Raw genomic sequence first — 57,671 nt, 5'->3', positions numbered from 1 at the left:
GAGATAGAGGCCCTGCTGGGCTGGGGGATCGAGGCCTGCTCCGACGAGCTGGAGAGTGGGCACAGCTTCGTCACGCAAGCGGTGGAGGGAGGCGTGGAAGTGGACATCCGCAAGGGCGGGCAGTCCATCGAGCGGTTGCTGGTGGCCGTCTGCAACAAGAGCACGCGCGGTGGAGGGCTCGCAGGGCAGGTCGCGAAGGTGCGCAAGGAGGCGGGGGTTCGCAAGGTCGCAATCGTCAGGACCACCGAGTTCCCCTCGCAGCCCGGGTCCAAGGTCGCGGAGGAGCTGGGAAAGGTGATCGAGACGGGGGGACGGCGCGCGCTGCTTGAAGACGCCGACTGTTTGACGATGCTGGCGCTCCGCGATTTCCGGTTGAAGCACGCGGTAGCGCCAAACCTGGCGGTGTGGCTGGGCAGCGAGAACCCGCTCTCCAGGCTCCAGGTGATGCGCCAGGTGCTCGGCCTCGATCGCTTCGAACCGGCGGGCTCCGTGCCCGTGGCACCACCTCCCAGGAACCATGCGCCTGTGAGGGCAGCGCCAGAAGAACCTGCGCCCGTCAAGGCAGCGCCAGAGAAGCCCACGCCCCTCAAGGCAGCGCCCGAGAGAGCCGCGCCCGTCAGGGCAGCGCCAGGGAGACCGGCACCCGTCAGGGCAGCGCCGGAGAGAGCCGCGCCTTTCATGTCAGCGGCAGTGCCCACCTCGGCACCAGGGCCGGCTGCGCCGTCGGACGCGCAGGCGCCGCGGGTACTCCTGCTGGGCAAGACGGAGGGCATCACGCCGCAGGAGCTGACGATGCCGAGCGACGCCCTGAACAAGCATGCCGCGTTTCTCGGCGGCACGGGGAGCGGCAAGACGACGCTCGCTCTCGGCCTCGTGGAGCAGCTCCTCCTGCAGAGCGTGCCCGTGGTGCTGGTGGACCGCAAAGGCGATCTATGCCGCTACCTGCACGAGAAGGCGTGGTCGGAGCCGCTCGGCGACCCGGCGCGCGAGCAGGTGCGCCGTCGCTTGCGGGAGCGCGTGGTCCCAGCGCTCTACACCCCCGGAGGAACCGCCGGCAGGCCGTTGGGCATCACCCTGATGCCTACCGGCATCCAGGATCTGCCACCCGACGATCGGGACGAAGAAGCGACCCACGCGGCGGGGGCACTGGGCGACATGCTCGGGTACAAGCACCACGGCAGAGACCAGTCGTGCCGCGCCATCCTCGTGCAAGCGCTCAGGTTGCTGGCGAGTTCAGGGGTCCCCGGCTCCCTTGAGGCACTGGTGCGGTTCATCGACGATCAGGATCCGGCGCTGGTCTCGGCCATCGGGCGGCTCGACACGAAGCTGTTCACGAAGCTCGTGCAAGATCTCGAGACGTTCAAGCTGACCAATGTCCGACTGCTCGCTGGCGAAGGCGAGCAGCTCGACATCGACGCGCTCCTGGGGCTGGACGGGAACCTCGGGCCAGGTCGGACGCGGCTCTGCGTGGTGAGCACCAAGTTCCTCGGCGATTCTGGGAAGGTGCTGTTCTGGGTGGCGCAGCTCCTGATCCAGCTCGGGCGCTGGGCGAGCCGGCGACCTTCCCGCTCGGGGGCCTTGCAGGCGGCGATCCTGTTCGACGAGGCAGACATGTACCTGCCCGCCGTCGGCCAGCCAGCCACCAAGGCTCCCATGGAGAATCTCTTGCGGCGCGCCCGCTCCGCAGGGCTCGGGCTGCTCCTGGCCACGCAGAGCCCGGGGGATTTCGACTACCGCTGCCGTGACAACATCAATACGTGGATGCTCGGGCGGATCACGCAGCCCGTGGCCATTCAGAAGATGCGCCCGATGCTCGAAGACTCCCGCGTCGACGTGGCAGGCAAGCTCGCGGGCCGTCAGGTGGGCCAGTTCTTCCTGTTGCGCAACGGCGATGTCTCCGGGTTCACCTCAAGGCTGCCGGCCATCCTGCCCGCGCAGCTCCCCGAGGAGGAGATCCTCGCGCTCGCACGCGCTTCGCGGCGCTGACATCCCCCACCCCTTCACCTCCCTCCCCTCTTCACCTCGTCGCGCCTCAAGGTCGCTCTCGACCGGCGACGCTCTCCGGTGCGCCGGCATGCAATCGCTTCATATTCACACACGGGCTCGCCACACAGTCGTAACAGCCCCGACGCACAGTCGATGAGGTCACGAACGCTGGAGCGCAAGCATGAGATCTGGATTCTTCTACGGTGCCGCCACGGTCGCCACGCTGGCTGCCATGTCCATGGTGGGTTGCGGGGAGACAACGCCCGAGGATGGGAGCGGCGAGGGCGGGAGCACGATGACGGACACCAGCGCCGGAGGGAGCGGGGGAAGCGGGGGCGCTGGCGGGAGCGGGTCGAGCACCGCGGACGAGGATCCCGACTATGCGCGCGCGTTCCCGCAGGACCGGGTGGCGCGTCTCGATATCACCATCACCCCGGAGAACTGGCAGGCCATGGTCGATGACATGACCAGCCTGGTCGGGGAGTTCGGTCAGGGTATGGGCGGGCCCGGTGGACCCGGTGGCCCTGACGGGCCTGGCGGCGGTGGTCCGCCCCAGGAGCTCATCGACGCCTGCGACGGGCTCGCGGTGGACGAGGCGTGCACGGCGACCCTGAACGGCAATCCCATCACCGGCACCTGCATGGAGACGCCCGATGGAGCGCTGTTCTGCCGGCCCAGCGGGGGTCCGGGAGGGCCGGGCGGCAGCGGTGGGATCGATCTGATCGGCGGGACACCGATCTACGCCGACTGCACGGTCACGGACGGGACGCGGACGCTGGAGCACGTGGGCATCCGCTTCAAGGGGAACAACAGCCTGCAGACCTCGTGGTCGCAGGGGGTGTGGAAGCTGCCGCTGCGGCTCAACTTCGACAAGTTCGAGGACGATCACCCGGAGACGAAGAACCAGAAGTTCTACGGGTTCGAGGATCTGTCGCTGTCCAACGGGTCGTCGGATCAGTCGCTGGTGCGCGAGAAGGTGGCGATGGACGTGTTCCGGGAGGCCGGGGTGCCGGCGCCGGTGACGGCGTTCTTCCGGGTGTTCATCGATCACGGGGACGGGCCGGAGTACTTCGGGCTGTACACCGGGATGGAGCTGCCCTCGGACGAGGCGTTCCTCGATACGCAGCTCGGCGGCCACAAGGGGAACCTGTACAAGCCCGATGGCTCCGGGGCGACCTGGGCGACGTACAGCGAGACCTCGCTCGAGAAGGAGAACAACGAGACCGAGGCCGATTACTCGGACGTGCTCGCGCTGTTCGAGGCGCTGCACGCAGACCGGACCGACGCCGCCGCGTGGCGCGCAGGGCTGGAGGCGCGGCTCGATGTGGAGGGCTTCCTGCGCTACCTGGCCGTGAACACGGTGATCGAAGACTGGGATCAGTACGGCCGGATGTCGCACAACTATTACATGTATGCCGACCCGGACCGGGACGCGCAGCTCCGGTGGATCACCTGGGATCACAGCTATGCGTTCCCGACGTCGGGCGGGTCGGGCGGGGGGATGGGCGGGATGAACGCGCTGTCCCTGGCGCTCGACGAGGTGACCGATCAGTGGCCGCTCATTCGCTACCTCCTGGACGATGCGGTGTACGTCGAGATGTACCGCGGGCTCCTGCAGGAGACCGTGGAGGACGCCTACGAGCCCGGCGCAGCGGCAGCGCGGTTCGAGGCGGCGCACACGTTGATCGCCCCGTACGTGGTGGGCGCGGAGGGCGAGGTGGAAGGGCACACGTTCGTGCAGTCCGAGACGTCGTTCACGCAGGCGCTCCCGGCGCTCATCGAGCACGCGAGCAGCCGTGAGCAGGACGTGACCACGCTCCTCGGCCCCTGACGCGATCTCGCCCGATCTCCGGGGCGATGGGCGCCAGGACCGAAAGGTCCCCCTCGCCTCGGGCTTGTGTCGAGGTGTGCCAGGAGCATGGCGCGCGCACCATCCATTGCGATGCGCATTCACCATTGTCCGACTGTGGCATGGAACTTGGATACTTGGACAGAGGATCCATGGCAATGATCTGAGGCGCAGGGACAGATCTGGAGAGCCGCGCCGCGAGACGCCTGGAGCACCACCCGACACACCATGGATATGATCGATCTGCTCGAACCCCTCACCCGGGGGGATGTCTTCGAATGGCGCAAGGCCGTGGTGTCGCTGCTGCTGGCCTTCGGGCTGGGGCAGGCCATCGCCGCCGTGTACATGGTGACCTTCCGGGGCCTCTCGTACGCGCGGTCGACGGTGCACGGGATGGCAATGGGGAGCGTCATCACCTGCATGCTGATGCTGGCGATCGGCACCAGCATCGCGGCGGGGATCGGGGTCGCCGGGGGGCTGAGCGTGGTGCGGTTCAGGACGACGATGCGCGATCCTCGCGACATCATCTTCGTGTTCGCGGCGCTCGGGGTGGGGATGGCGTGCGGGCTGACCGCGTACGGGACGGCCATTGTGGGGGCGGTGGTCTTCGGGGGCGGCGCGCTGTTCCTGAACGCCACGGGCTACGGGACGCGGCGACAACCCGACGGGCTGCTTCGTTTCACGGCGCCCTCGGGGAAGCAGGTGGAGGACGCACTCGCCACAATCCTGCGGGAGCACTGCCGGTCCTTCTCGCTGGTCACCCTGCGCGAGGCGGCCCAGGGGACGCTGATGGAGCACGCCTACCAGATCACGGTGCGCGCCCCCGAGCTGCGCTCGCCGCTCGTGTCACGCCTGCAGGCGATTCCGGGCGTGCAGGATGTGGCCCTGCTGCTGCAGGAGCCCACCCTGGATCTCTGAGCGGCGCCTCCGCCAGGCTGCGGGCAAGGACTCTTCGAGGAATGCGCAGGGAACCGTCATGAGGATGTCTCATCGCGTGCGAGGGCTGCTGGAGGACGCCATGCCCTGGCTCGGGCTGGTGGCGACGCTGGGGCTAGCAGCAGCGTTCTACGTGGGCGGCGACGATGAGCGCGGGCACCTCGTCGGGTTCGAGCAGGCCGCGCTGGAGGCGCTCTCGCCGGTCGAGACCGGCAAGGTGGCGTCGATCCTGGTGCGCCTCGACGAGGAGGTGGCGCCGGGGCAGGTGGTGGCGACGCTGGACACCTCGGTGATCGACGCGGAGATCGCGGTCGCCAGGGCCGAGGCGGGGCAGCTCGAGGCCGAAGGGCGGGCGGATCAGTCGCTGCTCGCGGAGGAGCGGGACACGCACCTGGAGGAGCTGCGGCGCGAGCTGTCGCGGCAGCGGGAGGAGCAGCTCCAGGCGAGCGCGGAGGCGAAGGCGCTGGGCGAGCAGGTGGAGCGGGTCAAGAAGCTCGTGGACGACCACGTGGCGGTGGTCGGCGATCTGACGAAGCTCGACGTGCAACACTCGGCGGTGAAGGCGCTCGCGGCGGAGAAGCCGAAGACCATCGCCCTCCTGTCGAGGCAGATCGAGGCCGCCGAGAAGCGGCAGCGGGCAGCGCGGGAAGAGCCCGACGGGGCGGCGCCGGCGGCGCCGGCAGCGGCGAAGCTCGCAGCGGACCTGCTCGTGGCGCGACGGAACGTGGAGCTGCTGGAGCAGCGGCGCGCGGGGTACGTGCTCCGGGCGATGCACGGGGGGCGGGTCGCGGGGATCGACAAGCAGGTGGGCAACGTGGCGGTGCCCGGGGAGCCGGTGGTGCGCGTGGTGAGCGCCCGGGGCAATGTGGTGGCCTGCGTGCCCGAGCGGTCGGCGCTGGGGCTCTCGGTGGGCGACACGGCGCGGCTGTGGATCCGCGGTCAGGGGAGCGAGCCGTTCACGGGCAAGGTGGTGGCGCTGGGGCCGGTGGTGGCCGAGCTGCCGATGCGGTGCTGGCCGTCACCCAAGCTCCCGCTCTGGGGACGCGAGGTCAGCGTGGCGCTGGACGGGCGGGTGAGCATGCTCGCGGGGCAGTCGTTCGACATCGTGTTCAGGTCCACGCACGGGGGAGACGTGGGAGACGCGGGAGAGGCGCTGGCCGCGACGCCTCTGCCAGGAGCGAGGTCGGTCGCGGCACTGGCCGCGGCGCCCGGGGTGACCGCGCCCCACGGCGGTGCGGTGGTGGCGCCGGCAGCGGGGGGGGCGACGGCGGCGACGACGGCGACGGCGGGGGCGACGGCAGGGGGGCTGCCGGTGACGCCGCCAGTGACGCTGCCGGTGGCGCTGCCGATGACGGTGCCGACGGCGCTCACGGCCCGCTCGCGGTTCGAGCCTTCAGGGGTCCTGCAGCGGCCCGGGGAAGGGCGCTACCTGCTGGTCAGTGACGATACGGGGCTCGACAAGACCGAGAGCGAGTCGGCGCCCTGGCTGTTCGCGATGTCGCCAGGCGGCGTGGTGGACGCCGAGCCGCTGGTGGTGGCGGGCGTGGCGTCGCTGGTCGACGTGGAGGGCATCACCGCGGGCGATGGGGACGCGGTGTACGTGCTCTCGTCGCAGAGCTACAGCAAGAAGGGGAAGCGCAAGTCGGCGCGGACCGCGCTGCTCCGCCTGCGCCCGGAAGGTCAGGGGTTCCGGGTCGACGGGGAGGCGCACCTCGCCGAGATGTTCGACGCGAGCCCGGCAAAGGCTGCGGAGCTGGGGCTCGCGGCGGGGACGCGGGAGCTGGATCTGGAGGGGCTCGCGTTCCACCAGGGCGCGCTCTACGTGGGGGTGAAGGCGCCCCTCGACGCCCAGGGCGAGGCGATGATCTGGAAGATCGCCGCGCCGGAGGCGCTGTTCCGCGGCAGAGTCGCGGCGGGCGGGGTCGCGGCGGGTGGAGGCAAGGAGAAGGGCAAGAAGCGCGGGGCGGAGGTGGTGGACGTGGGCCTGCTCGGGTCGGCGGGGGTGTCGCCGTGGGCGCACGCACGGGTGGATGTGGAGATCGGGGGAAAGGTGACGCCGGGAGGGATCTCGGATCTGCAGTTCCTGGCCGATGGCTCGCTGGCGATCACCTCCACTCCCTCGACGGCGGAGGGCGACGCGGGGGCGCTGTGGCGGGTGGACGCGCCGCAGGGGGGCGCGATGGCGCCGCGGCTGGTGGCGCGGTTCCCAGGGATGAAGCCCGAGGGCGTCGCGGCGTCGCTGTCGCCTGGCAAGGTGATGGTGGTGTTCGACGCGGGGAGCAGGACGCCCTCATTTCAGGAGGTGCCGTGGACGCGCTGAGGCGAGCGCTGCGGGCGCTGGGTCGGCGGTCTGCGAGAGCCCGCGCAGCCCGCGCTCCGGCGCTGGGGCTGCTGGGGGCGGCGCTCGCCGGGTGTTACATGCCGCTCGGCGGGTCGGGGTCGGAGAGAGCGCTCGCGGCGTACCGGGAGGACCACGCCCGCGCGGTGGTGCTGGAGGTGCACCAGCGCGGCGGGAAGGCCGAGGGGCAGGGGCGGCGGGCCGGGGGGAGGCTGCCCGCGTCGGGCGCGCTGACGGTGGAGCAGGCGGTGGTGGCGGCGCAGGAGAACAGCCCGCGGATGCAGGAGATGCGGGCGCGCGCCGAGGCGGCCAGGGCGGCGATCGATGCGTGGAGCCACATGGCGAACCCGGAGCTGCGCATCCAGCAGGGTCGGCTGGACCAGTACTTGAACGGGCAGCCGAGGCTGGGGACCGCGGTGCGGGTGAAGCCGCTGCGGCCCGGAGAGGCCGACGCGGAGGCCGAGGTGACGCGCGCGGAGGAGGTGACAGTGGTCGCCGAGGCGCGCGCCGAGGCGCTGCTGATCGAAGCCGACGTGCGCTGGCTGTTCGACGAGCTGGGGCTGCTCACGGCGGAGATCGCCGCGGCGGACGCGGTGAGCGCGGCGCGGAAGGAGATCTCGGCCCGGGTGCAGGAGCGGCTCGCAGCTTCCATGGCGACGTCGCTCGACGAGGCCGTGGCGGCGCTCTCCGCGGCGGAGGCGGAGCAGGACGGGGTGGGTCACAGGGTGCGGCTCGCGGCGGTGCGGGGGGAGATCCTGGAGCGCGTGGGGCTCGATCCGGAGGCGTCCGTGCAGCTCATGGCGGGGGACGTGACGCGGTGGCCGCCCCCTCCCCTGCCCTCGGAGAACGTGCTGGTGGAGGCGGCGCTCCGGGACCGGGTGGAGGTGGCGACCGCGGCCGCGCAGATCGACGCGACGCACGCGATGGAGTTCATCGAGAAGCGCAGGCGCTGGCCGTGGTTCACGTTCGTGGAGGTCGGCTACCAGTTCGCGCCCAGCGTGGAGAGCGGGCGGGGGTGGACCTTCGAGCTGGGGCTGGAGCTGCCCGTCTTCAACACCCAGCGCTCGCAGGCGTCGGCCGCGGAGGCGTCGAGCCGGGCGGCAAAGAGCGCGCTCGTCGCGCAGGTGAAGCAGGTGGCGCGGGAGGTGCGGACGTGCCTGCGGGAGGTCGAGGCGGCCGAGAAGCTGGTAACGGCCTTCCGGGAGCGGGTGCTCCCGGCCGCCGAGCGCGCAGAGGCCGCGGCGCAGAAGGCGCTGGCGGGTCAGGGAATCGACGCCGTCGAAGCGCTCTCCACGCGCGAGCAGCAGCGGAGCGCGGAGCAGAAGCTGCTGGAGCTGCTGCGCCGCTACCTGGAGGGGGTGAACGAGCTGCGCCGGGCCGTGGGGGGACACCTCCCCGGCGGGGCCGAAGCGAAGTGACGGGGAACCGCCATGCGTCGTGAACTCATCGTGTTTCTCCCGCTGCTCGCCGGAAGCCAGGGTGGCTGCGTGGTCCCCGAGGAGGACGAGGCCGCCGCGGTGTTCGACAGATCCCGGCTGCACGCGATCGATCTCCTGGTCGAGAAGAGCGACCTCTCCAGCCTGGAGACGGATCTCGACGCGCGGGTGCCCTGCACGGTGCTCTACGACGGGGTGATGATCAGGGGGGCCGGTATCCGGCAGAAGGGCAATACGCTGGTGGAGTTGTCGGAGAAGCCGAGCTTCAGCGTCAAATTCGACGAGTTTGCCGACACCAAGCTGTACGGGTTGAACAAGATCCTGCTCAACAGCTCGAAGCAGGACCCCTCCTTCCTCCGGGAGCAGCTCGGGGCCGACATGTACACCCGCGCCGGGCTGCCGACGGCACGCGTGGCGCACGCACAGCTCCGCCTGAACGGCGAAGACCGGGGCATTTACGTGGTCGTCGAATCCATCGACAAGGACTTCCTCCGCCTCCATTTCGGGGAGGGCAACGAGGAGGGCAACCTCTACGAGGGCCCCTGCTGCGGCGATTTCGTCGAGGCGGGGAGCGAGATCGAGCTGAAGGACGAGGACGAGGGGAGGAGCCGGGACGATCTCGAGGCGCTCGCCGAGGTGGTGGTGGAGACCCCCGACGAGGTGCTGGAGCTGATGCTGGACCAGCACCTGGACCTCGACGGGTTCATCACCAGCTATGCGCTGGAGGCGGCGCTCGGCCACTGGGACGGCTATGCCTACCGGGCGAACAATTACTATCTCTATCACGACCCTGGCAGCGGGCGGTTCGTGTTCATTCCCCACGGGATGGACAGGGTGCTGGAAGAGGCCGATTTCGACCCCGAGTCGGAGCTGGCCGCGCTTCTTCCCCGGCGCGTCCGGGCGATAGAGGCGCTCGACGCGCAGTTCGACGAGGCATTCACGCGGGTCGTGACGGAGGTGTGGGACGAGGCGGCCATGGCAGAGACCATCGCGCAGGCCTCGGCGGTGGTGGGTTCGGCCCTCGCGGGTGCGAAGGCGGACGACGATCTCGCCGGGTTCAACGCCGAGGTAGAGGCGCTGGAGGAGACGCTGGCGCTACGCCGGTCTCTGCTGGAGCCGTCGCTCCGGTGCGGGGATGGACAGCTCGGGGGTCTTGAGACGTGTGACGATGGGAACGAGGCTGAGGGTGACGGGTGCAGTGCACGCTGCCGCGTGGAGCCGTGAGGGAGGCAGGGCCATGGACAACATCATCGAGCGCTACGAGTACAAATACCTGATCCCCGAGCGGTTGATCGCGTCCATCCGGGCCACGGTGCTCACCACGTCGACGGTCGACAAGTATGCTGGCCCGGACGGGACGTACCGGATCCGGTCGCTCTACTTCGACACCGATCACTACGCGCTCTACTGGGCCAACGAGCGCGAACAGGGCGACCGCTTCAAGCTCCGCGCGCGGATGTACCCGGCCAGCGCGAAGAGCCCGGTGTTCCTGGAGGTGAAGCGGCGGGTGCTCGACGTGATCGTCAAGACGCGCGCGGCCGTCCCCGCCGATGCGTGGCAGGACGTGGTCGCAGGTCGCGACGGAGCGCTCGCAGCGCTGCCCGCGTCGGCGCGCAACGGGGCGCTGCGGTTCCTGGGGCCTTACCACCGCCATCACCTGGCTCCGGTGGTGCTCGTCGAGTACGAGCGGGAGGCCTACATCAGCACGCTGGAGACCTATGCCCGGCTCACCTTCGACCGCAAGATCGCGGTGCAGACCCGGAGGAGCCTCGACTTCGACGCCGATCCGCGGCGCTGGCGCCACATCGATCACACGGTGCAGACGCGGACAGCGGAGCCGGTGACGGTGCTGGAGCTCAAGTTCGAGCGGCGCCCCCCCGCGTGGATGAGCGCGATGGTGCGGAGGCTGGAGCTGACGCGCTACTCGTTCTCGAAGTACTGCTACGGCATCACGGCGGAGCTGACGCTCCCGACGTCGCGCTACGCCGTCCCCTGAGTGCGGCGCTCCCCCGCCTACACCGGGGCGGCGGCGGGGCTCCGCACCTTGGCGATCTCCTCCGCGATGACGGGGAGCACCGCCGCTTCCTCGGTGTGGAGGAAGAAGTGGCCGCCCGGGAAGATCCGGGAAGAGAACTCGCCTGCCGCGTGCTCGCGCCACGCTTCGATGGTGTCCGGAGGCGCGTTGGGGTCGTCGGCGCCGCCGAGCGCCAGGAGAGGCACCGGGAGCGGGGCGGCCGAGGTGTAGGCGTGGGTGCCGAGCAGCTCGAAGTCGGCGCGGAGGATGGGGAGCATCAGCTCCATCAGCTCGGGTTCGCGCAGGATCTCCTCGGGGGTGCCGCCGTAACGCCGGATCCTGTCGAGGAGCGCGGCGTCGGAGAGGTGGTGCTTCGGGGGCTCGGGATCGGGGAGGTTCGGGGCACGGTGCCCGGAGACGATGAGGCGCGCCGGGAGCGGGTGGCCCTGGTTGCGCAGCCACCGGCACAGGTTGAAGGAGAGGATGGCGCCCATGCTGTGGCCGAACAGCACGAAGGGGACAGGGCTGTCCGTGAGCAGAGGGCCAACCGCGTCGACCACCTGCTCCACCCTGCGGAGGAGGGGCTCGCCCATGCGCATGCCGCGGCCGGGGAGCTGGATGGCGAGCAGCTCGACGTCGGCAGGGAGCTTCGCGGGCCAGGTGCGGAAGCTGGCCGCGCCACCGCCGGCATAGGGGACACAGATCAACCGGACGCGGGGCGCCGCGCCGGGGCGGGACCGCCAGAGCCACTTGCTGGAAGCGTCGCTGGCTTTGCTGGGAGATGCGCTCATGGGCTGTTCGCCGGGCGAGATGCGCCGGGGCGCGGCCATCTTGCCGCAGCACCACGAACACGTCGAACGCAATCTACCCGTGAGGACAGGCGACGATCGCGGCTCAGGGTGGTCCCGGTCCGCAGAGGGGACAAGGCATGGTCCACCTTGCACAGCGCCTCAATTTGCACGCGACCACGTGCAAGCGCTGCAAACGTGCGTTACCTATGGCCGCACCTCCTCGACGCACCACCGCTTCCTCTCCTCGGCACGGCGCCGCGCAGAGGAGGAGGGGTGCGCCCTTCGAGGGGCGCAGGGGCCCGCGGGGCCCCTGCACCAGGGTACGCGGTACCGTGAAGGAGATTCCGATGAGCAGCGACAGCCCCACCGTCCTCGAGAAGCGCCTCTACACCGCGGTGGCCACCGCGACTTCCGGCCGCGATGGCCGGGTGAAGAGCGATGACGGCACCCTCGATCTCGCCATCGTCCCTCCCAAGGCGATGGGCGGCAGCGACAAGCCGGGGACCAACCCGGAGCAGCTCTTCGCGGCCGGGTACTCCGCCTGCTTCGGCAGCGCCGTGAGCCACGTGGCCCGATCGCAGAAGATCGATCCGGGCCCCGTCCACATCACCGCCCACGTGACCATCGGGAAGGTGGGCGAGGGCTTCGGGCTGGCCGTGGAGCTGGTGGCCGACATCCCGAAGCTGCCGCGGGATCAGGCCGAGGCGCTGTTGAAGGCGGCGCACCAGGTGTGCCCCTATTCGAAGGCGACCCGGGGCAACATCGAGGTCGATATCCGCCTCGCCTGATCAGTTCTTGATCAGGCTCAGATCATCCACCTGCATCCAGGTGTCCGCGTTGTGGGCCCAGAGGCCTGCGTACAACTCCACGCTGTGGCTCGACTCCGTGGTGAACGGGACGCTCACCTGGGTGTAGCCCGCGAGCTGGGCCCAGGTGAGGATCTCCGGGGCCCGTCCCGGGGGTCCGGGATCATGGTGCTGAAGGTTCGGGTTGGGGATGGTCTCTCCCGCCTGGGAGGCAGGCGTCAGTGCTTGCCGTACTCCAGTGTCTTGCCGCGACGCTGGGCGTAGATGTAGGCCTCCATGGCGCGCATGCGGGGGTCGTCGGCGCTCAGCGGTTCGGCGCGGACGGGGTGCTGCATGCACCAGTTGATCATGTCGCGCAGGAGCACCACGCGCCCGAGCTGCGCCTGGAACTTGGGGTAGGTCTCCGGGTGGGTGTTCTCGGCGTGGGGATGGCACATGTCGCAGGAGACCGCGACGGTGCTCCCCAGCTCGTCGGCGCTGTGGAACACGCGCGATCCCGCCAGGGCGAGGCGCTCGGTCTCGATCTTCCAGAGCGCTACGTCCTGCTCGCTGATGTGGCCATAGGTCTGGCCAGGAGACGCTTTCCCGACCAGCTCCTTGTTGTCCGAGGCTGGCTGCAAGCCGTGGCTTGCGCGCTCGTTGCTCTCCCAGTGGGCGTCGGGGTTCTTGCGCAGCCACTCGTTCATGAGCGCCGAGGCAATCTGGTTTCCCGGCGTGCCCGTAGCGAAGTTGGCCTTGGTCTTGCCATCGCAGAGCAGCACATCCACGCCTTCCGCGTTCGGCGCGTTCGGCGCGGAGGGGGGCGCCGGGTTCCCGCTGGTGGCGGTGCTCGTGGGGACCACGCCGGGGTTCGTGGCCGAGGTCTGCGTCGGGCGCTCGGGGGTGCCCGAGGAGGCCGACTCGGAGAGCGCGCCCCCGCAGGCAGCGGCGAGGACGGCGAGCAGGGCGAAGGGAAGTCGCGTGTTCATCGGTTCCTCTCGTTCCTCGGGTTCAGTAGCGGGTCAGCGTGCTCGCCGCAGGCTTGTTGCGGGTGCCCTTCGAGGCCAGGTAACTGCGCTCGACGTTGACCGGGTTGCGGTTCCAGAGGTTGTAGAGCTTGTCCACGAGGCCGTCGGGGTGGACGGTGATCTGCCCGTCTCCGCAGCCGTCCTGGGGATCGAATGGATCGGGACGCGACATCTGCACCGTGAGTTCGGGGAGGCCCTGGGGCGCGTAGGGCCAGGGCCAGGCGGTGGAGAGCATCCCGTGGAAGTGGATGTTGCCGATGCGGTTCGTGAGCATCTGGTGGGTGTGGCCGTGGATCACCGTGACGTTCTTGAAGCGCTTCAGGATGGCCTGCACCTCGTCGGCGTCGTCGGTCCAGAAGTTCCACGGCTTGTAGAGCTTGTAGAGCGGCGAGTGGGAGAACACGACGAGGGGCGCGGTGGGGGCGAGCTTCTCGAGATCTTTCTTGAGCCAGGCGCGCTGCTCGTCGCCCACGGTGAAGGAACTCTGCATGCCGTTGTCGAGGCCGGCCACGGTCTTCATCCGCTGCATCGGGGTGAGCTTGCGTGCCGTCCAGAAATCCTTCTCGACGACGCTGTTCAGCACCACGAAATGCACGCCCTTGTGGTCGAACGAGTAGGTGGGCGGGCCGAAGAGGTCCCGCCACTTCTCGCCCATGTCGAGGTACCAGTCGTGCTCGCCCACCATCATCCGCACCGGCACCTTGAGGTTCTTCAGGATCTGCGCGCCCAGATCGAGCTCGCGGGCCTGGCCGAGCTGCGCGAGATCCCCGCCGTACAGCACGAAGTCGGGGGCGGGGCTCATGGCGTTCACGTCGTCGACGGCGCGCATGAGCGAGTTGACGAAGCGGTCGTTGATGGTGCGGTCGTAGAGATGCGAGTCCGAGATGTACGCGATGCGGAAGGGCTCACCCTTGCCTGCCTCGGCCGCGCTCGCCACGCGGATCGGCTGGAAGGACTGCGGGTTGACGATGCCCTGCGCGGCGACGACGCCCGCGGTGGCGAGGGAGACCTTGAGGAACGCTCGCCTGTCGAGCCTGCCCAGGGCGGTGAGCGCGGCTTCGCGCTCCTCCATGTACTTCGTCTCGACGCTCTTGAAGGGTCCTCGCGGCATGGTGCTCCTCACTTCGTCGCCCCAGCCTTGCCGAGGCGCGTCTCGAACTGGATGGTCTTGCGGGTCGCGACCGCCGTGTCGCGGAACGGCCGCTGCTTGCGCGCGAGCGCCGTTTGCCGGGTGATCTCGGCCTGGTTCTCCGCCGCGAGACGAACGTCGGTCAGGGAGAAGAGGAAGGCGACGACCTGATCGATCTCGCGCTCGCTCAGGTTCAGGGGCTCGATGCCGCCGTCGAGGTAGCCGTTCGCCTCGCCTCCCTTGTTGTAGTGGTCCACGACGTCCCACAAGGTCTGGAGCGAGCCGTCGTGCATGTAAGGCGACGTCACCCCGATGTTGCGGATCTGCTGGGTCTTGAAGGCGCCGATGTCGGCGCGGTTCCTGGTGACCACGAAGCGCCCGAGCTCGGACAGATCGGTTTCGAGGGCGAGGCGATCCACGGTCTCCTGGGAGTCGCTCTTGGCGAGGGCGTCGAGCGCGTTCCGGGCGAGCTTCTCGAAGTCGTGGTGGCGGGCCGAGACGCCGATATTGTGGAACTTGTTGTTGGTGCCGATGGGGCTCGATCCGTTGAACTGGTGGCACGCGACGCAGCGGGCCTTGCCGTTGAAGAGCACCAGGCCCGCCTTGGCGTCCTCGGAGAGCGCAGCCGGGTTGCCGGCCACGAACCTGTCGTAGGGGGCGTCGAGGAAGACCAGCGTGCGCTCGAAGGCCGCGAGGGCGCGGCCGACGTCATCGTAATTGGGCGCCCTGCCGTAAGCAGCCTGGAACATCGCCTTGTACTCGGCGTCCCCGGCGATGGCCTTCACGGCAGCGGCGCCGTCGGGTTGCCCCATCTCGATGGGGTTGATGATGGGCAGCTTGGCCTGGTCCTCCAGGGTGGCGGCGCGGCCATCCCAGAACTGGGTCTGGAAGAAGACGGCGTTCAGCGTGGTCGGGGCGTTGCGGCGGCCCACCTTGGCGGAGATGCCCTCGGATGCGTTGCGCCGGTCGGTGAAGCCACGGCTGACGTCGTGGCAGGTCGCGCAGGCCACCGTGCCGTCGCGGGAGAGGCGGGTGTCGAAGTAGAGCTTCCTGCCCAGCTCCACCCGCTTGGCATTGAGCTCGTTGTCCCTGGGGATGAGGAGCTTCCAAAACTGCTCGTCGACGCCGGCGGGAGCCCCGGCCGAGGGCGTGGCGGGAGTGACCTTGGCGAGCTGCCCCTCCTGGTCCGTCATCTCCATGGCGCCGTGAGGGCCGTTGCGCTTGACCTCCACCCGCGGCGCGGTCGCAGGATTCGGGGACCCATCGGTGCGCTTCGCCGCTTCGGGGAGCTGCCCCCGAGCCTCGGTGGAGGCGAGGCCCTGCTCGGCGCCAGGTTTGCTCCCGGCAGCCACCCTGCCGGAACCAGCAGCTCCTTCGCCGGGCCCGGTGGCCTGAGCAGGCTGCCCGGCGGCGGCCTCGGCTCGCCCCTCGGGCGCTGTCTGTGCTGCCGAGGGGCTGGCTGGTGGCGTCGTCTGACACCCGAAGGCCGCTCCCATCACAGCAGCGGCGATCGGCGCCACCCACCCGAGCGGCCTCGCTCTACCAACCGGTCTCCCATCGCTTCGCGCGCTACCCATGATCCTCCTCGATGCTCGACGCGGGTGTTTCGTTCGCGCACGGGACGGCCGCGCCGGAAAAGCGGCGGCTGGCACCTCCGGGCACACGACGACCTGGCGCTGGCAGGAGCGCGTCCGTCGGCTCATGCACCGTGCGCCGCCCTCGTGAGGACCTCAAGTCACAAGGGATGATGACGCGGATAGGAAACGGTTATCGCGGGGGGTGACGGAGCGCGTCACCTGGGCGGGATCACGGCCCAGCCCTCGGCCGCATCGGAGGCACCCAGGGTGGTTTCCGGGAGGCTACTCAGGATGGTCCTGACGATTGCATCGGCGACGGAGCCACGGAGCTGGTTCCGACCGAAGACGAAGCTCACCTTGCGGCTGGGAATGGGCATCCTGAAGGGCCGCACCCGGGCGAGGCGGGCGTCCTCGGGGAGGCTCTGCACCACCAGCTCGGGGAGCAGGGTGATCCCCTCGCCCGCGTCGACGAGGCGCACCAGCGTCTCCAGGCTGCCGGACTCGAAGCGCGAGGTGGGCACCTCGCGGGCCGAGCGCCGCCCCAGGTCGCAGAGCTGGAGGACCTGGGCGCGGAAGCAGTGCCCCTCGGCGAGAAGCCAGATGCGCTCGTCGGCGAGGTCCTCCTGCCGCAAGGCGGCCTGGGCGCGGAGGGGGTGGTTCGGGGAGAGATAGACGTAGAAGGGTTCGAGGAAGAGGGGGCGCTCGTGGATCTGGGGGACGTCGAGCGGCGTCGCGGCGAGGCCGCCGTCGAGGCTGTCGTCGAGGAGGCTCTGGATGAGGGCGCTGGTGGGCAGCTCCTCGACGACCAGCGAGACGCGCGGATACGCCGCGAGGAAGCGCGGGAGGAAGAGGGGCACCAGGGTCGGGGCGAGGGTGGGGATGATGCCGAGGCGGTAGGTGCCGCTCGGATCGTCGCCGGCCTCGGCGAGCTGGCCGAGGCGATCACACTCGTGCAGGATCACCCGCGCCTGCGCGACGATGCGCGCGCCGAGTTCCGTGGTGACGGTCGGGTGACGGGAGCGATCGAAGATGGCGCCGCCGAGGATCCCTTCGAGCTTCTGGATCTGCATGCTCAGCGCGGGCTGCGACACGCTCGAGTGCTCGGCCGCCACCCTGAAGGACCGGTGGCGGTCCACGGCGACGAGGTACCGGAGCTGAGTCAAGGTCAAGCTGGAGAGGTCGAGCGCCATGGGCAGGGTGCAGTCACGGAGTGGGGCGCGAGCTGACCGAGGGCGCTCCGGGCATCGAGGGCCAGCCGTTGCTCCAGACGACGCCGTCGATCAGCATCAGGCGCTGGTCACCGGGGCCATTGACGTGTCCGGCGCGCCAGGCGTGATAGACCATGGTGGTATTGCCGCCAGGTGTGTCGACGACGGAGCAATGGCCAGGGCCCACCCAGGTGGCGTTCGTCTTGAGAATGGGTGCTCCGAGCTTGGTGTAGGGCCCCAGCGGCGAGGTGGCGCGGGCGACGCCCACCGCGTAGGTGCTGTTGTAGTAGGCATTGCCGCTGTAGAAGAGGTAGTAGTAGCCGTTCTTGGCCACCACCCAAGGCCCCTCCACCACCCCGCCTTCCCAGCTCAGGTCGTTGGTGATCAGCGTCGCCCGCGCGCCGACGAGCGAGGTGCCGTTCGCCGAGAGTTCCTGGCCATAGATGGGCGTCGGCTGCCCGACCGCATTGCCGTCGGCCTTCCACACCAGGTAGCGCTTGCCATTGGTACCCTCGAACTTGGTCGCGTCGATCATGCCCATGCTCGCGTTGTGCACGAGAGGCTGACCGATGTCGGTGAAGGTCCCCAGGGCCGTGGACGAGGTGGCGGCGCCGATGGAGAGCTTGCCGCTCGTGTGCCGGGCGGTGAAGTAAGCGACGAACTGCGTGCCTACCCGGTGGATCTCCGGAGCCCAGAAGTCACCTGTACCCCACGAGGGCCGCTGCCCCGAGGGGAAGATGGGGTTCACGGCCGTCCAGCGCACCAGGTCGGGTGAGGTGAAGCGGTGGAAGGCGCTCGCTGCACCGCCCGAGGTGCAGGAGGTGATGTACTTTCCGCCGTCGTAGATCACGCCTGGGTCGGCGCAATCGCCGTTGATCACGGGGTTCTGGTACAGCCCTCCGCAGTTCGCGTACCGAAACGACATGGCGCAGGCGCTGGTGCCCGTGAAATGGGGTGCCCAGCCATTCGAGAGGGTCGCGACCGAGGCGCTGGTCCCCTGGTTGGTGCAGGTCCGATCCCAGTACACGCGGCCCCCGATGTCGTCGTACTGGGCAGGGTGGTTCGCCGGGTGGCTCCAGGCGGGGCCATAGGTGATGCGCGTGCTGCACGCGGACGTGGGGGCGCCATCGCACGAGGTATCGAGCGCGAGCACGCAGGCGTTGCGCCCCGTGAAGTAGGGCTTCCATCCGTTCGAGAGCACCGCGTAGGAGTTGGTGCCGTCGTTCGTGCAGGTGCCGTCCCAGGTCACCGTCCCGCTGGCGTCGTCGAACTGGGCGGGGTGGCTCGCCGGGCGGATCCACGCATCCCCGTACGTGACGCGCGTCGTGCACGTGAGCGGGGCGAGGTCCGCACCGGCCGTGTCCTCGGCGCTGTCGTCACCTGCCCCGTCATCCACGCCCACGCTCTCGTCCTCGGTTCCCTCCTCGGGAGCGCCGTTCGGGGCACCGGGCGCGTCGTCGCCCACGGCAGCCATGTCCTCCTCGGCGTCCTCACCGCCACAGCCCGGAGTGATCAAGAACGCGCTCAGGAACATCCATGTCGAGAAGGTGCGGAGAGCATGCATGAAAGAGAGACCTCCGAGGGCAGAGCATAACGTACGGTCACCGCGCCACGGAGGCCGAGCGCGAAGAACCTGTGGTGCTTCCATTCCGTAGTGTCAGCAGAATCTGGATGCCTCATGCGTGGGCACGTGCGCTCAGTCGAGGTGCGCCGGGCAGTCGATGATCTGGAACTCGACAGGGATGGCGCCCGCGTCCGTGTTACCGATCTGCTGGAAGACCTGGGGCGCGAGGTCGAGGAAGCGATTGCCTCCGTTGTTCCCGAAGTCGTTGCTCTCGTCGATGATGCGGGCGACGGCGGTGGTGCCGTATCCGCCGCCGTAGGGCTTCGACGTGACCCTGACGCACTTGTTGCAGAGGACATCGATGCCCTGCGCCTGGAAGAAGTCGCGCCGGATCGCGGTCACCTGCATGCCGTAAGCCTGCGGCGCAAGGTTGCACTTCACCGAGGTGGCAGGGATGCCGTCGTAGATGTTGTAGGAGCTGTAGCCGGAGTAAGAGGCAGCTCCCGGGTCAGGGCCAGGCTCGGGCTCGGGCTCGGGCTCGGGCTCGGGCTCAGGCTCGGGCTCAGGCTCGGGCTCGGGTCCAGGAGCTGGCGTGGGGCCAGGGTCCGGGTCGGGTCCCGGCGTGGCGCAGACGGCGAGCTCTCGGAAGAGGGCTGCCACCACGTTCGGTGTCCAGTTCGACAGGCTCGTGTGGCCCTGGATGCATTCGTAGGCCTTGCCTTCGTGCTGCACGACGGCCCCTGCGGTGTAGGCGACGCCCGCGGCCCAGGCAGGCACGCCAGCACAGGAACCATCGAGCGCGCTCTCGGTGTCCTCGGCGGAGGCCTCGCCCCCGGACGGCTGTCCGAGGCAGCCCACGGCGGCCATGGCCATCGCTGCCAGGATCGAGATACCGAATCGTTCGCTCATCACGTGACGTCGCATGGTGGGAGTCCTTTCACGTCGGGGAGAACGCAACGGCATCCGTTGCAGCCCGGGGAGATGACCGGAGCGCTGTTGCTCCGTTGCTCCGTTGCTCCGTTGCTCCGTTGCTTGCTCTGTTGCAGGGAGCACGCCAGCCCTTCCGGGACTCCTCGACGCCACGAGCACCGCGCGAATGCGCGTTGGTTCGACGAGGGCCGGCGGGAGGAGGGTGAGCAGAACGATCGCCGTGGCGATCTGGTGGATCGCCCCCCCCGATCCACTGGATCACTCCAGGTGGCTCACGAGGGTGGAACCACGCTCCGAGGAGAGCCGGACACGGCTGCCGCGCGTGCGGGGGGGCCGGATCATGCCGACGCGTTGCTCACTTCGGGGGCTCCCGGAGGCGAGGCATCTCGAACAGGTCCGTGGTGCGGACGTACATCCCCGCGCCGTGCATCCGGCCGATCAGGTGAAGCTTCGGCGTGTCGACGTGGCACAGCTCCGGATCGAGCACGAGCGCGTCCTGGATGTGCATCGCCACGACCCGCGCGACGATGAGGGCGCTGTCCGTACCGAGCGGGTGGATGGCCATCTTGACGCACTCGAACGACACGGGGCTCTCGCCGATGCGCGGCGGCTTGACCTTGGCCGAGGGGACGGGCGTGATGCCTGCCTCGCGCATCTCGTCGACGCCCCGGGGGTACTCGAATGCCGTGATGTTCATGCGGGTGGCGAGATCCTCGGAGACCAGGTTCACCACCAGCTCACCGGTCGACGCGATGTTGCTCGCGGTGTCCTTGGGTCGCCCCGGCTCGTGCGCGCCAATGCCGAGGCACACCACGGGCGGGTCGCCAGAGAAGGCGTTGAAGAAGGAGAAGGGCGCGGCGTTGGTCTCTCCTTCCGGGCTCTGCGTCACGACCCAGGCAATGGGCCGGGGAACGACCGTGGAGACGAGGAGCTTGTAGGCGTTCTTCGGGGAGATCGTCTGGAAGTCGAACAGCATGGCGGGCTCCCGGGGGGGATGGTAGCGGTGCAGGAGGTCTGCTCCCGATCGGCCCGGGGGTCACGCGGTTGTTCGTGCAGGACTCAGCGCTCGGGGGCGAGCGAACTCAAATCGTCGTGGAGGTGCAGGAGCGTCCGCGCCCGGCTGGAGGTGCTGGAGGTCATGAAGAGGTGGCCTCCGGGGATGAGATGGAGCTTGAAGGGGCCCTGGGTGTGGGCCTGCCAGGCAGCGAGGTCGTCGCGGCTCACGTCGGGGTCGTCCACCCCTCCGAGCGCGGAGATGGGGCACGCGAGCGGGGGCTCGTCACGCAGGGTGAAGCTGCCGACCACGCCGAGATCGGCGCGCAGGGTGGGCAGGAGCGCGCGGAGGAGGTCAGGATCGTCGAGGAGCCGCCGGGGCAGGAGGCGCGACAGCTCGGCAGGGGAAGGCCTCGCACCATCGGTATCGAGAGGCGTCTCGGACCAGCGGCGAAGGAGGGCATTGGGGCGCTGAGGGGCGGTGAAGGCAGCGACGAAGAGGTGCGCTGGGGAGAGGCCACGCTCGCGACGCAGTGCGCGCGCCAGCTCGAAGGCCACGAGCGCGCCCATGCTGCAGCCGAAGAGGGCGAAGGGGCGATCGAGCTCGCCGTCGAGGGCGGGAAGCAGGGCCTCCAGGAGCGGGGGAAGGGTGTGGAACGCAGGCTCGCGGATGCGGTCCTCGCGGCCAGGGAGCTGGATCGCGCAGACCTCGATCCAGGAGGGCAGCGCTTCGGGCCAGGCGCGGAAGAGGGAAGCGCCGCCGCCACCGTAGGGGAAGCAGAAGAGGCGCAGGTGCGCATCGGGCAGGGGGCGGGGCCGGTGGATCCAGAGAGAATGGGACAACGCTGGGGTGACGGACAACCGTGTCGTGGTCTGTCCCGGAGGGGCCGGCGCTGGTTCGACGACAGGCTGGGGAGACGTCAGATGGGGAGACGTCAGAGGAGCGTCGGCGGGCGGCGCGAGGAGCAGGTCCGAGAGGCGGCCGCCGAGCACGAGGAGACTCGGCCCCTGCAGCAGATCCACCGCCGGGAGATCGACGCCGAGGTCCTCCTCGATGCGGGTCTTGAGATCACTCGCCATGAGCGAGTCGAGCCCGAGGGCGCGCAGGGGTGCGTGGAGGTCGAGATCTCCGGAAGCGAGGCCGCAGATCTCGGAGATCTGCGCACGGAGGTAGGTGGTGACCTGAGATGCGCGCTCGGCAGGTGCTGCCTCACGCAGGGCGGTCCTGCCGAAGCGCGGCCCACGGCGGGTGGCGGTGCGACGGACGGCACGCTTGACGAGATCACGGTCGATGCGCTGGAAGCGGAAGCCCTCCGAGGTGACCACCACATTGCCCTGCGCGTCGAGGAGGCGCACGTCGCCCGTGAAGCCCTGGGACGGGTCCTCCGCGGGGCGGAGCCGGGCATGGCAGTAGCGGACCCCCTCTTGCGGGGTGGCGTGGCGGAGGGAGCGCTCGACGCCGACGCCGATGTACACCCCGGCGTCTCCGGTCTCCGTGCCGTAACCGGGTAGCGTCACCTTGAGGAGCTGACCGCTGGCCTCACCTACGCAGGCCTCCGTGAGCCGAGCCGCGACGTCGACCCGTGCAGCAGCGCCTTCGCGGGGCAGGACGTCGGGCTGCCGGAGAAGGGCGATGGCTTCACCGTCACGTCGCCAGAGCCGCTCGATGAGCTGGAACCCGGGGCCGATGTGGTGCTCGTCCTCGCGCCAGAGGCGGTTATAGAACGCCTCGCCGGTGAGCTGCTCGGGGCACCGGGCCTGGATCTCGTCCACGGAGAGGGGCTCGCGGGTGGGCTCCGGGGAGGGGTCGGTGTGGATGGTGGCCCGCGTGTGGAGGCGCCAGGAGGCCGCGCCAGGAGATGCATTGACGTCGGAGGACGCCTCCATGCTGAAGAACCGGAAGGAGAAGGTGTCCGCGGTCTGGCGCTGGAGGACCGCCTGGACCGCGCAGGGAGCCCCCTCGCGCAGGATCAAGGGCTGCACGAAGGTGAGCCCTTCCACGCGGTGGGCAGGGGCAGCGCCAGGTTCTTGCGGGAGTGCTTGCGGGAGTGCTTGCGGGAGTGCTTGCGGGAGTGCTTGCGGGAGTGCTTCCTGAAGTGCGGTGGTCAGGAGCGCGAGGTGGAAGACGCCGGAGACGACGATGGCGCCATACACCTGGTGATCGCGGAGGAGAGGGAGCGCCGCCGTGTCGAAGGTCGACGCGATGACCGTGACCGCGTCGTCGAGCGTCGGCGAGCGGAGGCGCTGCCCGAGGAGGGGGTGCAGCAGGGCCCCGGGCTCGGGCGATGCAGGCGACGCAGGCGACGCGGACGTGGGGAAGGAGGCGCGCGGGGCGGGGGTGAACCAGTGGCGCTGCCCCTGGAAGGGATAGGTCGGGAGCGGGACGCGGTGACGGACGGGGCGGGGGTCCACCTGCGACCAGTCGAGGTCCAGACCGGCCGTGTAGAGGGCAGCGAGGCCATCGAGCATCTGCGCGAGGTCGTGCTTGCCCTGGCGCAGCGAAGAAACCCAGGTGCAGGCAGTTCCAGGGAGGCTCCGCCGACCCATGGCGAGGAGGGTGGGCCTGGGGCCGACCTCGATGAACGTGTCGACGCCCTGCTCCCGGAGGGTGCGCATGCCCGCGTGGAAGGCGACGGGTTCCCGGAGGTGGCGACGCCAGTAGGCAGCGGTGGTGATGGCGTCGGGATCGACGGGGAGGCCGGTGAGGTTGGAGATGATCCGGAGCGAGGGACGGGCAAAAGGGATGCTCTCGGCGACGCGCTCGAAGGCGTCGAGGATGGGATCCATCGCCGGGGAGTGGAAGGCGTGGGAGACGTCGAGGCGCTCGCTGCGGATGCCGGCGGCGTCGAGCCGTGTGCGGGCAGCGTCGAGCGCCTGATGCGTGCCCGAGAGGACCACGTCGGCAGGGCCGTTGAGGGCCGCGATGGCCAGGGTGGGCGGGTGAGGCGCGAGCACCTCGGCGAGGTGTGCGCTGCTGGCGGAGACGGCGAGCATGGCGCCGCCGCGAGGGAGGGCCTGCATGAGGCGTCCTCGGGTGGCGATGAGGCGGAGGCCATCCTCCAGGGAGAAGACACCGGCGATGCAGGCGGCCACGTATTCACCCACGCTGTGACCCAGGAGGGACGACGGCGCGACGCCCCAGTCCATCCACAGACGCGCGAGGGCGTATTCGAGCGCAAAGAGGGCGGGCTGTGCGTAGGCAGTCTCCCCGAGCAGGGATGCGGGGGCAGGCGGCGAGGTGTCCTCGACGCGAGGATCGGGGTGGGTCTCCGGGTACATGACGGAGAGCAAGGGCCTGTCGAGGTGGGATCGGAGCAGGGCGTCGCAGCGGTCGAGGGCCTCGCGAAAACGAGGCTCCGTCTCGTACAGCTCCCGGCCCATGCCCACGTGCTGCGCTCCCTGCCCGGTGAACAGGAACGCCACCCGAGGCCTCCGCCCTGGATCGCTGCTGCCGGTGCGCAGGCCACGTGGGGTCTCTCCCCGAGCGAAGGCGTCGAGCTGCGCCTGCGCCTGCGCCGTCGTCTCCGCGACGAGGGCGAGGCGGTAGGCGAGGTGGCGGCGCCCTGTGGCGGCCGTGTAGCAGGCATCGGCGAGCGAGAGCGGCGTCTTCCCGCCAAGGTGGCGCGCGTGGCGCGCGGCGAGCTCGGTCAGGGCCTCGGGGCTCCTGGCCGAGAGGGTGAGGAGCGAGGCAGGCAGCTCGGGGGTGGACAGGCGCGGGGCGGGCGCCTCCTCGACGAGCACGTGGGCATTGGTGCCGCTCGCGCCGAACGAACTCACCCCGGCGACGCGGGTGCGGCCGTCCGGTGCAGGCCACGCCATCGTCGCGCGGGGAATGGTGATGGGGAGGTCTTCCCAGGGGATGTGCGGGTTGGGAGTCCTGAGGTGAAGGTGCGCGGGGATCTGCTGGTGCTCAAGAGCGAGCACGACCTTGATGAGCCCGGCAATGCCAGCAGCCGACTCGATGTGGCCGATGTTCGTCTTGATCGAGCCCACGACCAGTGACCGGGCGGGTCCCTCGGCTACGCTGCGATCACGGAGTGCAGCCGCGAGGGCGCGCAGCTCGATGGGGTCACCGAGCGGAGTCCCCGTGCCATGCGCCTCGACGTAGCTGACACGCTCGGGCGTGAGCGCGGCATCGGCGAGGGCGTCGCGGATGACGGCTTGCTGGGCGAGCGCGTTGGGGACGGTGAGGCCGCTGCTCGGACCATCCTGGTTGACGGCAGATCCGCGGAGCAGAGCGTGAATGGTGTCGCCGTCTGCCAGCGCGTCGGAGAGGCGCTTGAGCACGACGACGCCGCACCCCTCGCCACGTCCGTAGCCGTCGGCGGAGGCATCGAAGGTCTTGCAGCGGCCATCTTGCGCGAGCATCCGGGCCTTGCTGAGGAGGACGCTGGAGGAGGGGGAGAGGATCAGGTTGACGCCAGCGGCGAGGGCCACGTCACTCTCGCGGCGGCGCAGGCTCTGGCACGCGAGGTGGACCGCGACGAGCGACGAGGAGCAAGCCGTGTCGAGCGCGACGGCTGGTCCCTGGAGTCCGAAGGCGTAGGCCAGACGCCCCGCCGCGAAGCTCAAGGGGTTGCCGGTGAGGAGGTACGCGTCGGCATGGAGGGGGTTGCCTTCGAGCGCCTGGAGGGTGCCGTAGTCGTTGCTGGTGATGCCGACGTACACGCCGGTGCGGGTGCCCTTGAGCTTGTCGGGGGAGAGCCCTGCGCGCTCAAGAGCTTCCCAGCTCACTTCGAGGAGCAACCGGTGCTGAGGATCCATCCCTGCCGCCTCGCGCGGGGTGACCCCGAAAAGGGCGGCGTCGAAGGTGCCCACGTCGTCGAGGAAGCCGCCCTGGCGCACGTACATCTTGCCGGGCGCACCGGGATCCGGATCGTAGTGGGCATCCACGTCCCAGCGCTGTCGTGGCACCTCGCGCATGGCATCGCATCCCTCGCGGAGGAGCTCCCAGAGGGCCTCTGGATCGGTAGCTCCCCCGGGGAAGCGGCAGCTCAGACCGACGATGGCGAGGGGCTCCGACCTGTCGTGTTCGAGGCGATCGAGACGGGACTGGAGGCGCTGAAGATCTCGCAGCGTACGGTCGTGACGGGCGCGACGCTCCCTGCGGCTCACGGTCTTGCGAGGGCGGACGTGCCGGGCGTGGCTGTCAGGCGCGCGCTCGGCGCGCTCAGCGCCCCCGGCGCGCTCGGAGGCGCTCGGGTGTGCCTCCATCTCTGCGCGGGCGGTCGTTTCGGGGGGAGGCAGGACCTCACGGAGCAGGTACTCGGTGAGGGCTTCGATGGTGGGGTGCTCGAACGCCAGGGTCGACGGGAGCCGCTGGCCCACGCTGTCTTCGAGCTTCGTCTTCAGCTCGACGGCCATCAAGGAGTCCATGCCCATGGCCGTGAACCCCGCCCGGAGGCCGCGCACCTCGGCGCGCTCCAGGCCGAAGACACGGGCGACGAGGCCCTCGACATGCTCGACGACGAGATCCCGGCGCTCACCCGGCAGGGCTTTCCCGAGGCGCTCGGAGAGCTGCGATGCGGCGGGACCACCGCCCGGTGCGAGGCGCACGTCGAGGGTGGAGACCAGAGGCCGCACCCGCCGGGCCTCGTAGAGGGGCTTGAACTTGCGCCAGTCGACGGTCGCCACGGTGCACCGGGTGGCGCCGCTCGCCATGAGCTGCCCCAGCACGTCGAGGGAGGGCCCCGGGGGCATGGAGTCGATGCCCATCTTCGCCATGAACAGCGCCATGTCGTCGGAGACCATGCCCACGCCGCTCCAGGAGCCCCAGTTGACCGTGAGCGCGGGGAGGCCTGCCGCGCGGCGGTAACTCGCGAAGACGTCGAGGAAGTGGTTGGCCGCGGCGTAGAGGCCGAGGCCGAGGGAGCCCCACACGGAGGATACAGAAGAGAAAGATACGAAGACGTCGAGGGGGAGGTCGCGCGTCAGCTCGTGCAGGATCCAGGTTCCGTTGACCTTCGGACGGAGCATGGCCTGCAGCGTCTCGGGGCGGGCATCCTTGAGCAGCTCGGGTGTGGACAGGCCGGCAGCGTGGAAGACCCCCCGGAGCGGCGGGCGGTCACGCCCGAAGGTGGCGATCACCTCCTGCATGCGCGGCCTGTCGCCGACGTCGGCGGAGACGACCTCGACCACGGCCCCCAGGGACGCGATCAGGGCGATGGCAGCCGCTTTCTGCGCTGCATCACTTCCCTCGGGGAGCGACTCCCGCGCGGGGCGCTCCGGGAGCCCACGGCGGCCGAGGAGCACGAGGTGTCGCGCGCCTCTCTGGACCAGCCAGTGCGCGAGCGCGAGTCCGATGCCTCCGAGGCCACCCGTGATGAGGTACGCGGCGTCCGAGTGGAAGGTGATCGGGGTGGCCGAGACCTCCGGCTTGCGCACGAGCCTGGGGACGTGGCGGGTGGCACCGCGGAGCGCGACGAGATCGTCGGGATCCGGCTGGCAGATCTCGTCGAGCAATGCCGACGCGGCCTCGGAGGCAGAGGTGCCGTCGAGATCGATCATGCCTCCCCACAGGTCGGGATGCTCAAGAGAGAGCACCTGCCCCAGCCCCCAGAGAGGTGCCTGTGCGAGCGCAGGAGGAGCCGCCGGGCACTCGGTCAGCGCCTGTGCCTCACGGGTCACGATCCAGAGGCGGGTCGCAGCCTCGGCAGGAGCCGCGAGCATCGTCCGCAGCACGCTCACGGTGCTGCCGAGGAGGCGCTCCTCGAACGCTTCGAGCGCATCGAGCGCGAGCGCTTCCGTGCTCGGAGCATCCAGGCTCCAGAGGTGAAGGATGCCTCTGGAGCGACCTGCGACTCCGAGATCCTGGAACGCGCGCCCGAGCTGCTCGGAGGAGAGGGGATCGACCTCGCGATGAGTGTCCGAGAGGCGCAGATAACCTGAGCCGGGAGAGATCCGTACGCAGGCCTCGCCACGCGCAGCAATCTGCGCCAAGAGCGCCTCCGCGAGGCCAGTGCGATCGGCAAGGATGACCCAGGGTGCAGCCGGTGCCGGGGGAGGCACTGGCCGCGGTGCAGCCGCTCCTGTTCCGCGAGGACGCTCCTGCCATTCGACGGCGTAGAGCCAGTCCGCGGGGGTACCTCGTGCGGCCGGCGGTTCCTTCGTCGCCGTCTCCGGGAGCACATCTGCCCAGTAGCGCTTGCGCTGAAAGGGATAGGTGGGAAGGACGAGACGCTGGCGCACCCGTTCGCCACCGACGGCTGCCCAGTCCACCGCCGCGCCGCGGGCGTAGAGTGCGCCCAGGCACCCGAGCATTTGCGGGACGGTGTCGCGGTCGCCGTGCAACGGGGAGAGCCAGAGCCCCTCCCCCGCTGGCCACAGGCGCCGAGAGGAGGCACGCAGGGTGGGTGCCGTGCCGATCTCCAGGAGCACGTCGAGGCCCTCGGCGTGGAGAGCGGTCAGCGCCTCGTCGATACGGTCTGGCGCGTGGAGCACGCGGCTCCAGCGGTCGGGTCCGCCCAGATCGATGGCGGTGATGGAGCGGCCTTCACGGGTCGACAGGAGCAGAACTGCGGGCTCGGTGGCTGAACCGAGCGCAGCGAGAGCTGGGTCCCTCTCCCAGCCCGTGCGCTCGCCGTCCTCAGGGCCGCGAAGGGTGGCGCTCCCGTCGCACGCGAGGGCGAGCCGAAGCGCTTCTTCCAGCCCCAGGGCACCCGCAGCGCACGCGGCCGCGATCTCCCCTGCCCCGTGGGCAAGGACGGCGATGGGTTCGATGCCCCACGAACGCCACAGCTCCGCCAAGGCGTGTGCGATCGCGACGCGCATCACCGGCATGGCGGCCAGGGAGTCATGGCGCGAGGCAGGCTCGGAGGGCAAGTCGACGAAGAGGGAGCGCAGGGGGGCCGGGAGGTGGGTCCGGAGGAGAGCGTCGCACTGGTCGAGCGCGCGTCGGAAGGCAGGCTCCGAGGCATGGAGGACCCGGAGCGCGTCCACGTCGACAACCTCGAGATCGCCGAAGAGGAAGGCGACCCTGGGAGGTCGCGCAGGGTCTGCCGTGCCGCGGAAGAGGCTCGCGGGCGTCTCGCTGCTGTCGCTGAAGGCCGCGAGGTGCTCACGGAGCTGGGAGATGGACTCGGTGACGATCGCCAGCCGGTGCGCAAAGTGGGAGCGGCCTGTATTGGCGGTGTGACAGAGGTCGGCGAGGGCGAGATCCGTGTCCACGAGATGGTCGGCATGACGACGCGCGAGCCCCATGAGCGCTTCGGGCGTCTTCGCCGAGAGGGTGAAGATGGAGGTGCCATGCTCCTGCGCAGGCCGCGAGCGGGCACGCTGGGGAGCCTGCTCGACGACGACGTGGGCGTTCGTGCCGCTCAGCCCGAAGGAGCTGACGCCTGCGATGCGCCTGCCCTCCACGGAGGGCCAGGGCACGAGCGTGGAGGGGAGGATCGCCGGGACCTCGTCCCAGGGGATGAGCGGGTTCGGCGTGGAGACGTTGAGGTGCGGAGGGATGGCCTCGTGCTGGAGCGAGAGGACGACTTTGATGAGCGCGGCGATGCCCGAGGCCGGCTCGAGGTGGCCGATGTTCGTCTTGACGGACCCGAGGTAGAAAGGGCGCTCCGCTGGGCGACCCGCGCTCAGGACCGCAGAGAGGGCGCGGACCTCGATGGGATCACCGAGCGATGTTCCGGTCCCGTGGGCCTCGATGTAACCCACGTCAGCCGGTGAGACGCCACCTTCCGCGAGCGCGCGCTGGATCAGCGCTTCCTGGGCTGGCCCACTCGGAACGGTGAGACCACTGCTGGAACCGTCATGGTTGACGGCCGATCCGCGAATGACGGCGAGTACCGGATCTCCGTCGGCGAGCGCGTCGGACAGGCGCTTCAGGACGACCATGCCGCACCCTTCACCGCGTCCATAACCATCCGCGGAGGCATCGAAGGTCTTGCTCCTCCCGTCAGGCGCGAGCGCGCGCATCTTGCAGGCCAGGATCGTGGGCTCTGGCGCGAGCATGAGGAGCACGCCGCCAGCGAGCGCGAGGTCGCACTCCCCAGAGAGCAGGCTGCGGGCGGCAAGATGCACGCCGACGAGGGCCGACGAGCACGCGGTGTCGATCGCCATGGTCGGGCCGTTCAGGCCGAGCACGAAGGACAGGCGCCCGGCAGCGATGTTGAGGCTGTTGCCCGTCGCGGCGAATGGGTCAGCGTCAAGGGCGACGCCATGCTGGACCACCTGGAGGTAATCGTTGGTGGTGATTCCGACGAAGACCCCGGTGCTGCTCCCTCGGAGCGTGCTCGGGGCGTGGCCAGCGCGCTCGATGGCTTCCCAGGAGACCTCGAGCAGCAGCCGCTGCTGAGGATCCATCTGTCGGGCCTCCCGGGGTGAGATGCCGAAGAAAGCGGCGTCGAATGCGCTGACATCCTCGTCGAGGAAGCCCCCGCGCCGCGTGTACATCTTGCTCGGTGCGTCTGGATCGGGATCGAAATGGGCGTCGACGTCCCAGCGCTCCGAGGGAATCTCCCGAACGCCGCTGCCTCCGTCCCGGAGGAGGCGCCAGAAAGCCTCGGGGCTGGTCGCGCCGCCGGGAAAGCGACAGGCCATGCCGATGATGGCAATGGTCTCGTCGTTCCCGACCCGGGGACGAGGGCTGGCACCTTGGGGGGTGGGGGCTTCGACCCCCAGCAGGGCTTCTGCGAGGAAGAGCGTGAGGCGCTCGATCGTGGGGTGATCGAGGGCGATGGTCGCAGGGAGCCGCAGCCCCAGCGCTTCCGAGAGGCGGTCCTTGAGCTCGACGGACATCATCGAGTCCATGCCCAGCTCGAAGAATCCGAGCTGGGGATCGATGGTCTGCCCCGCGTCGAGGCGAAGGACACGCATGACTTCAGCGCTTACGTGGGCCGCCAGGAGCGCCTTGCGCCGGTTCTCGGGTGCGGCGCGGAGGCGCCCCAGCAGCGCCGTGGGTGCCGCGCCCTCGGCCACCTGTTCCTTGGCAGCGACCTGGGTCCCTCTCCCAGCCGCCATGCTCCTGCGGGTGTGTCCTGCGACGGAGGTCGCGGTGCCCCCCGTGTACCGAGGTTCCTCGTACCAGCATCTCACGTGCTGGAAGGGATACGTGGGCAAGGGGACGTGGCGCCTCGTCCGGCCCGCGACGAGCCCTTCCCCCGAGAGGGTGCAGCCAGCCACGTGGAGCGCTCCAGCGCTCGCAAGGAGCTGCGCCCAGTCTCCTTTGTTGCGGCGGAGCGAGGGGTGCCACTGCATGTCAGCGCCTTCGAGACAGCGTCGGGCCAGCGCGAGCAGAACGGGCTGGGGTCCGATCTCGATCACATGATCGATGTCGTGCGCGCGCAGCGCGAGGACGCTCTCGACGAAGCGCACCGGCGCGCGGACGTGATCACGCCAGTAGGAAGCACGACCGATCTCGTCGCCGGACGCGAGGCGGCCCGTGACGTTGGAGACCAGTTTGACGCGCGGAGACGCGAAAGAGACCTTCCGCGCTTCGGCTTCGAAAGCCGACAGGATCGGGTCCATCAATGCTGAATGGAAGGCGTGCGACACCTTGAGGGGCTGGGAGCGGATGCCGCACAGCGCGAGAGCCTCGCACACGGCCTGAACGGCCTCGCGTCGGCCCGAGATCACCGTCTCCGAAGGGGCGTTCGTCGCCGCGATGGACAGCACGCCGGGGTGATGCGCGATGGCGTCGGTGACAGTGGCCTCGCTGGCGGAGATGGTGGCCATTGCGCCCCCGTCCGGAAGAGACTGCATGAGGCGTCCGCGTGCCACGATGAGTCCGAGGCCTTGCTCGATTCCGAAGAGGCCTGCCACGCAGGCCGCAGCGACCTCGCCCACGCTGTGACCGAGGACGAGATCAGGCTCGACGCCGAGCGATCGCCAGAGCTGCGCGAGCGAAACTTCGAGGGCGAAGAGGGCAGGCTGGGTGTACGCGGTCTGGTGCAACCGTGAAGGCTGGCCGTCGCGGGGGTAGAGCACCTCGAGCAACGGCAGGTCGAGGTGCGCACGGAGCAGGGAATCACAGCGATCGAGCGCTTCGCGGAACACCGGCTGTGTCTCGTAGAGCGCCCGGCCCATGCCCTCGTACTGGGCACCTTGACCCGTGAACAGAAAGGCGATCCGCGGCCGCTGCTTGTTCTTCGCCGTACCGAGGAGGACGTCAGCGCTCTCTTCACCCCTGGCGTGAGTGGCCAGCGCGTGCGCAGCGCGTTCGGTCGATCCTGCCACCACAGCCAGGCGGTGCGTGAAGTGCGTGCGGGTGGCGAATGCGCTGTGACAGATGTCAGCCAGCCCCTCGGGGGCGGCATGACCGAGGCGCTCTGCATGGCGCCCCGCGAGCGCACGGAGGGCCTCGGGGCTCCTGGCGGAGATGCAGAGCAGGTGATGCGAGGGCTCGGGGAGTACAGACGTCGATGCTTTCGAGGCTTCCTGCGAGGGACGCACCGGCGCCTCTTCGACGAGGAGGTGTGCGTTGGTCCCGCTGAGCCCGAACGAGCTGACCCCCGCGATGCGAGGCGCCGCGCCCCGGCGCCATGGAACCCGCTCCGTCGTGACGGCGATGCGGCGCGCATCCCACGAGAAGTGCGGATTGGGCGCCCGGAAGTGCAGGTGGGGTGGCAGCTCCTCGTGGGAGAGGGCGAGGACCACCTTGAAGAGCCCGGCCATTCCCGCTGCGGCTTCGAGGTGACCGACGTTCGTCTTCACGGAACCCACCAGCAGCGGTGAACCGTCACCCCGGGTCGCACCGAACACCGCGTCGAGGGCCTCGAGCTCGATGGGATCGCCGAGCGAGGTGCCGGTGCCGTGAGCCTCGACGTAGCTGACCTGCTCGGGCCGCACCCCGGCCGCATCCAGCGCCTGGCGGAGGAGGGCTTCCTGTGCACGACCATTGGGGACCGTGAGCCCGCTGCTCGAACCATCGTGGTTCACCGCCGAGCCACGAAGGACGGCCAGGATCGGATCGCCGCTGGCGAGTGCGTCGGAGAGGCGCGCGAGCACCACGACGCCGCAGCCCTCACCCCGTCCGAAGCCATCGGCGCTGGCATCGAACGTCTTGCAACGCCCGTCAGGGGCGAGCACCCCGGCTCCGGAGAGAAAGATGGTGCCATGCGGCGAGAGCATGAGATGAACGCCGCCGGCCAGGGCCAGATCGCAGCGTCGCGCCCGGAGGGCCTGGCAGGCGAGGTCGATGGCGACGAGCGAGGACGAGCACGCCGTATCGAGTCCGATGCAGGGCCCCTGGAGGCCGAGCACGTAGGAGAGGCGACCCGCGGCAAAGCTCAGGGCGTTGCCGGAGATGACGTAGTTGTTGGCCTGGCCCGGGTCGAGGAGGCTCTGCTGCAGCTCCCCGTAGTCGCTCGCGCCGCACCCCACATAGACGCCAGTGAGGGTGCTGCTCAACGAGCGCGGCGGGCGGCCTGCGCGCTCCAGCGCTTCCCAGGTCACCTCCAGGAGGAGTCGTTGCTGGGGATCCATGCTCGCCGCCTCACGGGGCGAGATCCCGAAGAACGGAGGGTCGAATCCCTCCACATCGTCGAGAAATCCCCCGCTCCGCGCATAGAGCTTGCCAGGGGTACCAGGGGCTGGGTCGTAGAAGGCGTCGGCGTCCCAGCGCGCCGCGGGCACCTCGCGCACCGCGTCCACACCGGCCTGCAGGATCTGCCAGTAGCTCTCCGGGTCGACTGCGCCGCCGGGGAATCGGCAGGCCATGCTGACGATGGCGATCGGCTCCTGGGCAGAGCGCTTCAGTGCATCGTACTGGGTCCGCAGCTCGGTGAGTGCGAGCACGGAACGTTGCAGCGGGGTGAGCTGCTTGAGACGCTCTTGGTAGTCGCTCATCGGCAGGTACTCAGGTTTCCATCAGCTTCGAAAGCTCCCCCGCGATGAGGGCCTCCATGTCGCTGTCAGAGAGTTCTTCGACCCGGCTCAACGCTTCGCGCTGCTCGGGTCGCACGTCACCGACCTCCTCTGCCGCTTCCTCCGGCATCAAGGTGCGCAGAAGGTGCTCCGAGAGCTGGTCGACCGTGGAATGGTTGAAGAGGAAAGTCGGTGAGAGGCGACATCCGAGACCCTTCTCAAGGAGGTTCCTGAACTCGATGGCCATCAGGGAGTCCATGCCCATCTCCGAGAAGCCCTGCCGTCGATCCACGGCTCGCGACGAGGGAAGACCCAGCACGCGCGCGACCTGTGCCTCCAGATACGTGGCCATCCGTTCGCCACGCTCCTGGCCAGAGCTTTGAAGGAGGAGCTGGAGCTGCGCAGTCGCCTCCTGGTGCGTGCGCGCTGCGGAGGAGGCCGTGTCGCAGAGATCCGCGAGGAGTGTCACGGCATGGCTGTCGGGGAAGAGCTGCGACCACCCCCCTCGGGCTACCGGCAGGGCGCAGACTTGAGCGCGATCAGAGCCGAGAAGCTCGCCGAAGACCTCGAGCCCCTCGGACGCGGAGAAGCTACCAAGCCCTTGCTCTGTGCTCCCCCGCTCGTTGGTCCACCGGGAGCGGAGCGCCATTCCCACGCCTTCCCATACGCCCCAGTTCACGGAGAGCGCTGGCAGCCCCCGGGCACGCCGCCCGTGGGCGAGCCCGTCGAGGAAGGCGTTGGCCGTGACGTAGTTGCCCATGCCAGGGTTGCCGAGAATGGAGGAGGTCGACGAACAGAGCGCGAAGAAGTCGAGCTGGAGGTGCGCCGTGAGGGCGTGGAGGTTCCATGCTCCGAGGGCCTTGGGCCCCAGCACGGCTTCGAAGCGCGCCCAGTCGAGCTTGAGCAGGACGCCATCGTCCAGCACCGCCGCGGCATGAACGACGCCACGGAGGGGGGGCATGGTGCGGGCGATGCGGGAGAGCAGCAGGGCCACATCGTCACGGCGGGAGACATCTGCCCTGATGACGACCATCACCGCCCCCTGAGCGCGCAGGGCTTCCAGGAGCAGCTCGACGTCGGCCGACGGGCCGCTCCGGCCGGCGAGAACGACGTGGCGTGCTCCCTGCGCGACCATCCAGCGCGCCGTTTCGAGTCCGAGACCACCGAGGCCACCGGTGATGAGGTAGGTCGCATCCGGAGAGAAGGGCGGGGTTACGTCCGTGCCCCGACCGGCAAACGGAGATTGTCGAAGCCTTGCCAGGCGACGCTCGGCACCGCGAAGCGCGATCTCGTCTTCCGGGGAGCCGCCGTCGAGCTCACGGAGAAGCGCGTCGAGCGGCAAGGAGGCTTCATCCGCAGGGAGGTCGATACGGGTGCACTGAAGGTCCGGGTGCTCGCGGGAGATGGCACGGCCGAGACCCCACAGGGCCGTTTGCACCGGGGAGACGGGTTCCATGTCCTCGGAGGCCCGCTGGGAACCACGGGTGACGATCCAGAGACGTGGCCTGGCCCCGGGCGCGCCGATCGCTGCCGTTCCTCCCGGCGTGGTGCCGTGCAAGGCCTGGACGAGGTGCAACGCCGAACCGCATGCGATCCGGAGATCGTGGACAATGTCGTCGCTCTCGATCACCTCGGGCGGGGACATGCTGGAATGCGCAGCATCGAGCGCCCAGAGGTGAATCACGCCCGCGGCAGTGGCATCGGTTTGCTCCAGGAAGGTTGCTACCGCCTCACGAATGGCCTCACCTCGATCCTTATCGAGCCTGATTCCTCCAGCACCTGTCGTCCCCTCAAGACTGGCGCCCACGAGCGTGCAGCGATCACCAAGCTGCTCGATCTTGCGTGCGAGAGCGCTTCCCACACCGCCCTGGTCCGAAAGGATCAGCCAGGCTCGCTGGGGCTTGACGGCATGCTGCGGATCATCCGGGCCCCGCTGGATACCGGCAGGTGAGGTCCGTGCCTCCTCGTCGGGACAGCGCCGTGCCAGGATGACGGCCTCTCCGCCTGGATTCGACGGATCCTGCAGCGCGACGGGCATGTCGAACCCGGTCTTCGCGAGCAGCGACTTCCAGTCAGGCCAGGAGAGCAGCGGGTGCGTCGGCCTGACCGCCGTGTCCGTGAACCGCCACCACCCTTCGGTGAGGCCGAAGGTGAGGTCGACCCATCGCGTCGGGCCTGTCCCCTCAAGGAGCACCAGCATGCCTTCTGGCGCGAGCAGCTTCCTCACATGGGCAAGCGTGCGGCTCAGATCTGCTGTCGCATGCAGGACGTTGGCCGCAAAGACGATGTCGAACGCGCGACCCTCGAAGCCTTGCGTCGACGGGTCTCGCTCGATGTCGAGCGTGGTGTATTCGACGAAGAAGAAGCCCGCGAACTTGCGCTGCGCTTCCGGCAGGAAGCGGCTCGACACGTCCGTGAACACGTAGCGCGTCCGCGCGGGGTCGAGGCGGGGCAGGACGAACGACGAGGTGCCGCCGGTGCCACCTCCGATCTCAAGAATGCGCACTGTCCTGTCGGCAGGTAGCTGCGCCAGGGCAGCCGCGATGACCTCGCTGGTCAGCGTGTTCGCGACCTGCGCCGCAGGTGTGTCCTGGTAGAGACGCTCGACGTCGGCGATGGAGCCGCCCGGGAACAGGAGGTCCAGGGGGTCGAGCGCGCCGCGCAACACCCCTGCGAGGGCATCACCGCACCGCCGGAGCACGGTGAGGAGGGCTTCGCCGGCGGGGTAGCGCGCCTGCAGCGCGGCGGCGAGGGCACGCGGCTCGGTGGCTCCTGCCGTACCGCAGAGTTCCCAGACCTCACCGGAACGTGCAACGAGCGTGTCCTCTGCCAGGATTTGAAGCAGACGTCCCAGGAGGCGATGGAAGCGGGGAGCGATGTTCAACCGCTCGGCCAGCGATGCGACGGTGAACTGCTCACCAGCGTGAAGGGGACCAAGCTCCATCAACGCTGCGCGGATGTAGGCCGTGCACAGCTCGTCGAGCGACGAGAAGAGTGCCCTCTCCAGGGGCGAGAGGTGCTCGGCGAGCTGCGCGTGGAGCACGGGGAGGACGCGCTCGACGATCTCGGGTGCCGCGACGAGATAGTCTGGCCTCATCGCGCGCTCATCGAGCACCCACTGCACCTCGTACAGGTGGTCTGCGAGGCGAGGCCTCTCCTCCGCCTGAAAGAGCGCTGGATCCACGCGCCGGAGCCGGATGCCGTCGATGTTCAGGAGGCGCTCACCCGATGGAGCGAGGACCTCGATCTCGCCGGAGAACTCGGCGCCTGGGCCTGCCTGAACACACGCGTGGCCCCAGACGGAGCTCGTGTCCGCCAGGATAGCCGCTACCCTCGGCGAGAGGCTGAGGCGCTCGATGGTGGTGAGCAGGTAAGCCTGGTCGGGGCTCGCCGCGGCCTGCGGCAGCGCCACCGCCAGGAGCTGGAGGCAGGCATCGAGAAAGGCAGGATGCAGGTGATAGGCGATCCGAGCACCAGATGGGGAATGGCACACCCGGATGCTGCCGAGGGATTCGCCATCTCGCCGGAAGAGCGCCTCGATGCCCTGGAACGACGTGCCGAGCACGACGCCACGGGCAGCGAGACGACCATAGTGCTCCGCAACGTCGATGGGCTGGGGGATGCGGGCCTGCAGCTCCTCCAGAGAGGGGGAGGTCTCTGCTGCAGCATCCTCCGGGCTCAAGCGAACATTTCCTTCGGCGATCGGCTCGAACACAGGTTCGCCGTCACCCTGGGGAGGGCCAAGGCTGAAGATCCGGAACTGGGCGTGTCCAGGGCCGCTGGGGGTCCACGCGAGCTGCACCGTCCTCTGCTCCTCGGCACCGAGGATGAGGGGTTGGTAGATGACGACGCGCTCGATCACCCTACCCTGCTCGCCGTGCGCAGTTGCCGCAGCGAGGGCCATCTCCAGGTAGACCGCGGCCGGCACCAGCACCTTGCCGAAGACCTCGTGCTCCGCGAGGAAGGGAATCTCCTGGGGACCGATCCGAGACTCGAACAAGCCAACTGCCGTGCGCAGTCGCCTCCCGAGGAGAGGATGGATTTGCTCGCCAGAAGGCAGGGGAGCCACTGTGGGCGCGTGGTCGCGACCAGCCGTGAACCAGTAGCGCTGACGCTGGTACGGGTACGAAGGAAGGACCACCCGGCAACAGCCTTCATGGCGGTCGAGCGCCGCAAAGTCCACGCCCGCCCCCCGCACGAAGAGCTGTCCGAGGCTGCCGAGAATCTGCGCCCAGTCATCGCGCTCTCTGCGAAGCGATGGCAACCAGGTGACGCCCTCGCTCTCCTCGACGCACGCGGCTCCCAGGCCGAGCAGCGTGGGATGGGGGCCGATCTCCAGGAACACATCGTATCCAAGCTCCCTGAGGGAGCGAATGCCCTCCGCGAACCGCACCGGTTGCCGGGCGTGGCGACGCCAGTAGTCAGCGGTGCAAATCTCGGCACCCACCGGCCTGCCGGTGAGGTTGGAGATCATCGGGATCTTGGGAGTTGATGGCGCGATGCGACGTGCTGCATCTTCGAGCGCATCGAGTACAGGGTCCATGCGCGCCGAGTGGAAGGCGTGGGATGCCCCCAGCCAGCGCACCCTGACGCCCTCTGCTTGCAGACCAGCGAGCGCCAGCTCCAGCTCCTCACGCTCCCCCGAGACCACCACCTGCGACGGCGCGTTCAGTGCAGCAATGGAAGCCTGGACCGCGGCAAGTGCGGCCGACACGCGGGGCTCCTCGGCGTCCACCGACGCCATGGCGCCGCCGGGAGGGAGCATCTGCATGAGGCGACCTCGCTCGACGACGAGTCGGAGCCCCTCCTCAAGACCGATGACGCCTGCGGCGCAGGCCGCCGCAACCTCACCGACGCTATGCCCGAGGACGGCGCCGGGGACGATGCCCCACGACCGCCACAGCTCCACCAGCGCGTAGGCGAGGGCGAAAAGCGCCGGCTGGGTATACGCCGTCTCGTCGAGCGGTGATGCTTCACCTGCGGGGGGATAGATCACCGCCTGGAGGGGTCGCGCCAGGTGGGGAGCGAGGAGATCCGCGCACCTGTCCAGGGCGCTGCGGAACACGGGCTGCGTCTGGTAGAGGCCGTGCCCCATGCCCACGTACTGCGCGCCCTGCCCGGTGAAGAGGAATGCGATCCGGGGCTTGCGCGTGCCGTCGACGAGACCTTGTGCAGCAACGCTCTCCGCGTCGTTCGCCGTTGCATGGAGAGCGTCGCGGAGGTCCTTCGTGGAGGCCGCAACGAACGCGAGACGGTGCGAGAGGTGCGCTCGGGCCGTGTTGGCCGTGAAGCACACGTCCGCAGGGTGCAGCTCAGGGCTCGCATCGAGGTGCGCCGCGAGCCGCGAGGCGCTGTCGCGGAGTGCATCGGCGCTCTTGGCGGAGAGCGTGAGGAGGTGCGATGGTCGGCTGCCTCGAGCGGGGACCACCTCGGCCGCAGGAGCCTCCTCGAGGATGAGGTGGGCATTGGTGCCTCCGAAGCCGAAGCCGCTCACCCCCGCATACCGTCGGGCACCGCCAGCCGGCCAGGCCTGCTGCTCGGTGGGAATGAACAGGCGCGTGCCCTCGAGAGAGATGTTCGGATTCAGGCTCTGGAAATGGAGATGGGAGGGGATGAGGCCGTGATGGATGGACAGCACCGCCTTCATGAACCCAGCGATGCCAGCCGCACCTTCGAGGTGTCCGATGTTCGTCTTGACGGAGGAGACGGCACAGGACCCTCCCTCCGGGTGTGGACTGCCTAGCACGTCCGCGAGGGCTTCGATCTCGATGGGATCACCCAGCGAGGTCCCCGTCCCGTGTGCCTCGACGTAGCCGATCTGCCAGGGCTGGAGACCTGCCTCGCGCAGGGCTGTTCGGACGACCTCGCGCTGGGAGAGCCCGTTGGGCGCGGTGAGTCCCGTCGTCAGGCCGTCCTGATTCACCGCCGAGGCTCGGACCAGCGCGAGGACCCGATCGCCATCGCGGAGCGCGTCCGAGAGGCGCTTGAGCAGGACCAGACCACACCCTTCTCCGCGCACGTACCCGTCGGCGCGCGCATCGAAGGTCTTGCACCTCCCGTCGGGGGCGAGCATCCGGGCTTTGGCGAAGGTGACGAACGATTCGGGGGCGAGCAACAGATTGACGCCCCCCGCGAGTGCGAGGTCGCTGTCGCCACTCCGCAGGGAATTGCACGCGAGATGGATGGACACCAGCGACGATGAGCACGCGGTGTCCACGGCGAGGCTCGGACCTTTTAGATCGAGCAGGTATGAGATGCGGTTGGCAGCGATGCTGAGAGCTCCCCCGGACCCGGCGTAGGCATCGAGCTGCGTGGCCTCGGTGAACTGCAGACGCGAATACTCACTGGCGCAGATGCCGAGGAAGACGCCAGTACGGCTGCCGGCCAGCCTGTCTGGCGCGATTGCGGCATGCTCGATGGTCTCCCAGGCCACTTCGAGGAGCATGCGCTGCTGAGGGTCCATGCGGACTGCCTCGCGCGGAGAGATCCCGAAGAAGGAGGCATCGAAGCTCTCGATGTCGTCGAGGAAGCCACCGAACCGGCAGTTCATCTTCCCGGGCACGTCGGGATCCGGGTGGTAGTAGCGATCCGCGTCCCAGCGCGACGGCGGGATCTCGGAGATCGCGTCCACACCTTGGAGGAGGTTCTGCCAGTAAGCCTCCGGGGTCCGCGCCGCGCCTGGGAAGCGACAGCCAAGACCCACGACCGCGATGGGTTCCGAGCGCGCCCGCTTCAGGGCCGCGTTCTGGGCCTCGAGCTTCTTCATCGCGGTGGCGGCAGCGCGCAGGCGCGCCAGGTAGTCAGCTTCCGAGAACGCGCTACTCACCGGTCAGGTCCTCTTCAATCCGCCCGAGGGAGCTGTCGAAGAAGGCCATGAGCTCGTCCTTCGACATCTGTCCAATCTGCTCATCGTCAACCTCGTCCCCTGCCCGCAGCGCATCGATAGCCGCCGCGCTCACCGGAGCGGCCGGAGCATCACCCAGCCTCTCACGGAGGTGCTTTGCCAGGGCGGCGACGGTCGGGAAGTTCCAGATCATCGTCACTGACAGGGAGAGGCAGAGCCCGATCTCCACACGATTGCGCAGCTCTATCGCCATCAAGGAGTCGAGCCCGAGGGAGCCCAGTCTGGCATTCGCTCCGATGCGGGACCGATCGAGGCGCAGCACGTCGGCGAGTTCGCGCGTGAGGTAGGCCTCCAGGAGATCCTGCCTGGTCGCGTCCGACACCGCCGCCAGGATCTCTTCTCGGGCACGATTCAGTGTTCCTTTCTCCGGCTCTGCGTGCTCCTGCTCTTCGAGGAGTCGGGCAAGGATCGGTGCGTTCGCGACCCGCGGAAAGAGCTGGCGCCATCGACGGATGTCGAGCCGCAGCACGGCCGCTTGCGTGGCGCCGTCGCGAAGCAGGAGCCCGAGTGCGCGGCTGCCCTCCTCTGGCGTAAAACTGCCGACGCCGCGCCGCGCCAGACGCTCTCCCCGATTCTCCTGCGCTGCGGCGAGACCTACCTGCGAGAACGCGCCCCAGTTGATGGCGAGCGCTGGTTTCCCGTGCGCACGTCGGTGATGGGCCAGCGCGTCGAGGAAAGCATTGGCCGCGCAGTACCCCGACTGCCCTGGCGATCCCAGGAGCGACGCCGCAGAGGAGTAGAGAACGAACAGGTCGAGTGGCGCGTCGGAAGTGAGCGTGTGCAGGTTCCATGCGCCTTGCACCTTGGGCGCCATTACCCTCCGGAGCTGCTCTGCTTCGAGCTGGAGTAGCGTCCCGTCCTCGAGCACGCCGGCCGCATGAAGGACTCCCCGGAGCGGAGGCATGGTCTGCTCGACGTTGCGCATCACGGAGGCGAGTTGTGCGCGATCGGCGACGTCGGCCTGTGCGACCATGATCTGGGCTCCCGTTCGTTCGAGAGCTGAGATGGCTTCGCGCATGGCAGCCGAAGGCCCGCCCCTGCTCACCAGAGCGAGGTGGCGTGCGCCCTGCTCCACGAGCCAGGCGCCTGCGGCAAAGCCAAGTCCTCCAAGGCCTCCAGTGATGAGGTATGTGGCGTCGCTCCGGATCAGCGGAGCGTCACCGGAATGAGACGCACCGGCAGAGCCCATGGAGAGCACGAGCTTGCCGACGTGCTTCCCCTGCGCCATCCGGCGGTAGGCGTCCGCGGCAGCGGCAATGCGGACGCTCTGATGAGGTATCGGGGACAGCACACCGCGCTGGATGAGGCCGAAGACCTCCTGGAGGAGTGCGCGCACCCGGTCCGGCTGTCGTGCGGTCATGCCGCGCAGGTCGACGAGCGAGAACGACAGGCCGCGCAGGAAGGGGCGGAGGCCGAGCGCGCGATTCTCGTGGTAGTCGCGCTTGCCAATCTCGACGAAGCGGCCCCCTTCGCGCAGGAGATCGAGGCTTTGCGCGATGAATTCGCCGGAGAGCGAGTTCAGCACGACGTCGACCCCTTCGCCGCGCGTCCACGTGCGGATGTCGTCCGCAAAACCGGAGGAGCGCGAGTCGGCCACGTGGGCCACACCGAGGGAGCGCAGGAGCGCTCGTTTCTCTTCGTTGCCTGCAGTCGCGATGACCTCAGCCCCCACGTGCAACGCCCACTGGATCGCTGCCAGTCCGACCCCCCCTGCGCCCGCGTGGATCAGGACGCGTTCCCCCTTCGCGAGTTGCGCCACGCTGGCGAGCGCATGGTAGGCGGTGAGCATGGCCACGGGGACCGCTGCAGCTTCGTCAAAGCTCATCCCCGGCGGTTTGGGCACCACGAGGCGGCTGTCCGCGAGGACGTGCGATGCGAAGGATCCAGTGGCGATGGCCACCACCTCGTCGCCCTCGTGGAGCCCCGAGACTCCGGCGCCCAGAGCCACGATGCGGCCTGCGCACTCGCCGCCCAGCGGCCGCTCGGAAGGCTCGCCGCCTTCACTCGGCATCACACCGAGCGCCGTGAGCACGTCCAGGAAGTTGAGCCCCGCTGCCTCCACCTGGATTTCCACCTCTCCTGGGCCAGGCGCACGCCGGGTGGCCTGACGCAACTCCAGGCGATCGATCATGCCGGGCGTGGGGAGCGCCAGACGGTAGGGGCGCCCGGACGAGAGGGTGAAGGTGTCCTGTCGCGTTGGGTGCGCCGCCTCCACCCTGCGGCGTACAAGGCGGGCTACGTGACGACCACCGGCCCTCAACGCGACCTGATCTTCACCACCGCCGCCGCACAGCTCCGCGAGCAGCGCCGCTGCATCCTCTTCCGAGGTGGAGGGGTCGAGATCGATGAGCTTGCACCGCAGCTCCGGGTGCTCGTGCATGAGCGCCCGTCCGAACCCCCAGAGAGGTGCCTGAGCGATGGCTACCGGGGATACGCCTCTGTCGACCTGCTGCGCCCCGCGCGTGATGACGCAAAGGCGCGGCATGTCCCTCCAACCCATCCTGGCCAGCGCCTGGACGAGGCTCAACACACCGTGGCACCCGAGCGGCTCCACGGCTTGAGGTGCGGCGGGGATGGTGTCCATGGGGTCCGCGATATCGAGACCAGCGACGTAGACGATCCCGGCGCATGGCCTGGCGCTTCCAAAGTGCTGCTGCAAGAAGGTGCGGAAGGCTTCCGGGCGGGAAGGATCGAGACAGGGCACGTCGGAGGCTCGGGCGTGCGTGTCCTCCTCGAGAACTGCGCGAACACAGAAGCTGCCCTCACGTGTCAGCAGCGCGTGGAGTGCCCCCCCGAGTCCGTGCCCATGGCCCAGGATGATCCACCCGCCCGGAGCCGCCGCGGCCGGAGGCGGAGGCGCCATGTCGTGCCATGCTAGCTCGTGGAAGCAGCCGTCGAGCGCTGACGTGTCCAGCCGCGGAGGTCCGTCGAGTCGTTTCGACTGGAGACCCAGGACCTCGACGGCAAGCTCGCCGGAGTCGTCGCGCAGGATGATGTCACCTTCGAGCAGCCCATCCCTGCCATCTAGGTCCGTACGCAAGCGCGCGTGGGCCCACAGCGTCGTTCCAGGGTGGCGGTGAATGCGGAGCCGCTGGATACCCACGGGAACGAAGGTGGCCGGGGATGTCGCTTCACCGGCAGCGAGGGTCGCCCCGAGGAGCTGGAAGCAAGCGTCCAGTAGCGCTGGGTGGAGAATGTACGCCGCGCTCTCCGCGAGGTGCTCCGGCGAAAGCTGCACTTTACCGAGAGCTTCACCGGGTCGATGGAAGATCTCCTTCACCCCCTGAAAGGAAGGGCCATACGAGAGCCCGCTGGCATCGAGACGCCTGTAAAACGCTTCGGTTTGCAGGACGAAGCCGCAGCGGGCGCGGATCTCCGCAAGGGTGACTGGATCTTCCGGCGTGCGACCGTCACTCGCGCAGAGGGCGCCCGTGGCGTGGACCGTCCACCCGCCGGAACCTCGGGTATGGGGTTCCCGGCTCGTGATCTGGAAGGTGGCGCGACCCTCTCCTTGCTCCGAGAGGACGATCTGCACAACCCGCGCTTGCCCCTCCGGAAGCACGAGCACCTGCTTGAACGCGATGCGGTCGAGTCCGTAAGTGCCAGGGAACGCCTGGAGTGCCGCGGAGAGAGCCATCTCGACGTAAGCAGCTCCTGGAAGCACGATGGCGCCCTGCACCCGGTGCTCCGCGAGGTATGGCACGTGGTCGGGGGAGAGTATGCATTCCCAGAAGTAGGTGCCGAGGTGTGTCGAGGAGGCCAGCGAGTGGCCGAGCAGGGGATGCGCCGAGGAGATACTCTGCCCATCAGCTTGAGGTGGCGATAGCTGCGTTCTTTCGGGGCCTGGAGGAGCTGGGAGATCGGCCCAGAAGCGCTCCCGCTGCCAGGGATATGCAGGAAGCTGCACACAGCGTCCGCGCGGAAGGACACCACGAACGTTCACGGCTCGACCATCGCAATGGAGCGCACAGAGGGTCCCAGTAAGCACCTCTCGCGTGTCGCGATCACGTCGCAAGGAGGGGAGCACCAGGCCCGGCTTGCCCAGCGCTCGAAGCCCGTCCTCAATGGCCGGGAGCACCACCGGATGGGGGCTGATCTCGAGGAACGAAGCGTGCCCGTCCTCGCGCAGGCGCCGCACCGCAGAGGCGAAGAGCACGGGCTCGCGCAGGTTGCGCGTCCAGTACACGGCATCCAGGTCGGCGCCGTCCGTGATGGCGTCCGTGAGGGAGGAGTAGATGGGCACCTCCCCGACGCGAGGCCGTAGGTCAGCGAGACCAGCGAGCAGCTCGTCTCGGAGAGGGTCCATCTGCGCGCTGTGAGAAGCGTAGGACACCTTCACCGGACGGCAGAAGACGTGCTGCCGCGTGAGATCTTCGAGCAGCGCCGCGAGGGCGTCCGTGTCGCCAGAGACGACCGTGGAGCGCGGGCTGCTGCTGACTGCAATCGAAAGCTGCGGCGTGTAGGGTGCAATGGCGACCTGAGCTTGCGTTAGCGAAAGCTCCACCACGGCCATGCCACCTCCGCCCGCGATGCGCCGGAGCAGGGCGCTGCGAACACAGATGACCTTCGCAGCGGCCTCCAGATCCAGGGCGCCTGCTACGTAGGCTGCCGCGACCTCGCCCATGCTCTGCCCCACGACGGCATCGGGCTCCACGCCCCAGGAGCGCCACAGCGCAGCAAGCGACACCGAGATCGCGAAGAGGACTGGCTGCACGACGGCAACATCCTCCATCCTCGCCTCGTCGATACCAGCGGTGATTGCGTCGACGAGGCTCCAGCCCAGGTACGGCCGCATTGCTCCGTCGCACCGCTCAAGCTCCGCACGGAAGGACGGCTCCTCGTGGACGAGGTCGCGACCCATGCCGACCCACTGGGCACCTTGACCTGGAAAGACGAAGACGAGCTTGCCGTCGCGCTCGTGGTCGACGACGCCCGAGAACACACTGGGGTCCGGAGCCCCGCTCGCGAAAGCCGCAAGACTGCGCGACGCTTGCTCCTTCGACGTGGCGAGCACCGCCGCACGGTGCGCATGGTGGGTCCGGCGCACCGCGGCCGTGAAGCAGATGTCTTCGAAAGAATCACGTACCCCGGAACTCGACAGGTGCACTGCATGGGCACGCGCAGTCGCCCGCAGGCTCTCGGGGCTCTTCGCCGAGATGAGGAGAGGTCGCAGAGCAGGGAGGGCAGCGGGCGAGGCTGGCTCCTCGGGGCCTGCCGGTGCCTCTTCGAAGATCGCGTGGGCGTTGGTGCCGCTCAGCCCGAAGGAGCTCACACCTGCAAGGCGGCGCTCGTAGCCTTGGGGCCAGGACACGCCCTCCGACGTCACCTTCACGGCGATGTCGCTCCACGCGATGTAGGGGCTCGGCCGGGTAAAATGCAGGTGCGGCGGGATCTCGCCGTGTTGCAGGCCGAGCACGACCTTGAGTACACCAGCGATCCCCGCGGCAGCTTCGAGGTGACCGATGTTCGTCTTGAGCGAGCCCACGAGGAGTGGTCGATCTGGTCCGCGTCCTTCGCCGAACACCTTCGCGAGCGCCCCGATCTCGATCGGATCACCGAGTGGCGTTCCCGTCCCGTGGGCCTCGACGTAGGCAACCTGAGCCGGCCGCAGATCGCCGCTCGCCAGCGCCTGCCGCAGCACCTCCTCCTGCGCAGGTCCGTTCGGCGCGGTCAGCCCATTGCTACGGCCATCATGATTCACGGCCGAACCGCGGAGGACGGCGAGGATCCTGTCACCGTCCCGCTCCGCGTCCGAGAGACGCTTGAGGACGAGAACCGCCGCGCCTTCACCCCGCGAATAGCCATCGGCAGCAGCATCGAACGTCTTGCAGTGGCCGTCAGGGGCCAGCGCCTTCAGCCTGCAGAAGTAAATCGAGTTCGTGGGCGTGAGGATGGCATTGACGCCTCCGACGAGCGCCATCGAGCACTCACCAGCGCGCAGGCTCTGGGCGGCGAGGTGGAGCGCCACGAGGGACGAGGAACACGCCGTATCCACGGGGAAGCAGGGACCTTGCAGGCCGAGCACGTAGGAGATGCGACCCGCCGCGACGCTCGGGAGGTTCCCGGTCCCCACATAGGCATCGATCTGTGCGGGGTCAGCGGGTAGCCGCTCCACGTAATCGCGAGAGCTGATGCCAACGAACACGCCCGTGCGGCTCGCCGCGAACCGCGACGCGGGCTGCCCTGCGTCCTCGAGCGCCTCCCACGACAGTTCGAGGAGCAGCCTTTGCTGGGGGTCCATGCTCGCCGCTTCGCGCGGAGAGATGCCGAAGAAGGCGGCATCGAACAGGTCGATCCCCTCCATGAAAGCCCCGAAGCGCGTGTAGATCTTGCCCGGGGCATCAGGGTCGGGGTCGTACAGGGAGTCCACATCCCAGCGGCCGCGCGGAACCTCGCGCATGCCGTCGGTCCCGTCGCGCAGGAACCGCCAGAAGGCTTCCAGAGTGTCGGCACCACAGGGCATCCGGCAGCTCATGCCGATGATCGCGATGGGCTCCTTCTTCGCATGCGTCAGTGCATCGATCTTCGCCCGCGCCTTCTGGAGCGCCAGGACCGCGCGCTGGAGCGGCGTGAGCCCACTCAGGTCTTCCGCGCTCTGGCTCATGTGCTGGGCGCTCGAGGGTGACGCTTCTCTGCTCCGGAGGCCTCGTTCATGGTTCTTCCTCCAGACGCCCCAGTTCGGCGGCCACAAGCCCCTCCAGATCCGAGTCCGACAGCGCGACCACCTGATCCCGGGAGAGCGTACGTGCACCAGCGACGTCCTCGCCCCGCGACTTCTCTGGCGATGACGCGGCGCTCACGGTGAACAGCTCGTGCTCCAGGTACGTTACGATCGCTTCCATGGACGGGTGATTGAACACCAGCGCAGGAGGCATGGGCCGGCGCAGGACTCGCTCGATCCCTTTCGCGATATCCAGCGCCATCAGTGAGTCGAGACCGAGCTCGCTGAGTGGCACCGCACGATCGATCGGTGCGCTCGGAGCCAGACCGAGCACCCGAGCCGCCACCTCGCGAACATGTCCAAGGAGGAGTCGCTGGCGCTGGGCCGGGTTCGCGCGCTCGAGCTGGAGCCACGCTTCATCGGAGCCACCAACGGGGGATCCAGGCCCGAGCTGCCCACGCGCTTGTTCCAGGAGCGGGGAGAGGAAGCGTGGCGGGCTGTCTCCCGCGAAGCCGAGCGCAGCCTTCTTCCAGTCGATGGCGACGACCGCGAGCTGTGCTGCGGGATGCTGAAGGAGCCTGCCGAGAGCCTCCACGGAGTGAGAGGCCGAGAGCGCGCTCATGCCCTGCGCAGACCAGCGCGGATGCGCTCGACGAGGTAGAGTCGCCGCCATCCCCACGTCGTCCCAAGGTCCCCAGTTGATGCTCAGAGCGGGAAGGCCCTCGGCTTTGCGCCGGTGGGCGAGGGTGTCGAGATAGGCATTGGCCGCCGCGTAGTTGCCCTGCCCCGGTGAGCCAAAGAGCGACGCGATGGATGAGAACATCACGAAGAAGTCCAGCGGGTCACGCCGGGTGAGGCGATCGAGGTGCGCGGCGCCTCCCGCCTTGGGACCGAGGACACGCTCGAACCTGTCCCAGGATTGACGCAGGAGGACACCATCCTCGATCACCCCCGCCGCGTGCACCACCCCACGCAGAGGCCTCGCAGACACGCGGATCCGCGCAAGCACCGCCGTGATCTCTGGCAATGCTGCGATGTCCGCGCGCTCGATGGTGACGTGAGCCCCTTGGTTCTCCAGCTCGCTCAGGATCTGCGATCCTGCCCCGGCGCCCCCTGTACGGCTCACCAGCACGAGGTGTCTGGCGCCTTGCGCGACCATCCACCGCGCGACCTCGAGCCCTAGCGCGCCCGTGCCGCCGGTGATGAGGTAGGTCGCACCAGGCAGCAGCCTGGTCTGCTGCCCGGGCGCCCCGACATCCCTGCGGCGGGCGAGCCGCGGTGTGAGACGAGTTCCTCCGCGCACGGCTTGTTGATCGTCACCTCCAGCGTCGACCATGGCCTCGCACAGCAGAACTTCTTCACCGTCCTCTGGAACAGGAGGCAGGTCGACGAGACCTCCCAGGAGTCCTGGATGTTCCGCGACGAGCACCCTGCCGAGCCCCCAGAGCGGAGCTCCGGCGAGCCGGGGGGCGGCGCGCTCACTCCCTGTGACCTGAGTGCCACGGGTCACGAGCCAGAGGCGCGTGGTGGCGCTCGCTCCGTGCGCCACGAGCGACTGTACGAGATGCAGCGCCCCGCCCAGGATCTGCTCCTGCGCACCGAGCGCCGATGCGTCCTCCCCCGTGGATCCTCCTGCGTCCAGGCCCCACACGTAGACAGCGCCATGGCAAGGTCGACCCAGCGCTTCCAGAAGCCGGCGGTAGTCCGCGGGTGAGGCAGGATCGATCGTCCAGCGTCCAGCGTCGGTCATGGCATACCGCTCGCCAGGGGTCACCATGTACACGTCGTCGCCGCGCGCCTGGAGACGCCGCGCCAGACCAGCCGCCGTACCTCCTGCGTCTTCGAAGAGCAGCCACACACCGTGCACGGAGGACTCTTCGCGCCGCTCCACGGGTTGCCACAGGGTCTGGTAGACCCAGTCGGCGACCGGCGCGGCTTCGGGCGCGCTCGCCCGGAGGGCGGTGCCTTTCACGCAGAGTCCCTCGGCCAAGAAGACGAGCTGGCCATCCTCGCTGAAGAGGCTGAGATCACCGACGTAGGTATTGGCTTCGACGCCCTGGTTTCGACGGAGCGTCACGTGGCAGAAGAGCTCACCGCTGGGAGGGGTGGCGTGAAACTGAAGGCGCTCCAGCGCGACGGGTACGTGGACGAGCCCTTCGCGTCGCTGGGCGGGCCAGGTCACACCGAAGAGCTGGAAGCACGCATCGAGGAGGCCGGGATGGAGACGGAACGTGGTCCCAGGATCCGCGTCGGCCGGGGCGCGCATCCGGCCCAGAGCCTCACCTTCACGCCACATCACCTCGGAGATCCACCGGTACGAGGACCCGAGCGCATAGCCCTCTTCGGCCATCTTCCGGTAGATGTCCTCACCCCCGATCAATGCTCCGCACCGCGCGCGCACCTCGGCCAGCACCGGAGCACGCTTTGCCACCTCGGCGGCCTCCGGGCCGACGCGCACCCGTCCGGCGCAGTGGTTTTCCCAAGGCTCGCCTGCAGTGCCGTCCGCGCCCGCCGGGAGGCTCAGGACTTGAAATGCCGACCCTCCCACAGGGTCTGGCGTGAGGATGGTCTGGACGACCCGCCGCTCGCCGTCATCGAGCCAGAGTGGTGCGCGGAACGCCACCCCATCGACTGCGCACGGTCCCCGCCCGAGCGCCGCCTCGACAGCTTGCAGCACGAGCGCCAGGTAACCGGCTCCCGGCATCAGCACCATTCCACGGATCCGGTGCTCGTCGAGGAGCTGCACTTCGGCACTCAGCTCGGCCTCGAACAGCGCCTCGCGCGAAGCAGAGCGAATCCTCCGGCCGAGCAGCGGACCAAGATCCCTCCGAGGGGCGCTCGATGGCTGGATCTTGCGCTCCACCGGGAAGTGCTGGCGCTGGAAAGGATAGGTGGGTAGTGCGACCCGACGGCGTCGGTAGTCGCGGTCGAAGCCGCTCCAGTCCACCTTCGCACCCGCCACGTAGAGCGCACCGAGGCTCTCCAGCAGCGACTCCCACGCCCCCTTCCCTTTGCTCGCCGACGAAAGCCACGCGATGGAGGCATCGTCCAGGCAGCGACGGCTCATCTTCAGCAGCGTCGGCTGAGGACCGATCTCCAGGAAGGTCCGATGTCCGCGCTCGTAAAGTCCACGGATTCCGGACGCAAACTGGACAGGGACCCGTGCATGGCGGGCCCAGTACCCCGGTGCGGCGAGCTCACCAGCATCGATGCGCTGACCTGTCACATTCGAGATGAGCGCGCAACGCGGCGTCCCCGCCTGGAGTTCCGCAGCCGCGCGCTCCAGCGCCGGCATGATGGCGTCCATCTGGGGCGAGTGGAACGCGTGAGAGACGAAGAGCCGCCGTACCTGGATCCCCTCGGCTTGAAGCTGAGCGGAAACGGCTGCAACGGACTCGCTGGCGCCGGAGATGACCGTCTCCATGGGTCCGTTGATTGCTGCAATGGACACCTCGGATGCGCACGGAATGAGCGCCTCAGCGACCCGCGCCTCGCCTGCGAACACCGCAGCCATGGCCCCTGTCGGGGGCAATGCCTGCATGAGGCGCCCACGCTCGGCCACAAAGCGAAGCGCACCTTCCAGGTCGAGCGCGCCAGCCACACAGGCAGCCACGATCTCTCCCAGGCTGTGGCCCATCACCGCGGCAGGTTCGATCCCCCACGAACGCCAGAGCATGGCCAGCGCATACTCGTAGGCGAACAATGCCGGTTGGGTATAGGCCGTCTGCTGGAGGAGAGCCTCTGCCTCTGGCCCGCTCCCGTCAGGAAAGAGCACGGAGGTCAACGGCCTGTCCAGGTGAGGCCCGAGGATCTCCGCACATCTGTCTATGGCGTGGCGGAAGGTAGGCTGCGTCTCGTGAAGCTCACGACCCATCCCCGCGACCTGTGAGCCCTGCCCGGTGAACAGGAACACCACGTCAGCAGCACGCGTACACGCTTCCTGACTTCGGGAGACGCGCGGGGAGAGGTCATCTGCAAGGAAGCCTGACAGCAGTTCCCTCGCCTCGCCCGGCGAGCCAGCCATCAAGGCCAGCCGGTGTTCCAGGTGCGCGCGCCCTGCCGCGGCGGTGAAACAGTAATCGGCCCACGAGGCTACTGCGATCTCGGCGAGCTGGTGTTCGTGGCGCCGCGCGAGGTCGAGCAATGCCTCTTCGTCGCGCCCGGAGAACGTCAGCATGTGGACAGGGCGCTCCGCGGCGATCTTGCGCGCACGCGGCAGAGGCGGAGCCTCTTCGAGGACCACATGGGCATTTGTCCCTCCGAAACCGAAGGAACTCACACCAGCGCAGCGCGTGCCCGACACAGGTGCCCAGGAGAGAAGCTCGGTGGGGATGGTGAAACGACTGCCCACCATGTCGATGTTGGGATTGAGCTCCTTGAAGTGCAGGTGTGGCGGCAAGGCATGGTGCTCGAGGGCGAGCACCACCTTGATCAGACCAGCGATGCCTGCTGCACCCTCCAGATGACCGATGTTGGTCTTCACCGATCCGAGAGCACAGGGTTCGCTCCCCACCTCCTCCCTCCCGAGGACCCCCTTGAGGGCCTCGAACTCCACGGGGTCCCCGAGAGACGTGCCCGTACCGTGCGCCTCCACGTAGGTGATGCGACCCGCATCGAGGTGCGCTCTCCGCAGCGCCTTCTGGATCACCGCCTGCTGGGCGGTGACGCTCGGCGCCGTGAGGCCATTGCTCCTTCCATCCTGGTTCGACGCCGAACCGCGGATGACTGCGCGCACGTGATCCCCGTTCTTGAGCGCCGTGGACAGACGCTTGAGGACGATGATGCCGCACCCCTCGCCACGCACAAAGCCATCGGCGCGGGAGTCGAACACCTTGCAACGGCCGTCGGGCGCCATCATCCGCGCGCGGGAGAGCGCCACGGCCCCTTCGGGCGTCAGGATGAGGTTGACGCCTCCGGCCAGCGCCACGTCGCACTCACGCGACTGGAGGCTCTGACATGCGAGGTGGACAGCGACGAGGGATGACGAGCACGCCGTGTCGATCGCCATGCTCGGGCCGTGCAGATCGAGCAGATACGAGAGCCTGTTCGCGATAATGCTGTGGGCGGCTCCGGTGCTCGCATAAGCATCCACGGCGGCGATGTCGGCGAACTGCAACATCACGAAGTCGGTGGCGCAGAGGCCGATGAAGACCCCCGCCTCCGTCCCGGCGAGGTGACCCGGAGTGAGCGCCGCGTCTTCGAGCGCCTCCCAGGTCACCTCCAGGACCAGGCGTTGCTGAGGGTCCATCCTCGCAGCTTCGCGTGGAGATATCTTGAAGAAGGCGGCGTCGAAACGATCGATTGCACGCAGGAAAGCGCCGTAGCGCGTGTACATCTTCCCGGCTGCGTCAGGGTCAGGGTCGTAATAACGCTCCGCATCCCAGCGCTCCGGCGGGACCTCGGCGACTGCATCGACGCCATCGCGAAGCAAGCGCCAGAACCTCTCCGGACCGTCAGCCCCACCAGGAAACCTGCAGCCCATGCCAACGATGGCAATCGGTTCTGCGTCGATGAACTCGGCACCTTCACGCTCGGTCCTGACCTGCTGCGCCAGGAGCGCGAGCTTGACGGCCGACAGGGGCGGGCCATTGCTGAAGCCAGGCTTCTCGCTCATCCTCTCCACTTCCGTCACGGCCCACCGAGGAGCAGCGTCAAGGCGTCATCTTCGGAGAGCGCCTGGACGCTCGTCATCAGGGCCTCCACCGATGGGTTTCCAACCGGGTGCGCGGGTGCACTGGTCTGCGCGATCTCATGCCGCGCGTCGGGAGGAGTCGCGTCCTCTGGCGTGAGCTTGCCTGCGAGGTGGGCTCCCAGCGCTGCGACCGTCGGAAACTTCCAGATGATGGTCGCAGGTAGGGTCACGCCGAGGCTGGCCTCGATACGGTTTCGGAGCTCCACACCCATCAGGCTGTCGAACCCCAGGGTGCTGAGCGGTGTCTCCCGCTCGATACGCTCTGACGGAACCCGCAGCACCTGCGCTATCTGCGTCTGCAGGTGGGCTTCGAGCAGGGATACCCGCTCGCGCGCAGGCGCCGCGGCGAGCGTCACGAGCAAGGTGTTCGGCAGCGTTCCCACGGCCTGGCCTCCTGCTTCCGCGCCGAGACGCTCGAACACCGGCCAGCTCGCCGCTTTCGGGTAGTACTGCCGCCACTGGCGCAAATTGAGCGGTAGCACGCCCACCTGCGCCAGAGGGGATGCCAGAAGCCCTGAGAGCACCTGGATTCCTTGCTCCGGGGTGACGCTTCCGACACCGCGGTACGACAGCCGCTCTCCTCGCGCGGTGTGGGCGGCTGCGAGCCCTATCTCCGCCCAGGGGCCCCAGTTGATGCTGAGTCCGGGGAGCCCCTGAGCACGGCGGTGATGAGCAAGTGCATCGAGGAATGCATTGGCCGCCGAGTAGTTTGCCTGCCCCGGCGAACCGAGCAACGAAGCGGCCGACGAGAAGAGCACGAACAGGTCGAGCTGCTCCCCTGCGGTGAGCGTATGCAGGTTCCAGGCGCCATCTACCTTCGGAGCCATCACCCGTCGCAGACGCTCACCATCCAGTTGCAGCAGGATGCCGTCATCGAGGACCGCGGCAGCATGAAAGACGCCCGCCAGAGGAGGCATGGCCGCCCGAAAGCGCGTGAACACCGCCGCCAGTTGGTCGCGATACGCCACGTCAGCGCGCTCGATCACCACTTCTGCTCCCTCGTGGCGCATCGACGCGAGCGCTTCTTCTGCAGCGGGAGAGGGGGCGCTTCTGCCGACGAGGACCAGGTGGCGCACCCCCTGCTGCACCATCCACTGCGCCACACGCAAGCCGATTCCTCCGAGACCGCCTGTGATCAGGTAGGTCGCGTCGCCTCGAAACGGTCCGGTTCCAGCCCGAGGCTCCTTGAACCATGCCGGAGCACTGGACGCACGGCGTGCGAGTCGCGCCACGGAACGACCCTCTTTCCGCAGCGCGATTTGATCCTCGCGTCCTGCTCCGAAGAACTCTCCGAGCAGCGCATCCGCCTCGCCCGGTGTCTCCTGGGTGCCCAGATCGATACGGAGACAGCCGAACTCCGCATGCTCGTGGGCGATGACTCGCCCGAGCCCCCAGAGCGGCGCAGCCTCGACGGAGCAGCCCTCACCGACCTCCACGGACTGCGCACCACGCGTCACGATGGCAAGACGAGGTGGATCTCTCAGCTCCGCGCGAGACAACGCCTGCACGAGGTGAAGCACGCTCAGACATCCGAACCGCTCTGCGGCCGCGGGTGCATCCTGCCCAGAGTCTTCCTGCGCTGCGAGCAGTGACGGAAGAGATGCGCTCCAGAGGTGGACGACACCTCGGCACGGAGGTGCTCCTTCCGGAAGAGCGACGTCGATGAGACGCCGATAGTCCCCAGGTTCTTCCGAACGAACCGAGAAGCACTGCCCGTGCGCACCGTCGAGAACCTCGAAGCGCTCTCCGGGAACGACGAGGACCGGACGCTCGCCCAGACGCACGAGATGATCGAGGATCTCCCTTCCGAGTCCCCCCTCCGCCGCGAAGACCATCCAGCTCCCGGGCCGGGGAGGCGGCTGGGGCGCAGGAGGAGGGAGCGCCCTCACCCACTCCAGTCGCAGCAGCCATGCATCGAAGGTTCTGCTCTCCGTCGTGCCCGACCTGCGGTCCGTGTTGCTCGCCGGAGTTCTCGCATGGACCTGCTCGGTGGCGTCTCCTTCCGTTCCGGATCGTGGCACCCAGAACCTCTCCCGCTGCCACGGATACGCTGGCAAAGAGATGCAACGGCCAGACGGTGCGAGGCGCCTGAAGTCGACCGGATACCCTGTCGCGTGGAGCTTTCCGAGCATCTCCAGGAGTGTCGCCCGCTCCTCCTGCTCACGGTGCGTGGACGAGAGGATGAGGGAGACTTCACCCGCACCTCTCAGGTTGTCTTCGAGGGCGGTCACCACCACGGGGTGCGGACTGATCTCGATGAAGGTGTCGTGGCCTTCGGCCCGCAGGCGCTGGATCGAAGAGGAGAACAGCACTGGGTCACGAAGATTTCTGACCCAGTACGCCGCATCGAGCTCTCGTCCGGTGGCCACGGCGTCGAGCACGGTGGAGTAGACGGGTATGGCGGCGTCACGCGGGACGATTCCAGAGAGATCGCGCAGCAGGTCCTCGCGGATCGGATCCACATGAGCGCTGTGGGATGCGTAATCGACCTTGATGGAGCGGCAGAACACCTCGCGCTGTCGTAGCGAGGCGAGCAGCGCGTCGAGGGCCGCTGGATCTCCGGCGAGGACTGTCGACCGAGGACTGCTGCTCACGGCCACGGAGAGGCGCCCGGCATACGGCGCGACGGCATCGGCAGCCTCTGCGAAGGACAGCTCGGTCAGCCCCATGGCTCCCTGACCGGCGATTCGCCGGAGCAGCCGACTCCTGAGGCACACGACGCGCGCAGCATCGTCGAGGCTCATCGCCCCCGCCACGCAGGCGCCGGCGATCTCCCCCATGCTCTGGCCCACGACCGCGTCTGGCTCGACGCCCCAGGAGCGCCACAGAGCGGACAGCGCCACGGCCATCGCGAAGAGCACAGGCTGCACGACGTCCACGCGATCCAGGCGGGAGACATCCGGCAGGGCGCGCAGCTCGTCGAGCAGGGACCACGTGACATGCGGCTCGAAGGATGCAGCACAACGTTCGATCGCCTCGCGGAACACGGGCTCACGATCCATCAAACTGCAGCCCATGCCCGCCCACTGTGCCCCCTGTCCGGGAAACACGAAGACGACCTTGCGACGGCGACCAGCCGCGACCCGTCCTGCCGCGATCCCCGGCCGGGCCTCCCCGCGGGTGAAGGCGTCGAGCCGCTCGGCGAGCTCCTCGTGGGAGTTCCCCACCACGACGAGGCGGTGCTCGTGGTGGGTGCGGCGGTGCGAGGCCGTGTAACTGAGATCTCTCAGCGGCAGCTTCTCCGCTGCCTCCTCGGCCCGCAACGCGTCACGGAACGCGCGCGCGAGCGCCTCCAGCGCCTCGGGTCGGTGCCCCGACAAAGGAAGGAACCAGGGGCCACCGTTCAGGGACATGGCCTTCTCCGCCACATCGTCCTCCGGGGCACGAGAGGGTGCCTCTTCGAGGATCAGGTGGGCGTTCGTGCCTGACCATCCGAACGACGAGACCCCCGCGCAGCGTGCCTCGCCATCTGCAGGCCAAGGCGTGAGCTCCCGGGGGATGAAGAACGGTGTGCCCTCGAACGAGATGTGCCCGTTCAGGCGCTCGAAGTGAAGGTTGGGCGGCAGGGCAGCATGCTTCAGGGCAAGCACGACCTTGATCAGCCCTGCGATCCCCGCCGCCCCTTCCAGGTGGCCGAGGTTGCTCTTGACGGCCCCTACAGCGCAGGGCAACCCCGACGTGCGAGGACCTCCAACGACAGCCTTGAGGGCCTCCATTTCGATGGGATCCCCCAGCGGGGTGCCCGTGCCGTGCGCCTCGACGTAGCCGATGCGCGCGGGCGTAACGCCAGCTCCCCGCAGCGCCTCTCGAAGGACGGCTTGCTGCGCGAGCGCGTTGGGGGCGGTGAGGCCGGCAGAGCACCCATCCTGATTCACCGCGGAGCCGCGGATGACGGCCCAGATCGTGTCGCCGGAAGCCAGCGCGTCGGACAGGCGCTTCAGCACCACGACACCGCAGCCTTCGCCGAAGACGATGCCATCTGCCCCGTCGTCAAAGGGACGGCATCTTCCCGAGCGAGAGCCAGCGCCCATCTTGCCCGCAGCGACCAGAAAATGGTGCGTCAGCCTCACGTTGACGCCGGCAGCGAGCGCCAGATCACTCTCTCGCGTGCGCAGGCTCTGGCACGCCAGGTGGGCAGCGACCAGCGACGAGGAGCACGCCGTATCGACCACCACGCTTGGGCCTCGCGCATCGAGGAAGTACGAAAGCCTCCCCGCAACGACGCTGTGGGCGGTCCCCGTGGCGGTGTACACATCGCTCTCCGAGCCCCCACCAACCTGGAGCCAGAAGTAGTCGCTGCTCTGGCTGTGAAGGCCCACGAACACACCAGTCTTGCTCCCGGCGACCCGAGCACGCGTCTCTCCCGCCGATTCGAGCGCTTCCCATGCCACTTCGAGGAGGATCCGCTGCTGCGGGTCCATGCAGACGGCCTCGCGCGATGAAATGGAGAAGAAGGCGGCGTCGAAGGCATCGATATCATCGAGGAAGGCCCCGTGGATCTCGCCGAGTGCCTCCACCTCGGCAGCATCGATAGGTCCACCGGACCAGCGTGCGTCGGGCACCCGTCTCACGGCATCGACGCCATCTCGCAAGAGCCGCCAGTAGGCATCAGATCCGTCTCCCCCGCCTGGCATGCGACAGCCCACACCGACGACGGCAATAGGTTCCGTGCGCGCGTATTCTATCGCGTCGAGTCGGCTCCGCAGACTCCTTATTTCCCGGAGCGCTTGCTTCAGCAGCTCCCGATTGTCATTGGACCCGGAATGCGTGCTCATGACTCGCCTGCTCTCGCCGTAGCAGATCACCCGCTGCCACATGGCCGAGACGACCAGCTCTCCGTGTTCTGCGAATACGCAACCACGGTCACTGATTCATGACATTGCTTCTCTTGTTATCGCCAATACCTAACCAGCACTTTTCACGAGCTTCCCCTGAGAGCGCCAGATGTCAGCATCCGGTGATTCCTCGGCTCGTCGTCAGCAAAGCTGAAGCTATGAGATTTTTATCTCAGGCTTCAGCCGAGTACAATAGTTAGTGTACATG

General features: G+C 68.7%; 22 protein-coding genes (1 of these 22 only partly in view). 8 read left to right on the top strand and 14 right to left on the bottom strand.

The window, feature by feature from the left end; all coding sequences use genetic code 11:
- Positions 1-680 carry the 5' portion of a pentapeptide repeat-containing protein gene (locus CAP_RS52350; protein WP_231511531.1) on the bottom strand. Its footprint begins 31 nt before the window's first position, so the window shows 680 of its 711 coding nt (coding positions 1-680); its start codon is at positions 678-680; its stop codon lies beyond the left edge, outside the window.
- Here CAP_RS52350 and CAP_RS53685 point away from each other — a divergent pair.
- The 7 genes from CAP_RS53685 to CAP_RS16700 all read left to right on the top strand — a co-directional run bounded on the left by CAP_RS53685 (position 679) and on the right by CAP_RS16700 (position 10,541).
- Entirely contained in the window at positions 679-1,986 is a 1,308-nt protein-coding gene (locus tag CAP_RS53685; protein WP_269324385.1) for an ATP-binding protein, read from the top strand. The two genes, CAP_RS52350 and CAP_RS53685, sit on opposite strands and share 2 nt — an antisense overlap.
- 181 nt (positions 1,987-2,167) lie before the next feature.
- The gene (locus CAP_RS16730) at positions 2,168-3,817 is read left to right on the top strand and encodes a CotH kinase family protein (RefSeq protein ID WP_052375406.1); all 1,650 of its coding nucleotides are present in this window, start codon (positions 2,168-2,170) and stop codon (positions 3,815-3,817) included.
- A gap of 246 nt (positions 3,818-4,063) precedes the next feature.
- A complete protein-coding gene (locus CAP_RS16725) occupies positions 4,064-4,753 on the top strand; it encodes a DUF4956 domain-containing protein (RefSeq protein ID WP_231511527.1) in 690 nt (229 codons plus the stop codon).
- A 76-nt stretch (positions 4,754-4,829) separates the two neighbouring features.
- Entirely contained in the window at positions 4,830-7,091 is a 2,262-nt protein-coding gene (locus CAP_RS16720) for an HlyD family secretion protein (protein WP_231511526.1), read from the top strand.
- Positions 7,079-8,527: a TolC family protein gene (locus CAP_RS54980; protein WP_044241717.1), complete on the top strand. Its 1,449-nt coding sequence runs from the start codon at positions 7,079-7,081 to the stop codon at positions 8,525-8,527. The genes CAP_RS16720 and CAP_RS54980 overlap by 13 nt, the downstream gene beginning before the upstream one ends.
- A 12-nt stretch (positions 8,528-8,539) precedes the next feature.
- Positions 8,540-9,769: a CotH kinase family protein gene (locus tag CAP_RS44805; RefSeq protein WP_052375404.1), complete on the top strand. Its 1,230-nt coding sequence runs from the start codon at positions 8,540-8,542 to the stop codon at positions 9,767-9,769.
- A 13-nt stretch (positions 9,770-9,782) separates the two neighbouring features.
- Positions 9,783-10,541, top strand: a complete 759-nt coding sequence (locus CAP_RS16700) for a polyphosphate polymerase domain-containing protein (protein ID WP_081864962.1) — start codon at positions 9,783-9,785, stop codon at positions 10,539-10,541.
- A gap of 17 nt (positions 10,542-10,558) precedes the next feature.
- Here the strand turns inward: CAP_RS16700 and CAP_RS16695 are convergent, their stop codons facing one another.
- Positions 10,559-11,350, bottom strand: coding sequence for a thioesterase II family protein (locus CAP_RS16695; protein WP_044241779.1), 792 nt, complete (start codon positions 11,348-11,350; stop codon positions 10,559-10,561).
- Between the two features lie 347 nt (positions 11,351-11,697).
- Between CAP_RS16695 and CAP_RS16690 the strand changes: the two genes are divergently transcribed.
- On the top strand, positions 11,698-12,138 hold the full coding sequence (locus tag CAP_RS16690; protein WP_044241716.1) for an organic hydroperoxide resistance protein: 441 nt from the start codon (positions 11,698-11,700) through the stop codon (positions 12,136-12,138).
- A 236-nt stretch (positions 12,139-12,374) separates the two neighbouring features.
- Here CAP_RS16690 and CAP_RS53675 read toward each other — a convergent pair whose 3' ends face one another.
- The 12 genes from CAP_RS53675 to CAP_RS44790 form a co-directional block, all read right to left on the bottom strand.
- Positions 12,375-13,124: a hypothetical protein gene (locus tag CAP_RS53675; protein ID WP_231511525.1), complete on the bottom strand. Its 750-nt coding sequence runs from the start codon at positions 13,122-13,124 to the stop codon at positions 12,375-12,377.
- Between the two features lie 22 nt (positions 13,125-13,146).
- The gene (locus tag CAP_RS16680) at positions 13,147-14,274 is read right to left on the bottom strand and encodes a metallophosphoesterase family protein (protein WP_052375402.1); all 1,128 of its coding nucleotides are present in this window, start codon (positions 14,272-14,274) and stop codon (positions 13,147-13,149) included.
- Between the two features lie 8 nt (positions 14,275-14,282).
- Positions 14,283-15,644 (bottom strand): cytochrome-c peroxidase, encoded by a 1,362-nt coding sequence (locus CAP_RS16675; RefSeq protein ID WP_231511524.1) that lies wholly within the window; start codon positions 15,642-15,644, stop codon positions 14,283-14,285.
- A gap of 440 nt (positions 15,645-16,084) precedes the next feature.
- The gene (locus tag CAP_RS16670; protein ID WP_052375401.1) at positions 16,085-17,059 is read right to left on the bottom strand and encodes a hydrogen peroxide-inducible genes activator; all 975 of its coding nucleotides are present in this window, start codon (positions 17,057-17,059) and stop codon (positions 16,085-16,087) included.
- A gap of 13 nt (positions 17,060-17,072) precedes the next feature.
- Positions 17,073-18,641: a glycoside hydrolase family 43 protein gene (locus CAP_RS44800; RefSeq protein WP_231511523.1), complete on the bottom strand. Its 1,569-nt coding sequence runs from the start codon at positions 18,639-18,641 to the stop codon at positions 17,073-17,075.
- A gap of 132 nt (positions 18,642-18,773) precedes the next feature.
- The gene (locus CAP_RS16660) at positions 18,774-19,565 is read right to left on the bottom strand and encodes a carbohydrate-binding protein (RefSeq protein ID WP_156040872.1); all 792 of its coding nucleotides are present in this window, start codon (positions 19,563-19,565) and stop codon (positions 18,774-18,776) included.
- Between the two features lie 361 nt (positions 19,566-19,926).
- Positions 19,927-20,547, bottom strand: coding sequence for a flavin reductase family protein (locus tag CAP_RS16655; protein ID WP_044241712.1), 621 nt, complete (start codon positions 20,545-20,547; stop codon positions 19,927-19,929).
- An 83-nt stretch (positions 20,548-20,630) separates the two neighbouring features.
- Entirely contained in the window at positions 20,631-33,353 is a 12,723-nt protein-coding gene (locus tag CAP_RS16650; protein WP_044241710.1) for a type I polyketide synthase, read from the bottom strand.
- 10 nt (positions 33,354-33,363) lie between these two features.
- Positions 33,364-40,197, bottom strand: a complete 6,834-nt coding sequence (locus CAP_RS44795; protein WP_052375399.1) for a type I polyketide synthase — start codon at positions 40,195-40,197, stop codon at positions 33,364-33,366.
- On the bottom strand, positions 40,190-46,879 hold the full coding sequence (locus CAP_RS16640; RefSeq protein ID WP_052375398.1) for a type I polyketide synthase: 6,690 nt from the start codon (positions 46,877-46,879) through the stop codon (positions 40,190-40,192). Before CAP_RS16640 ends, CAP_RS44795 begins: the two co-directional genes overlap by 8 nt.
- Before the next feature lie 46 nt (positions 46,880-46,925).
- Positions 46,926-52,550, bottom strand: a complete 5,625-nt coding sequence (locus CAP_RS16635) for a type I polyketide synthase (RefSeq protein WP_044241708.1) — start codon at positions 52,548-52,550, stop codon at positions 46,926-46,928.
- A gap of 14 nt (positions 52,551-52,564) precedes the next feature.
- Complete coding sequence (locus tag CAP_RS44790) at positions 52,565-57,403, bottom strand: type I polyketide synthase (protein WP_269324382.1); 4,839 nt, start codon at positions 57,401-57,403, stop codon at positions 52,565-52,567.
- Positions 57,404-57,671 lie beyond the last annotated feature (268 nt).

Origin of the sequence: Chondromyces apiculatus DSM 436 (assembly GCF_000601485.1) — a bacterium.
Taxonomy (GTDB): Bacteria; Myxococcota_A; Polyangia; order Polyangiales; family Polyangiaceae; genus Chondromyces; species Chondromyces apiculatus.
Note: the sequence above shows the minus strand (reverse complement) of the source record. Positions and strands in the feature narration are given on the sequence as shown.

Coding starts and splice junctions, on each gene's coding strand:
- CAP_RS16690 (WP_044241716.1), top strand. CDS start 11,698: ATGAGCAGCGACAGCCCCACCGTCCTCGAGAAGCGCCTCTACACCGCG.
- CAP_RS16650 (WP_044241710.1), bottom strand. CDS start 33,353: ATGAGCGACTACCAAGAGCGTCTCAAGCAGCTCACCCCGCTGCAACGT.
- CAP_RS16640 (WP_052375398.1), bottom strand. CDS start 46,879: ATGAGCCAGAGCGCGGAAGACCTGAGTGGGCTCACGCCGCTCCAGCGC.
- CAP_RS44800 (WP_231511523.1), bottom strand. CDS start 18,641: ATGCATGCTCTCCGCACCTTCTCGACATGGATGTTCCTGAGCGCGTTC.
- CAP_RS16635 (WP_044241708.1), bottom strand. CDS start 52,550: ATGAGCGAGAAGCCTGGCTTCAGCAATGGCCCGCCCCTGTCGGCCGTC.
- CAP_RS16725 (WP_231511527.1), top strand. CDS start 4,064: ATGGATATGATCGATCTGCTCGAACCCCTCACCCGGGGGGATGTCTTC.
- CAP_RS16680 (WP_052375402.1), bottom strand. CDS start 14,274: ATGCCGCGAGGACCCTTCAAGAGCGTCGAGACGAAGTACATGGAGGAG.
- CAP_RS16670 (WP_052375401.1), bottom strand. CDS start 17,059: ATGGCGCTCGACCTCTCCAGCTTGACCTTGACTCAGCTCCGGTACCTC.
- CAP_RS44805 (WP_052375404.1), top strand. CDS start 8,540: ATGCGTCGTGAACTCATCGTGTTTCTCCCGCTGCTCGCCGGAAGCCAG.
- CAP_RS16695 (WP_044241779.1), bottom strand. CDS start 11,350: ATGAGCGCATCTCCCAGCAAAGCCAGCGACGCTTCCAGCAAGTGGCTC.
- CAP_RS44790 (WP_269324382.1), bottom strand. CDS start 57,403: ATGAGCACGCATTCCGGGTCCAATGACAATCGGGAGCTGCTGAAGCAA.
- CAP_RS53685 (WP_269324385.1), top strand. CDS start 679: ATGTCAGCGGCAGTGCCCACCTCGGCACCAGGGCCGGCTGCGCCGTCG.
- CAP_RS16660 (WP_156040872.1), bottom strand. CDS start 19,565: ATGCGACGTCACGTGATGAGCGAACGATTCGGTATCTCGATCCTGGCA.
- CAP_RS53675 (WP_231511525.1), bottom strand. CDS start 13,124: ATGAACACGCGACTTCCCTTCGCCCTGCTCGCCGTCCTCGCCGCTGCC.
- CAP_RS16655 (WP_044241712.1), bottom strand. CDS start 20,547: ATGCTGTTCGACTTCCAGACGATCTCCCCGAAGAACGCCTACAAGCTC.
- CAP_RS16730 (WP_052375406.1), top strand. CDS start 2,168: ATGAGATCTGGATTCTTCTACGGTGCCGCCACGGTCGCCACGCTGGCT.
- CAP_RS16700 (WP_081864962.1), top strand. CDS start 9,783: ATGGACAACATCATCGAGCGCTACGAGTACAAATACCTGATCCCCGAG.